Below are 51,262 nucleotides of genomic sequence, written 5' to 3'. Positions count from 1 at the left end.
ACCTCGCCCTCGCATCATGACCACAAGACCGCGATCACAGGCCCTGACCTGCCCGAACACGGCCTTGTGCAACACCCTTTAGGGGGTGTTGCGAATGTCCCGCACAGCACCCGTGGCGCCCGGCACGCGCCCTCGCCGCACCGGCCAAAGGCCCTAGTAGCTCAGCTACGAGAGCCTTCGTCCGGCACGCCGAGGCCACGCACCGAACACCGCGGGCACCGCACAGGACTTTCGCAACACCCCCTAGCCCGCCTGCCGGGTCCGGGGCAGGGGCAGCGGCGGCAGCGCGGGCCGATGGAGCCAGGCGTCGAACACGTCGTCCAACGGCTCCGCCGCGAAGCGGGAGGCGTGCGACGTGAAGGTCGTGGTGGTCACCGCGCCGCCCCGGTGCAGGCCCGCCCAGCCGCGCAGCATCCGGAAGAAGGCCACGTCACCCATCGCGCAGCGCACCGCGTGCACCGCGAGACCGCCGCGTTCGTAGAGCCGGTCGTCGAACATCGACTTGCGGCCCGGGTCGGCGAGGCGCAGGTCCTGCGGCAGACCCGACAGCAACCGGTGCGCGGCGGCGGCCAGTTGCTGGGCCGTACGCCCGCCCGACCGCTCCGACCACAGCCACTCCGCGTACTTGGCGAAGCCCTCGTTCAGCCAGATGTGCCGCCAGTCCGCGATCGAGACACTGTTCCCGAACCACTGGTGGGCCAGCTCATGGGCGACCAGCCGCTCCGAACCCCGCGCCCCGTCCACGTGGTTGGCGCCGAAGAGCGACAACCCCTGTGCCTCGACGGGCACATCGAGCTCCTCCTCGGTCACCACGACCGCGTACTCGTCGAACGGGTACGGACCGAACAGCTCCTGGAAGACCTCCATCATCTGCGGCTGGCGCGCGAAGTCCCGCGAGAACTGCGGCAGCAGCTGCGCCGGGATGTGCCCGTGCTGCGGCACCCCGCCCAGCCCCGGATCGCCCAGCAGCACCGTCTGGTACTTCCCGATCGACAGCCCCACCAGATAGCTGGACGTCGGCGCGGACTGCTCGTACACCCACGTCGTCGTGGACGCCTTCGTCGTCCGGGTCAGCAGCCGGCCGCCGGCCACCACCGCGTACGCGGACGGCGTGGTGACCGAGATCTGGTACGACGCCTTGTCCGCCGGCCGGTCGTTGCACGGGTACCAGGACGGCGCCCCCACCGGCTGGCTCGCCACCAGCGCCCCGTCCTCCAGCTCCTCCCAGCCGAGCCCGCCCCACGGACTGGCGACCGGCTTCGGGTTCCCCGACCAGTGCACCTCCACGGTGAACGCGGCCCCCGGCCGGATCGGCTTGGCGGGCTTGAGCCGCAGCCGCCCGCCGCGGTGGGTGTAGTGCGGCTGGCGGCCGTCCAGCCGGACCCGGCCGATCCGGAAGTCCGCCAGGTTCAGCATCAGCTCCGTGAGCGGCGCCCGTCCCGCTATGGCGTTGATCCGGGCCGTCCCGGACAGCCGGTTCGGCCCCGGCCGGTAGTCCAGCGCGAGTTCGTACCGGTGCACCCGGTAGCGCGCGTCACCGTTGTCCGGGAAGTACGGGTCCGCACCCGCCGCCTGCTGAACCGCCACTGCCTCTTCTGCTCCCTGCGCCGTGCCGTCACCCAGTACACCGTCGCCCATGGGAACCGGGTGACCCGCGCTCAAGGACGCCATGCCTCGATCGGATTGCCGAGCCAACGGGTGTCGTCGGGAACGGACTCCGCGGCCATGACGAGCGACGCGGGACCCAGGGTCGTACGGGCCCCGATCGTGCTGCCGGGCAGCACGATTCCGCCAGGACCCAGCGTCGCGCCCTCACGGAGAACAACAGTATCCGTCCGCAAGATCCGGTCGTGGAAGAGGTGGGTCTGGAGCACACAGCCCCGGTTCACCGTCGCCGCGTCCTCCAGTGTCACCAGATCCGTCTCCGGGAGCCAGTAGCTCTCCACCCAGACACCCTTGCCGATCCGCGCGCCGAGGCCGCGCAGCCAGGCCGTCATCACCGGCGTACCCGGCACCGAGCCCGCCAACCACGGCACCGCCACGACCTCGACGAACGTGTCCGCCAGCTCGTTGCGCCACACGAAGCCGCTCCACAGCGGATGCTCCCCGCTGCGGTGCCGCCCCACCAGCAGCCACTTCGCCAGGACCGACAGCCCGCCGGCCAGCAGACCCGCCGCCAGCAGCACCGCGCCGGACAGCGCCCACGCCCACCCACCCAGCGCGCACAGCGCCGCCACCGTCAGCACCGCGACACCCGCCGAGCAGAACACCGGCACGATCCGGAACAGCTCCACCGCGCCGCGCGCCCACAGCAGCCGCGCCGGCGGGTCGTAGGTACGGCTCTGGTCGCCGCCGGACGCGCTGCGCGGCAGCCGCACCGGCGGCAGACCCAGGTACGAACTGCCCTTCTTGGCCTTCTTCGGCGTCGCCGACAGCACCCCGACCAGCCCGCCGTCCGGCACCGAGCGGCCCGGCGCGGTCATCCCGGAGTTCCCGAGGAAGGCCCGCCGCCCGATCTCGGCCCGCCCGATCCGCATCCAGCCGCCCCCCAGCTCGTACGGCGCGGTCAGCGTGTCGTCGGCGAGGAACGCGCCCTCACCGACCGTGGTCAGGCTGGGCAGCGCCAGCACCGTCGACACCTCGGCGCCCCGCCCGATCCGCATCCCCAGCAGCCGCAGCCACACGGGGGTGACCAGCCCGGCGTACAGCGGGAACAGCACCTCGCGCGAGCGGTCCATCAGCTGGGTGACCGTCCACGCCTGCCAGCCGATCCGGCTGTGCGTCGGATGCGTGCCCTCCCGGAGCCCCAGGCTCAGCAGCCGCACCGCGACCAGGATCAGCAGCGCGTACGCCAGCCCGAACGCCAGCGTCGCCGGGACCAGCGCCGCCGCGGCACCCGCCAGCGGCGCGTCCGGCGTGAAGAACTCACGGCCCACCAGCAGCGCCGCCCCGCCCGCCAGCACCGGCAGCGCGGTCAGCGCGAACCCCGTCAGGCCGTACATGACCCGCCAGTACGTGCCCTTGCGGGGGCGCTCCTTGGGCCAGTTCCGCTTGGCCTTGCCCAGCTTGACCGCGGGCGCGCCCGCCCAGCGCTGCCCGGTCGGGATCTGCCCGGTCACCGCGGAACCCGGCGCGACCTCGGCCCGCTTGCCGACCCGGGCGCCCGGGAAGAGGATGCTGCGCGTCCCGACGACGGCGTGCGCGCCGACCCTGACCGCGCCGATCTCCAGCCGGTCACCGTCCAGCCAGTACCCCGACAGGTCCACCTCCGACTCGACGGCCGCGCCCCGGCCCAGCTTCAGCAGCCCGGTCACCGGCGGAAGCGAGTGCAGGTCCACGTCCGGGCCGATCCTGGCGCCCAGCGCCCGCGCGTACCGCTCCAGCCACGCGCCGGTCAGCCCGGTCGCCCCGCTGAACTCCGCCAGCCGCTCGGCGGCCCACAGCCGCAGATGCACGCCGCCGCCCCGGGGATGACGGCCCGGCCGCACCCCGCGCAGCAGCAGCCGCGCCCCGCCCGCGCCGATCGCGAGCCGCCCCGGCGGACTGAACAGCAGCGCCCCCAGGGCCCCCAGCAGCCACCAGGAGGCGCTCGGCAGCCAGGCGTACGGCAGCAGGTTCCCGAGCGCCGCGAGGACGACCGTCCAGCGCAGCCCGAGCAGGGTGAACAGCGGCACCAGGACCAGGAGCTGGATCACCTTCGCGCGCAGCGGCACCGGTGCGACCTGCCGCTCGGCGGTGTCCTCCGGCCCCGACTCCTCCAGGCGCCGTGCCAGCTTGCGCAGCACGGGCTGCTGGTAGATGTCCAGGACAGCCGCGTTCGGGTAGCGGGAGCGCAGCCTGCCGGTGAGCTGCGCGGCGGCCAGACTGCTGCCGCCGATCGCGAAGAAGTCGTCGGCGGCGCCGCTCACCGGGATGCCGAGGACCTCGGCCCACTGCTCGGCGAGCCATGCCTCGGTGCCGTACAGCTCCTCGGCCGGGCCGCCCGTCTCCAGCCCCTCCAGGGGCCAGGGCAGCGCGTCGCGGTCCACCTTGCCGCTGGTCCGGGTCGGCAGCTCCGCCACCGGCGCGAGCAGCGGCACCAGGGCCGCGGGCAGCTCGGCGCGCAGCTCGCGGACGGCCGCCGCCTGGTCCCAGCCGTCCTGTGCGACGAGGTACCCGACGAGCAGCTGGTTGCCGCTGCGCGCGGTCCGTACGGCCGCCGCCGCCCCGGCGACCCCGGGCAGCGCCTGGAGCGCCGCGTCCACCTCGCCCAGCTCGATCCGCCGGCCGCCCAGCTTGATCTGCTCGTCGGCCCGCCCGAGGAAGACCAGCCCCTCGGGTTCCGCCTTGACCAGGTCCCCGCTGCGGTAGGCCCGCTCCCAGCCCAGGGACTCCAGCGGCGCGTACTTCTCCGCGTCCTTCTCGGCGTCCAGGTACCGGGCGAGCCCGACCCCGCCGATCACGAGCTGACCGCTCTCGCCCATCCGCACCGGCCGCCCGGCCTCGTCGACGACCGCCAGCTCCCAGCCGTCGAGCGGCAGCCCGATCCGGATCGGCTCGGCACCGCTCATCAGCGCGGCGCAGGCCACCACGGTCGCCTCGGTGGGCCCGTAGGTGTTCCAGACCTCGCGGCCCTCGGTGACCAGCCGCTGCGTCAGCTCGGGAGGGCAGGCCTCACCGCCGAAGATCAGCAGCCGGACGTCGTTGAGGGTCTCCGGCTCCCAGAGCGCGGCGAGCGTGGGCACCGTCGAGACGACCGTGATCTCCTGCTCCACCAGCCACGGCCCGAGATCGGCGCCGCTCCTGACCTGCGAGCGCGGCACCGGCACCAGACAGGCCCCGTACCGCCACGCCAGCCACATCTCCTCGCAGGACGCGTCGAAGGCGACCGACAGGCCCGCCATGACCCTGTCACCCGGACCGATGGGCTCCTCGGTCAGGAACAGCGCGGCCTCCGCGTCCACGAACGCGGCGGCGTTCTCGTGGGTGACGGCGACGCCCTTGGGCTTGCCGGTGGACCCGGAGGTGAAGATGATCCACGCGTCGTGCCCGGCCCCGGGGCGCGCGGCCGGCACGTCGGCGCGGCCCGTGACGGTCAGCGCGTGGCCGGCGCCGATCACCGCGCGGACCTCCGCCTCCCCGAACACCAGCTCGGCCCGCTCGTCGGGGTCCTCGGCATCCACCGGCACATAGGCGGCACCGGCGGCCAGCACGGCGAGGATCGCCACGTACAGGTCGTTGGTGCCCGACGGCACCCGCACGCCCACCCGGTCGCCGAGACCGACCCCGGCCTCGCCCAGCGTGCGCCGCAGCCGCTCGACCTCGGCGGCCAGTTCCCGGTAGGTCAGCCGGACGACCCCGTCGTCGAGCGCCGGCTCGTCCGGGCAGGCGCGGGTCGTCGCGTCGAGGATGTCCACGAGGGTGCGCGGAGAGGCCGCGTGTCCCCCGGAGAAGCGTGCCGTGTCACCGAACCGTTCGCGGATCTCGTCGTCGAGCAGATCGAGAGCACTGCTCTCGTGTGTGGCTGCCATCCGGTCCTCGCGTCTCGATCCCGGAGACCTGGAAGGGCCCCGGGGCGCTGGCGGGCCCGCAGGTCTGCCTGGGGTTGTCCGGCTCCAGCTCCGTAACAAGCCGGAAATTTTAGTACGACGCTAGGTCCGTGCCCTTTGGACAGCCACCGGAAAGGGCCTTCCGGGTGGTGTGCCGGGGCCCCGGCACACCGGATGACCTGCTGATCAAGGCTCCGGACGAGACATCCCCCACATCGTCCGGAGCCCCGATCACGCCGTCCTTCGAGTCAACTCCCGCGGTCAGGCGTACGTTTCGAACTCCGCGACCTGCGGGACACCGGACGAGCCGGTGATGCTGAAGGTGAGCTTCTTCAGCGAGACCGAACCGAAGGAGATCGTGCCCGCCCCGCTGCCGGAGGCGAGGACCGCGCCCGTGTCGGCGTTCAGGAGCTGCCAGGACCCGATCCGGCCCGCGCCCGCCGAGGTCTCCTTGATGACGGCCTTCGACACGGCCGTGGCCGCGCTCCACTTGATCGAGACGGAGCCGGTGGAGCCGCTGGGCGACCAGTAGGTGGCGGTGTCGCCGTCACGGACGTTGCCGTAGCTCGTGCCGTCGGCCTTGCTGGAACCGTCGGAACCGGCGCCGATGCTGAGGTTGGTGCCGCTCGTCGCCGTGGCCGTCGGGGTCGCCGTGGGCGTGGTGGTGGGAGTGGCGGTGGACGTCGGCGTCGGTGTCGTCGCTGTGCAGCTCCCGTCCGACACCGCCAGCCCGGTCCCGGCGCCCGCTGTCCTGCTCACGATCGAGGGCACGCAGGACGCCTGGTCGAGCGTGTACGAGTACGGGATGGACACGGTGGTGTTGGACACCGGGTCCGGGCCCGCCGGGTTGTTCTCGTCGCCCGCCGCCGACCAGGTCACGTTGTCGAAGACGTTGCCGCTGACCTGCCAGTACCCGGCCAGGTCCGTGTAGAAGGTGCCGAGGACGTCCTTGGAGTCCTCGAAGTAGTTGTTGTCGACCTTCGCCTTGGCGCCGGCCCGGGAGTTGATGCCGGACTCGTTCAGGCTCAGGTAGTGGTTGTTGTACATGTGGGCCGTGCCGCCGCGCAGCAGCGGGGCGCGGGAGTCGATGTTCTGGTACAGGTTGTGGTGGAACGTGACGTAGCTGCTGGTCAGGTCGCTGTCACTGGAGTTGATGAGCCCACCGCGGCCCGAGTTGCGCAGGGTGCTGTACGACAGCGTGACGTACTGGGTGTTGGCCTTGAGGTCGAACAGCCCGTCGTAGCCCGCGGACTCGCCGCCGGACGCGATCAGCGAGACGTGGTCGACCCAGACGTTGTGGACGTCGCTCTCCATACCGATGGCGTCGCCGCCGTTGGAGGTGGGGGAGCCGGACTTCTTCACGTTCTGGACGGTCACGTTCTGGATGACGATGTTGCTCGACTCCCGGACGTGGATGCCGAGCTGGTCGAAGACGGCCCCGCTGCCGACCCCGACGAGCGTGACGTTGCTGATCTGCTTCAGCTCGATCACGTCGGCGGCGGTGTTGCAGCTGTCGCCGGAGACCTTGGTGGTGTTGCCGTGGTTGATGGTCCCCTCGACCTCGATGATGATCGGGGTGCTGCTGCTGGCCCTGCCGCACAGGGCCTGGTGGATCTGGGTGCCGGTGGTGGCCCGCACGGTCGTGCCGCCGGCCCCTCCGGTCGTCCCGCCGTTCTGTGTCGCGTAGCCCGTGGCGGCCGGGGTGGCCGCGGAGGCCTCCGGTATCAGCAGCGTGGCCCCGGCCGTGACGGCCAGGCTCAGTCCGGCCAGCGCGGCGTACAGCCGGGGTGCGCGTGCGTGTGCTCGTCTCATCCGCTCGATCCCTGTTTCGTCCCTGAAGAGGGGTGCTGGATGGTGCCGTTTCAGGGCGTAGTGGCCGCGGAGGGGCCCGAGGTTGCCGACCCCGGCGGGAAAATTCCGTGAAGGCCGGGCCAGGTCGTGAGCACAGCAAAAAACCCCTGCTCAGCAGGGGTTTTCAGTGGTGTCCGAGGGGGGACTTGAACCCCCACGCCCGATAAAGGGCACTAGCACCTCAAGCTAGCGCGTCTGCCATTCCGCCACCCGGACAAGGTGTCTGTCGGGCGGGGTTTCCCCCGCGGCGACAGAGGAAACATTACCAGGCTTTCGAGGTGCTCCGATCACCCCCTGTTCCGTCCCCGTCCCGGCGTGAACGGTGTGTGACGGGCGGGGCCCGGTCTTGGGGTGCGGCCGGTCGGAGAGAGAGGATGAGGGAACCACCAGCAGTGAGACCGGGAGGAAGCAGCGTGAGCGGGACGGACACGGCCAGGCGCGTCACCGGCGAGGACGAGGTCGTGGACCTCTGCCGCGAGCTGATCCAGATCGACACCAGCAACTACGGCGACCACTCGGGACCCGGTGAGCGCAAGGCGGCCGAGTACGTCGCCGAGAAGCTCGCCGAGGTGGGTCTCGAACCCCAGATCATCGAGTCGCACCAGGGCCGGGCCTCCACGGTGGCCCGGATCGAGGGCGAGGACCCCTCCAGGCCCGCGCTGCTCATCCACGGCCACACCGACGTCGTCCCGGCCAACGCGGCCGACTGGACCCACCACCCGTTCTCCGGCGAGATCGCGGACGGCTGCGTGTGGGGCCGGGGCGCCGTCGACATGAAGGACATGGACGCGATGACCCTCGCGGTCGTCCGCGACCGGCTGCGCAGCGGCCGCAAGCCCCCGCGCGACATCGTCCTCGCCTTCCTCGCCGACGAGGAGGCGGGCGGCACGTACGGCGCCCGCCATCTCGTCGACAAGCACCCCGGGCTCTTCGAGGGCGTCACCGAGGCGATCGGCGAGGTCGGCGGGTTCTCCTTCACCGTGAACGAGAACCTGCGCCTGTATCTGGTGGAGACCGCCCAGAAGGGCATGCACTGGATGCGGCTGACCGTCGAGGGCACCGCCGGGCACGGCTCCATGACCAACAACGACAACGCCATCACCGAACTGTGCGAGGCCGTGGGGCGGCTCGGACGCCACACCTGGCCGGTGCGGGTCACCAAGACCGTGCGGTCCTTCCTGGACGAGCTGTCCGACGCCCTCGGCACCGAGCTCGACCCCGAGAACATGGACGAGACCCTCGCCAAGCTCGGCGGCATCGCCAAGATGGTCGGCGCCACGCTCCGCAACTCCGCCGCGCCCACCATGCTCGGCGCCGGCTACAAGGTGAACGTGATCCCCGGGCAGGCCACCGCCCACGTCGACGGGCGCTTCCTGCCCGGCTACGAGGAGGAGTTCCTCGCCGATCTCGACCGCATCCTCGGCCCGCGCGTGAAGCGGGAGGACGTGCACGGGGACAAGGCGCTGGAGACCGACTTCGACGGCCGGCTCGTCGACGCCATGCAGAGCGCCCTGAGCGCCGAGGACCCGATCGCCCGCGCCGTGCCCTACATGCTCTCCGGCGGCACGGACGCCAAGTCCTTCGACGACCTCGGTATCCGCTGCTTCGGCTTCGCACCGCTCCAGCTGCCGCCGGAGCTGGACTTCGCGGGCATGTTCCACGGCGTGGACGAGCGGGTTCCGGTGGACGGGCTGAAGTTCGGCGTGCGAGTGCTGGACCGCTTCATCGACGCCTCCTGACGACGCCTCCTGACGACGCCTTCTGGCGTCGGCCGGGCTTATCGGGCGCGCGTACGAGTGCGACTGAGAAGAGTGAATGTGCTCATACGCTCGTAGCTCCATTACTCCCTCCTCGTTACAGGTGATGCGATCGGCAACACGAGATCGCATTTGCCAACAAGGAGGAATAATGATCAAGAAGGTCGTCGCCGCCGCGGCTGCCACGGGTGGCCTGGTTCTCGCTGGCGCGGGCCTCGCTGTCGCCGACTCGGGTGCCCAGGGTGCCGCCGTGCACTCCCCGGGTGTCCTGTCCGGCAACGTCGTTCAGGTCCCGGTTCACGTTCCCGTGAACGTCTGCGGCAACACCATCTCGGTGATCGGCGTGCTGAACCCCGCCTTCGGCAACACCTGCATCAACAAGTGACGCCGACCCTCTGAGGGTCGTTTCACGACCGTCGGCCCCGGAGCGCGCGCCATGCGCTCCGGGGCCGACCGGTCTTTTCACCAGCATTGCAGGTCGGAACCGAAGGCAGGGGGGAATTCAGGAATGCGACAGGTCACCCGCAAGGGCCTGATGACCGTGGCGGCGGCCACCGGCGTGATCGCCGCGGCGGGCGGTACCGCGCACGCCGACTCCGGGGCGAGCGGCGCCGCGTCGAACTCGCCCGGCGTGCTGTCGGGCAACACGGTCCAGGCGCCGGTGCACGCGCCGGTCAACGTGTGCGGCAACACGGTCGACGTGGTCGGGTTGCTGAACCCGGCGGCGGGCAACGCGTGCGGCAACCGGAGCGGGCACTCCGGCGGCTACGGGCACTCCGGCGGCGGCTACGGGGATTCGGGCGGCGGCCACGGACACTCCGGCGGCGGTTCGTCCTCGGGCGGGCACGCGAGCGATTCGCCGGGCGTCGGCTCCGGCAACCACGTCCAGGTGCCGGTGTACGTGCCGGTCAACGTCTGCGGCAACAGCGTGGACGTCATCGGGATCGGCAACGCCGTCACGGGCAACGACTGCGGCAACGGGCCTGACGGAGGCCACCCGGGCACTCCGCCCGGCGGTGGCGGCCACACCCCGCCCCCGGGAGGCCCGGACCAGCCGGGGAACCCGGGGAACCCGGGCCATCCGTCCAACCCGGGGAACCCCGGGAACCCGAACAACCCGGGGAACCCCGGGAATCCGGACAACCCGGGGAACCCCGGGAATCCGGACAACCCGGGTACGCCCGGGAACCCGTCCAACCCCGGCAACCCCGGTCAGCCGGGCAACCCCGGGACGCCTGGCAATCCCGGCACGCCGGGCACCCCTGGGAACCCGGGTCAGCCCGGCACCCCCGGCAACCCGTCCAACCCGGGCGCTCCCGGTAATCCGGGCACGCCGGGCACTCCCGGTAACCCCGGCACCCCGGGCAACCCCGGTACCCCCGGCCAGCCGGGAACGCCGGGCAACCCCGTGGAGCCGGGCCTGCCCGGAACCCCCGGTGCTCCGCCCGCCTCGGGCGACCTGACCCCGGGCGGTCCGGTCGGTGCCAGCCACCCCGGTTCCCGGTCCGTGACCCAGCCCCTGGGCAGCGCCCAGCTCGCCGAGACCGGCGCCGGCCTCCCGATGGGGATGGGGCTGGCCGGTGCCGGCGCGGTGCTGGCGGGTGCGGTGATCTACCGCCGGGCACGCGCCGCGTGACCGGTAGGACGCACAACGGAGCGGGCCCCGCCTCGGCGGGGCCCGCTCCGTTCGCTCCCTGGCCTCATCTCACCAGGTGGCGCGCACCTGGCGGATGATCCTGCGGCGCAGCCGCACCTTGCGGCTTCCGTCACGCAGCAGGCTCAGGCGGTCCAACTCCCAGTGTCCGTACTCGGCATGGTCCGTCAGCAGACGTGCGGCGTCCTTGCGGGAGACCCCGCGCGGTACGTACACGTCGACAAATTCGTATTCCGGCATCGCATCTATTGTGCGGGCTGGGGCCCGGTACGGATAGCGTCTGCACTATGTCTGATGCTGTGCAGCCCACCGCTGCCGAGGTACGCGCCGCCGCCGAGGCGGTCAAGACCGCGCTCGACCGCCATCTGGCCGCGGTCGAACGCCGGTCGGGCGAGGACGACCCGGCCGTCTACGAGGCGTTCAACGAGCTCGCGGCGGCCGCCGAGGCGTACGACGAGCTGCTCTACGACCGCTACGACGAGGTCACTCCCTTCGAGATCCCGGGCACGGAGGACTCCCTCCCGCCGTACGCCGGTCCCGAGGAGCCCAACGCGGTCAGCGTCCTCATCCGCCGCGACTACGCGGTGGCCGAGCCGCAGCGGCTGCTGGCCCAGGCCCAGCGGATCGAGGCGGCGGACTACGAGGACCACGCGGAGGCCTCCGGCACGGTGCACGGGGCGCTGGGGCTGCTCTTCGGCGAGTTCGAGCCGGACGAGATCGCCTCGCGGCACAAGGAGTTCGGGCTGGAGGAGGGCGACTCCACGCTGTGGGTGACCGCGGCGGAGGACCCGGCCGAGCCGGGGGAGTGGCTGGAGGCGCCCTTCGAGTCGGTCGACGCACAGCAGGTCGTGTGCCGCTTCGACGTCAGCGCGGTCTTCGACGACGACGAACTCGACGAACTCGACGAGATCGACGAGATCGACGAAGCCGAGGATGTCGACGAGGACGTCGACGAGGTCGAACTGGACGACGACGAGGACCTGGAGCCCTTGGACGTCGAACGCTGAGAGCCGGCGCCGGCAATGGCGACGGCGGCGGTCACGGGCACGTGCCTGTGACCGCCGCCGTCCCGTGTCCGCCCCGTCGTCCGGCTATCCCGCGGCCGGGATCTGCGGGGCGAGGAGCACCGGGAGGCGGGTCGTGCGCGGCTTCGCCTCGATCTCGGCCACCGCCCTCGGCAGTGCCTGGTCCACGCCGTGCACCACGGACAGATGGCGGGCCGCCCTCCCGAACGCCGTGTAGATCCAGGGGCGGGTGAGCGCCTGCACGGCGTCCCCGGGCAGCACCACGACCACCGCCGGCCACCGGCCCCCGGCGGCCTGATGAGCGGTGAGCGCCCACCCGTGCCGCACCGCCTGCTCGACCCGCTCCTTCGGCACGACGACCGCCTCGCCCGCGCACCGAAGATGCAGGCCCTCCGCGTCGGCCTGCACCACCTGCCCGGTCAGCACACGGCCCGGGGCGGGGGAGTAGGCGACACGGTCACCGGGGTCGAAGCCCCCGAAGCGGCCGGGCCCCGGGTTGAGCCGTTCCTTGAGGGCCGTGTTCAGGGCGCGGGTGCCGGCCGCGCCGCCGTGGCCGGGGGTGATCACCTGGGTCTGCTCGGCGGGGACGCCGATCGCGCGGGGCACCGAGTCCGCGACCAGCTGCACGGTGCGGTGCACGGCCTCGCCCGCGTCCCGCACGGGCACGATGACCAGTTCCTTGCCGGGCGCCTCGACCTGGTTCAGCTCGCCGATGCCGATCCCGGACACCAGCTCGCCGAGCGGGCCGGGGTCGGGAAGCCGGGAGGCGACCTGGGGGCAGACCCGCGCGGCGAGCAGGTCCGCGAAGACCCGCCCCGGCCCCGCCGACCACAGCACCCCGGGGTCACCGGTCAGCACCAGCCGCGCCCCGTCCGGCAGCGACTCCGTGAGCAGCGCCGCCGACTCCACGTCCCACTGGGGCGCGTCGAGCACGACGAGCAGGTCGAGGTCGAGCGCCCCGTCACCGTCCCGGCCCGGACCCTCCGCGCCGGAGAGCAGCCCGCCCGCGGTCGTGGCCGTCGCCTCGGGCGCGAGCGCGGCGAAACGGTCGCGGCCGAGGGCGCCGTGCGCCACCGCCCAGGCGCGCAGCCCGAGTCCGGCCGCCGCGGCCAGGAGCGCCGCCGGTTCCGCCAGCGATGCCTCGCCTCCCGTGTGGAGGACGAGACCGTGGGCCGCGACCGCACGGATCAGCTCATCGCCGGAGCCCTGCGCGGCGTCGGCGGCCCGCTCCCACTCCTCGGCCGAACCGTCCTGCTTCGGCACGGAGTTGATCAGCCGGGCCAGTCCGTCGGCGAGGCTTTCCTCGGCGAGCGCGTACCGCTCCAGGCCGACCAGGACCCGCACCGGGCGTTCCTCCGCCTCCTCGCCGTCCTCCTCCGCGACGGGCTGCGGGGCGCGCGGGTCCAGGGCGTCCTGGAAGACCAGCGCCTCGGCCTCCGCGAGGGTGTTCTGCACGGCGGTGTCGGCGTCCGGCACGCCCTGCTTGGCCAGCGCGGCGGTGAGCGCGGTCAGTTCGAGGGCGGTGTGCCCGGCCACGGCGGCCTGTTCCAGCAGCCAGACGGTGACCGCACGGCCGCGCCGTTCGTCGTCGGGCCGGCAGTCGGCGCCGAGGAGCGCGCGGGCGAACCCGTCGGCCTGTTCCGGCCGGACCCCGGTGACGCGCAGCAACTGCCAGGGGTCCTCGCGCAGTTGTCCCGCCGCGTCCTCCCCGAGGGCCGTCGCGGCCTGTGTGACGAGGTGCTCGGGGGCGCCGCCCTCGGCCAGCACCTGCCGCACGGAGTCCACGGTCCCGGCCGCGGGGGCCGCCGGTCCGTCCGCCGCCGCGGGCCGGGGCTGTCGTACGGGCTCGGGTTCGGCGGGGCGGCGGGGGGCCGGGGGTTCGGCGAAGACGGTTGCCGCGGGCTTGGCCCCGCCCTCCACGGCCCGCACGGCGGCCAGCAGGTCCGCGGCCGTCCCGCTCAGCTTGGCCCCGCTGTCGACGGGGCCCTGCCGCTCCGCCTTGCGGCGCGCGATCCGCTCCCGCTCGACCTTCTGCGCCGCGAGCTCGGCCGCGGCCTCGGACAGCTGCGGCGCGGCGGCACCCTCGGCGGACGTGCCCTCGGCGGACGTGCCCTCGGACGACGCGGCCTCGGCGGACTCGGCCGCTTCCGGGGAGGCGTCCTCCGTGGACTCGCTCCCGGCTTCGGCGGGTCCGGTCGCGTCGGCGGCGGCCTCGGTCGGCTCGGATTCCTCCGTGGGCCCCGGCTCCGTGCTCACAGCGTGCTCCAGTCGTGATCGGGATAGCGGTGCACGGGCGCCGACACATCGTCGAGCGCCCGGCAGATCTCGTCAGGAAGACTAAGGGCCTCCACTGACAATGCCGCCGTGAGCTGCTGCGCGTTGCGCGCGCCGACGATCGGCGCGGCCACTCCGGGCCGGTCGCGGATCCAGGCGAGGGCCACCTGGAGCGGGGTCACCGCGAGCCCGTCGGCGGCGGTCCGCACGGCGTCCACGATGCGGCTCGCCGTGTCGTCGAGATACGGCTCCACGAAGAGCGCGAGATGGTCGGAGCCCCCGCGCGAGTCGGCCGGTGCGGTGTCCCCCCGGTACTTGCCGGTGAGGACCCCGCGGCCCAGCGGGGACGACGGCAGCAGACCTATGCCGAGGTCGAGGGCGGCGGGCAGCACCTCACGCTCCACGCCCCGCTGGAGCAAGGAGTACTCCAGCTGGGTGGCGGCCAGCCGGGTGCGGGTGCCCGGGGCCGCGAGCTGCCAGGTCGCGGCCTTGGCGAGCTGCCAGCCGCAGAAGTTGGAGACGGCCGCGTAGCGGGCGCGTCCGCTGCCGACGGCGAGGTCGAGCGCCTGGAGGGTCTCCTCCAGCGGGGTGTCCGGATCGTAGGCGTGGACGTGCCACAGGTCGACGTAGTCGGTGCCCAGCCGGGCGAGGGAGGCGTCCAGCGCGGAGAGCAGATGGCCGCGCGAGCCGTCGAAGCGGCGGTCCGGGTCGGGGACGCTGCCCGCCTTCGTGGAGATCACCAGGTCCCGGCGCGGGACCAGGCCGTCTATGAGACGGCCGAGCAGATACTCCGACTCCCCGTCGCCGTACACGTCGGCCGTGTCGACGAGTGTCCCGCCCGCTTCCCAGAACGTCTTCAGGAGGTCCGCGGCATCGAGTTCGTCGGTGTCCCTGCCCCAGGTGAGAGTGCCGAGTCCGATACGGGACACGCGAAGGCCGGTACGGCCGAGATGCCTCTGCTCCATGAGCGCCGACATTACTGGCCTGAACCAGCGGTGTGGGGGCCTGTGGACAACCAGTTTCGCCGAACGTCACAGGCGGTGTCCCGGTGCCCGTGTGGGCCGAAGAACACCACCGTCACCTGCCCCGATCCGGCCGCCCGCGCTATGGTCGGCGGACAACGGACGTTACTGATCGGTAGATCGGTGACTCGGCACATCGGTACGAAGGAGTCGGCCAATGCAGCTCGGCATCAACCTCGGCTACTGGGGCGGCGGAATGGACGCCGACAATCTGGAAGTGGCCAAGGAGGCCGACCGGCTCGGCTACGCCGTGTGCTGGGCCGCCGAGGCCTACGGCTCGGACGCGGCGACCGTGCTCACCTGGGTCGCGGCGCAGACCGAACGCATCGACGTCGGTTCGGCCATCTTCCAGATCCCGGCCCGCCAGCCCGCGATGACCGCGATGACCGCCGCCACCCTCGACTCCCTCTCCGGCGGCCGGTTCCGCCTCGGCCTCGGCGTCTCGGGCCCGCAGGTCTCCGAGGGCTGGTACGGCGTCAAGTTCGACAAGCCGCTGGCCCGTACGCGCGAGTACGTCGAGATCGTCCGCAAGGCCATGACGCGCGAGCGGCTCTCCTACGACGGCGAGCACTGGACGCTGCCCCTGCCCGGCGGCCCCGGCAAGCCGATCAAGCTGACCGTGCACCCGCAGCGCGAGCACATCCCGCTGTACATCGCCGCGATCGGCCCCAAGAACCTGGAACAGACCGGTGAGATCGCCGACGGCGCCCTGCTGATCTTCCCCTCCGCCGAGCACCTGGAGGACACGGCGATCACGTACCTGCGCGCGGGCCGCGAGAAGGCCGGGCTGACCATGGACGGCTTCGACGTCTGCCCGACGCTGCCGCTCGCCGTCGGCGAGGACAAGGACGTGCTCGCGCTCGCCGACGCCTTCCGCCCCTACACCGCCCTGTACGTCGGCGGCATGGGCAGCGCCAAGCAGAACTTCTACAACCAGCTCGCCCAGCGCATGGGCTACGAGGCCGCGGCGGCCGAGATCCAGGAGAAGTACCTGTCCGGCGACAAGCAGGGCGCCGGAGCGGCCGTACCGCACGACCTGATCGACCGGACGACGCTGCTGGGCTCCGTGGAGCGGATCGCGGACCGGATGACGAGCTACGCGGAGGCCGGGGTCACCACCCTCAGCCTCAACCCTGCGGGCTTCACCCTCGACGAGCGCCTCGCCTCGCTCCGCGCCGGCGTCGAGGCCCTCGAACTGGCCGGACTGGCCTAGGGCCCCGGTTCGTCCACCGGGAAAGTTCTGCGGCCGTGGTGAGGGCTCGGGGGTCTTCCCCGCCACGGCCGTCACGGAGAACAACGCGCCCGCGCCCGTGCGGTTACGCCCCGGACGTGATGGGGTGGGTCCTCCTTCTGGCGGAGTTGTCCGACACAGATGTTGCAGCACCTCTCTCGGCCCATTTGACTCGTTCTTTGCGGAATGCCGCGGAGTCCGGCAGAGAGGTGCAGGTGCCCACGATGCTTTCGGCCAAGAGTCTGTTCACGGAGATCCTCGACAACGACGAGTCCTTCCGTCTGTTCTGCTCCATCGCGGCCAGCGGGGAGTCGCAGGGAGGCTGGGAGAACGCCCGCATCGCCGCGCTCGTCCCCGAGAGCGAGCGCGCCCTCGCTCCCAAGATCACCCGCCATGGCGCCGACGAGGACAAGCACGGGCGGATCTTCAACGCCCTGATGCGCAAGCGCGGTCTCGAACCCGTCCCCGTCCCCGACGACACCGACTACACGATGCTCCTGGAGCGCCGCGGCATCGGGCTCGCCCACGACAAGCTCAAGGCCGACGAGCCGCTGACCGTGCGCGACATCGTCACCTACCTCGCCCACAGCCGGGTCACCGAACAGCGCGCCTCCGAGCAGATGGAACTGCTCCGCAAGCACTTCGCCGACCACCCGGACCTCGGGCGCGCGGTCCGCATGATCTCCCAGGACGAGGACAACCACCTCGCCTACTGCCACGAGGAACTGCTGCGCTTCGCGTACGCCGGGCACGGCCGCGAGATCCAGCGGACCCTGCGCGACTGCGCCCTCGCCGAGATCCAGGTCTACCGCGACGTCAGCCTCGCCGTGATGGCCCACATGGGCCGTGTCCTCGGCTGGCCGCGGGCCAAGTCGGCCGTCCTCGCCGCGGGCATCCACGCCGTCTACGCCTACGAACGTGCCGCGGGCTGGCGCCGGATGGTCTCCCTGCGGATGCCCGAACGCCGTGACGCCCTCGGCGGACCGGCCACCTCCGCACCCGAGTTCGCCTGAGACCCGCGCCTACAGCCAGCCGCGGCGCTTGAACGTCCGGTACAGCACCACTTCCAGGGCGGCCATGACCGCGATCACCGCCGGATACGACCACGTCCAGTGCAGCTCCGGCATGTGGTCGAAGTTCATGCCGTAGATGCCCGCGATCATCGTGGGGATGGCCGCCATGGCCGCCCACGCGGAGATCTTCCGCATGTCGTCGTTCTGCCGCACGCTCATCTGCGCCAGATGCGCCGACAGGATGTCCGACACCAGCCGGTCGAGCCCTTCCACCGACTCGTTGACGCGCGTCAGATGGTCGTTCACGTCCCGGAAGAACGGCCGGGCCTTCTCGTCCACGAAGGGCACCCCGGTGCCGAGCTGGCCGAGCCCGGCCAGCCGGGTCAGCGGCATCGCGAGCGGCCCGGTGGCCCGGCGGAACTCCAGGATCTGCCGCTTGAACGTGTAGATCCTGGAGGCGGTCGTGCGGGAACCGCCGCCCCCGTCCGGGGAGAAGACCTCCGCCTCCAGCTCCTCCAGGTCCGTCTGCAGCTCGGTCGCGACCTCCACGTAGTGGTCGACGACGGCGTCCGAGACGGCGTACATGACCGCGGTCGGCCCCTTGTGCAGGATCTCCGGCTCCCGCTCCAGACGGCGCCGTACGGCGGCCAGCGGGGAGCCCTCGCCGTGCCGGACGGTCACCACGAAACAGTCGCCGATGAACAGCATCACCTCGCCGGTGGAGACCCGGTCGCTCTCCGGCTCGTACACGACCGGCTTCAGCACCAGGAACAGCGAGTCGTCGTAGACCTCCAGCTTGGGCCGCTGATGGGCCTTCAGCGCGTCCTCGACGGCCAGCGGGTGCAGCCCGAACTCCCGGGTGACGAGATCGAACTCCCGCTCCGAGGGCTCGTGCAGGCCGATCCACACGAACCCGCCCGCCGCCCGCGCCTCGTCCAGGGCGTCGGACAGGTCGTCGGGGCCCTCGGCGCGGCGCCCGTCCCGGTAGATGGCGAAGTCGACGATCACGGTGCGTATTCTCCTGTCGCTCGCTCACTCGTGCACGTGTACGTACGCCTACCCTGGGCCGCATGCCCACCCTGATCCTCGTCCGGCACGGACGATCCACCGCCAACACCGAGGGCCTGCTCGCCGGCTGGACGCCCGGGGTCGCCCTGGACGAACGCGGGCGGACCCAGGCCGCGGCGCTGCCCGCACGCCTCGCCGGACTGCCGCTGGCCGAGGTCGTCGCCAGCCCCCTCCAGCGCTGCCAGGAGACGGTCCGGCCGCTCCTGGACGCCCGGCCCGGACTCACCGCGCACACCGAGGAACGCATCGGCGAGGCCCACTACGGCGACTGGTCCGGCCGCAAGCTCGCCGAACTCGCGGGCGAGCCCCTCATGGAGGTCGTCCAGGCCCACCCCTCCGCCGCCGCGTTCCCCGGCGGCGAGTCGATGCGCGCGATGGCGACCCGCGCCGCCGAGGCCGTACGGGAGTGGAACGCGCGCGTGGAGCGCGACCACGGCGCCGACGCCGTCTACCTCATGTGCTCGCACGGCGACATCATCAAGGCGCTCGTCGCGGACGCGCTCGGACTTCATCTCGACCTCTTCCAGCGGATCTCCGTCGAACCGTGTTCCATCACCGTCATCCGTTACACCCGTCTGAGGCCTTTTCTCGTACGCCTCGGTGACACCGGTGATTTCGCGTCCCTGGTGCCGCGCGAGGAACCGCCCGCCGGGGACGCCACGGTCGGGGGCGGTGCGGGCGCACCGTGATCGTCCGGCGCAGTAGGGTGAAGCGGTCGCAAGCGCGGCGCACCCATCCACTACTCCAGGAGACAGGACGTGTCCCGTCAGGTGTTCCTCTACGACCCTCCTGACCGCTTCGTGGCGGGCACGGTGGGGCTGCCCGGACGCCGTACGTTCTTCCTCCAGGCCACCGCGGGCGCCCGGGTGACCAGTGTGGCCCTGGAGAAGACCCAGGTCGCCGCCCTCGCCGAACGCATGGACGAACTCCTGGACGAGGTCGTCCGGCGCAGCGGCGGCAGCGCCTCCGTCCCCGCGATGGCCCCCACCGAGATCTCCGACACGCGCCCCCTGGACAGCCCCGTCGAGGAGGAGTTCCGCGTCGGCACCATGGCTCTGGCCTGGGACGGCGAGGAACAGCGCATGATCGTCGAGGCGCAGGCCCTCGTGGAGCTCGACGCGGACTCCGAGGAGGACCTCGCCGAGGCCGAGGAGCGCCTCCTCCAGGACGAGGAGAACGGGCCCCCGATGCTGCGGGTCCGGCTGACCGGCACCCAGGCGAGAGCCTTCGCCAAGCGTGCCCTCGACGTCGTCAACGCGGGCCGCCCGCCGTGCCCGCTGTGCAGCCTCCCGCTCGACCCGGAAGGACACGTATGTCCGCGCCAGAACGGATACCGCCGCGGAGCGTGACCACGGCAGAGCTGCTCACCCACGGTGAGCTGACGGTGCGCGGACAGATCCGGGACGCCTCCAACGCGGTGCTGTACTGCACGGTCGCCCGCGACGGCGAGGAGACGGCCTGCGTCTACAAGCCCGTGCGCGGCGAACGCCCCCTGTGGGACTTCCCCGACGGCACCCTCGCCCAGCGCGAGGTCGCCGCCTACGAGGTGTCCGAGGCGACCGGCTGGGGCCTGGTCCCGCCGACCGTCCTGCGCGAGGGCCCCTACGGCGAGGGCATGGTCCAGCAGTGGATCGAGGCCGCGCCCGGCTCCGAGCTGCTCGCCCTGGTCGACGCCGAGGAACCCGGGCCCGGCTGGAAGGCGGTCGCCCTCGCCGAGGTCGGCGACGGCCGCACGGCGCTCCTCGTGCACGCCGACGACGAGCGGCTGCGCCGGCTGGCCGTACTGGACGCCGTCCTCAACAACGCGGACCGCAAGGGCGGCCATCTGCTGCCCGCCGCCGAGGACCGGCTGTACGGCATCGACCACGGCGTGACGTTCAACACCGAGAACAAGCTGCGCACCCTGCTGTGGGGCTGGGCGGGCGAGCCTTTGACCGGGGAGGCCGTCGACGTCCTGGAGGGCCTCAGGGAGGCGCTCGGCGCCGATGGAGCCCTGGCCGCACGGCTCGCGGAGCTGATCACGCCCGCCGAACTCGACGCCACCCGCGCGCGGGTCGGGTCGCTGCTGGCCACGGGCACACACCCCGAGCCGAGCGGCGAATGGCCCGCCATTCCGTGGCCACCCGTGTAGACGCACACCGCCCGCCGTCGCGCAAGAGCGCCTCACCGGCCATCCGGCCCGGTCCGGTTCGTATGAAAAACTTCCGGCCGGTTAGGCTCATGACATGCATGCCTGGCCCGCTTCCGAGGTCCCCGCCCTGCCTGGTCAGGGTCGCGACCTGAGGATCCACGACACCGCGACCGGCGGTCTGGTCACCCCCGACCCCGGTCCTGTCGCCCGTATCTACGTCTGCGGCATCACGCCCTACGACGCCACCCACATGGGACACGCGGCGACCTACAACGCGTTCGACCTCGTTCAGCGCGTGTGGCTCGACAACAAGCGGCAGGTCCACTACGTCCAGAACGTGACCGACATCGACGACCCGCTGCTGGAGCGCGCCGAGCGCGACAGCGTCGACTGGACCGCCCTCGCCGAGAAGGAGACCGCGCTCTTCCGCGAGGACATGACCGCGCTGCGGATGCTGCCGCCGCGGCACTACATCGGCGCCGTCGAGGCCATACCCGGGATCGTGCCGCTCGTGGAGCGGCTGCGGGACGCGGGCGCCGCCTACGAGCTCGAAGGGGACGTCTACTTCTCCGTCGAGTCCGACCCCCACTTCGGTCAGGTCTCCGGGCTCGACGCCGCCGCCATGCGGCTGCTGTCCGCCGAGCGCGGCGGCGACCCCGACCGGCCCGGCAAGAAGAACCCGCTGGACCCGATGCTGTGGATGGCCGCCCGCGAGGGCGAGCCGAGCTGGGACGGCGGCTCGCTGGGCCGCGGCCGGCCCGGCTGGCACATCGAGTGCGTCGCCATCGCCCTCGACCACCTCGGCATGACCTTCGACGTCCAGGGCGGCGGCTCCGACCTCGCCTTCCCGCACCACGAGATGGGCGCCTCGCACGCCCAGGTGCTGACCGGCGAGTTCCCCATGGCCAAGGCGTACGTCCACGCCGGGATGGTCGCCCTGCACGGCGAGAAGATGTCGAAGTCCAAGGGCAACCTGGTCTTCGTCTCCGCGCTGCGCCGTGAGGGCGTCGACCCGGCCGCGATCCGCCTCGCCCTGCTCGCCCACCACTACCGGGCCGACTGGGAGTGGACCGACCAGGTCCTCGCCGACGCCGTCGCGCGCCTGGGACGGTGGCGTGCCGCCGTCTCCCGGCCCGACGGCCCCTCCGCCGACGCCCTCGTCGAGGAGGTCCGCGACGCCCTCGCGCACGACCTCGACGCCCCGGCCGCGCTCGCCGCGGTCGACCGCTGGGCGGCGCTCCAGGAGGAGACGGGCGGCACGGACGAGGGTGCCCCCGGTCTGGTGTCCCGCGCGGTGGACGCCCTGCTGGGCGTCGCCCTGTAGGACGGCACGGCATGGTGAAGGGCGCCTCTCCCGGTGGGGAGGCGCCCTTCGTCGTACGGCCCGGGGCCGGCTGTCCCAGGGGGCTGTCCTGGCTCAGGTGCCGCCGGTCAGATCCTGCGGATCTGGATCGAACGCAGGATCTGCGGTGAACCGGACTCCCAGACACCGATCACCTGGTGGCCGAAGGCGAACGCCTCCTGGACCTGGTCGTGGGTCTGGGGGTTGGGGTCGAACAGGACCTTCAGCTGCCCGGCGACACGCAGCGCGATCACACTGGGCTGCCCCGGCAGGGGCTGGACCACGTCGATGTAGCCGTCGGCGGCACCGGCCTGCAGCACCTGAGCCTGGACCTGCTGCTGGACGTACTGGACGGCGATCTGCGAGATCTGCTGGAGGTGCTGCTGCACCTGCTGCTCGACCTGCTGGTGCTGCTGGCCCATCTCCTGCTGGGGCTGCTGGGGCTGCTGCGGCGCGAACGGCTGCTGCTGGCCGAGTTGCTGGAGCAGCCCTTGATACGGCTGCTGCCGGCCGAGCTGCTGGAGCTGCTCCAGCGAACCGCCCATGCCGAACGGCTGGTGCTGCGGCCCGAACGCCTGCTGCCCGAACTGCTGCTGCGGAGAGATCCCCTGCGGCCCGAACGGCTGCTGAGGGAACTGCTGGTACGGCGCCGTGCTCGGGAACTGCTGTCCCTGGTGCTGTCCCGGTTGGCTCATCTGCGGGGTGGTGCTCATGCGGGTGCCACCTTCCCTTGATGGTGGGATCCGTCAGCCCGTGACGACCAGGCCGACGATGTCGTCGTCCGCGAACCAGACGCGGACGTCGGGCCGTCCTCCCGCGAAGGCGGTGTGCACCGCCTGGCGGATCTCGGGGGACGGATGGTTGAGGCTGCGCCAGCCACCGGCCACGAACAGCCGCAGCCGGGGCGGGAGTTCACGCGGATACGGCAGCAGCTCGTCCCAGTACCGCTCGGCCTGGCCCGAGCCGACCGCGTGCGGCAGCAGACGGGTCACCGCCGCCTTGACGTCGGGCCTGCCGCCGATGCGCTGCGAGGCCGGACGCCCCGGCGCGTCCTGCTGCGGGGAACCGGTCGCCCGCAGCACCTCACGGGCCCGTTCCGGGGACATCGGCGCCTGGGCCGCCGCCTTGAGCATGCCCTGGAGTGCGGCCAGGACGCCGACCACCATCGGGGAGGCCGAGGAGGTCCCGGAGAACGTGTCCGTGTACCAGGCGATCTCCTCGGGCCCGCCCTGGAGATCACCGGGCCGGTCCCAGAAGCCGCCGGTCGTCGTGACCTCGCGCCCCCAGCCCTGGGCGTCCACGCGGGCACCGTAGTTGGAGAACGCGAGCCGGGACCGGTCCGGGCCGTGATCGCGGCCGTGGGTGCCGGGCGGAGGCGCGCCCGCACCGACCAGGATCGCCCCGGAGGACCGGTTGGACGGGTTGAAGGGGTTGCGCCAGCCCTCCGGGAATCCGTCGGGGCGGCGCTCGTAGACGGCGTCGTCGAGGGACTCGGCGCCGTTCCCCGCGGCGGCCACCACGACGACCCCCTTGGCCGTCGCGTACCGGACGGCCGCGTAGTCGTCCGGCCACCATTCGAGGGCGATGTAGCCCCGCTGGTCGTCGCGGTCGGCGAAGTCCAGCCGCGGTCCCGGCCGGTGCAGCCCGACCAGCACGATGTCCCCGGGGCCCAGCCGGTCCGCCGCCGCGTGGATCGCCGCCGCGGTGCCCAGGCCCTGGAAGGACGCCGCCGCGGTCACCGCCTCCGGCGCGATGCCGGTGACGCCCTGTCCGCCGCGGTCACCGCCGATGACGCCGATCACGGCGGTGCCGTGGTTGCGCCAGGCCAGGTCGGCCAGCGGTGTCCCGACGACGACCCCGGCGAGCTTGGCGGCCAGGTCCTCGTGACCGAGCTGCCACGCCCCCTCGACGTCGATCACGGTCACGCCCTGACCGGCGCCGCCGGGCCGCTGCCAGGCCCAGTGGGCGTCGACGCCCTCGGGCGCGGGGCGCAGATAGCCCTGCCGGCCGCTGAAGTCCGGTGTGACGGGCGCGCCTTCCTTCAGCCGGCCGTCCTCACCGACCTGCCCGACCGCGGCGGGCACGGCCCCCGGCTTCACGTACGCGGTGTCGATGCCCGGCAGCGCGGCGATCCGCGCCCGCAGTTCCTCGGCGCGACCGCGGTCGCCGCGCACCCGGTAGAACAGGGCGAGCCCGGGCCCGTCCTCGGTCGGGCCCGCCGCCGGGGACGGGCCCGGGGCGGACTGCTGGAGCCGCTCCTCGCTGCCGAACAGGGGTTCCAGAGCGAGCTGTTCGTCGCTGAGGAACATGGCGAGGGCCGAGACGTCGGCGCCCGCCGCCGACCGCACCCCGTCGGCCCCGGCACGCAGCCGGGCCTCGGGACGGGCGACGACGATCAGCTCCTGCTCCGCTCCTCGATAGGTGAATCCCGCTCCGTCGGGTCCCGGCCCGGAGGCTCCCGGGTCCTGCGCCGGCTGCGCCTGGTCGGTCATCGGGTACCGCTCCCTTCGGTCCTTGCGGGTGCCTGGTTGCGGGGGAGGCGGACCGGAGTCCCGTCGCCGGGCGGCGCCTCCGGGGGACAACCAAGCACTCCGGGGCCGACCCGTCCACCCCGTGTTCGCCAACTCGGTTTGAAAACAAGTTGAATTGGGCAACGTGTGCAATCTGTCCTGAAGCCGCCGTCACCGCGCAATCCGGCCGAACACAGAAGAGGCGGTGCGCACCCGGCGCACCGCCTCTTTCTCTGCTTTCCCCCGCCTAGGGGGTGTTGCGAGAGTCCCGCACAGCACCCCCTAGTCCTCCGGCGGATCCTCGTCGTCCGTGCTCGGCTTGGGCGGCTTGGGCGGCTTCGCGCGTCCGCCCGGGGTGTCCCGCCGGTACGCCTGGCCCTCGCCGCTCTCCGTGGCGTGGCCGCCGGGCGGGCCGCCGCCGTCCCGCCGGCGCAGGTAGCGCTCGAACTCGCGGGCGATCGCCTCGCCCGACGCCTCGGGCAGCTCGGCGGTGTCCCGCGCCTCCTCCAGCGTCTGGACGTACTCGGCGACCTCGCTGTCCTCGGCCGCGAGCTGGTCCACGCCCACCTGCCAGGCGCGCGCGTCCTCCGGCAGCTCACCGAGCGGGATGCGGACGTCGATCAGGTCCTCCAGCCGGTTGAGCAGGGCCAGGGTCGCCTTCGGGTTGGGCGGCTGCGACACGTAGTGCGGCACGGCGGCCCACAGGCTCACCGCGGGCACACCGGCGTGCGTGCACGCCTCCTGGAGGACACCGACGATGCCCGTCGGCCCCTCGTACTTGGTCTCCTCCAGGTCCATCCGCCGGGCCACGTCCGCGTCGGAGGTGGTCCCGCTGATCGGGACCGGACGCGTGTGCGGGGTGTCGCCGAGCAGGGCACCCAGGATCACGACCAGCTCCACGCCCAGTTCGTGGGCGAAGCCGAGGAGCTCGTTGCAGAACGACCGCCAGCGCATGGAGGGTTCGATACCTCGGACGAGTACGAGATCGCGCGGTTTGTCACCGCCGACGCGGACCACCGACAACCGGGTCGTGGGCCACGTGATCTTGCGCACTCCGCCGTCCATCCACACCGTGGGGCGGTTCACCTGGAAGTCGTAGTAGTCCTCGGCGTCCAGCGCCGCGAACACCTCGCCCTTCCACTCCTTGTCCAGATGCGCGACCGCGGTGGAAGCGGCGTCGCCGGCATCGTTCCAGCCCTCGAACGCGGCCACCATGACCGGGTCGATCAGCTCGGGAACCCCCTCGAGCTCGATCACCCAGCGCCTCCTTCCGACGTGCCCTCGCCTGACGCACCAACCTTACGGCGTCCGGCGGGGGCGTCCGCAGCCCCCTTGCACGGGGGAGTGAACGCATCACTGCCCCATTAGCCACCCCGGAACACCCCGCAGTGATCGGAGCTGTGCCGAATCACCCTGCACGGGTGTCACGTGTCAGGGTGGCCGTTCGAGCAGACGTCCGACCAGACCTCCGAGGAGCCGCAGAGGTCCGACGTCCGCTTCCCGGGCATCCCCGGACGGGTCCGTGGGGCGGCGGGGCGGGCCGCCGGAAAAGCGGTGGACCCGGGCCCCGGCACCGGTGTTGACTCGTCGCCGTCCGCTTCGTTGTCCAGGGGCCCAGCCGCCCTGAAAGAGGTGCTTCGTGACGACCTGCCCGGTGCCGAGCGCGTCCCGCCGTTCCGTCAGCCGTTCCCGCTAACCGAACCGTCTGACCGTTCGCGGGGCCGCTCGGCCTGCTCTTGCTGTCATCACAGACCTCTTCAGCAAGGAGCAATCCGGGTGTCCAGCGACCACCACGCTCGTCGTCATCACCGAACCCACCGAACTGACCGCGGCAGCGGCACCGAGACCTTCGCCTGCGTCCGGTGCGGACTGACCGTCACGGCTCTCGCCCCCGACGGCCGGCGCCGCAACCACTGCCCGTCCTGCCTGCATTCACGGCATGTCACCGATCAGGCCGAGGGCGGACCCTCCGCCTGCGCCGCGCACATGAGCCCGATCGCCATCGCCGTGCTGCGCACCGGGGAGTGGATGATCATCCACCGCTGCGTGCGCTGCGACGAACTCACCTCCAACCCGGTGAGCGGGGACGACAACCAGCTCGTCCTGATGCGGATGGCCGTCCGTCCGCTGGCCCAGCCTCCCTTCCCGCTCGAAGCGTTCGGGACGCTCTGATGCGCGCGCCGAGCACGCCCGGGAGACGGAGGCCGCACCGTGCCACGCCGTAGCCGGCCGGGCGGCGACGGTCGCCGCCGCCGTCCCCAGCGGGTCAAGGACGTGCTGCACGCCGGCGGCGGCCACCGGGACTTCCGGTGCGTGGGCTGCCGGCTCGACGTGCCTCCGCACGCGCCCGGCACCGCGCACCGCAACCACTGCCCGCACTGTCTGGCCAGCCTGCACGTCGACCACCGCGTCCCGGGCGACCGCGCCTCCGGCTGCCGTGGCCGCATGGAGGCGCTGAGCCTGACCGCCCGGCCGGACGGCGAGTGGATGCTCATCCACCAGTGCCTGTCCTGCGCCGGGCTCAGCGTCAACCGCATCGCGGGCGACGACAACGCGCTGGCCCTGGTGCGCCTGGCCCTCAGACCGCTCCAGGACGGCGCCGCGGCGGGCCGGGCGCTGCTCACCGTGCTGTGACCGACCGGTCCGGCCCGCACGGCACGGTGCTCACAGCGACGCGCGCAGCCACTGCTCCACGCTCGCGATGTGCACCGTCGCCCATGACCTCGCCGCCTCCGAGTCCCTGTCCCGCAGGGCGGCGAGGATCATGCGGTGCTCGTGCAGGGTGCGGCTCACCGCGTCCTGCTGCGTCAGACCCCGCCACACCCGGGCCCGCGTGGTGGGGCCCGACAGGCCGTCGAGGAGCGAGCAGAGCACGGAGTTGCCCGAGCTGCGCACGATCCCCCGGTGGAAGTCCAGGTCGCAGGCGACCAGTTCCTCCACCGAGGGGTCCTCGCCCAGCTTGTCCAACTGGGCCGCCAGCGCGTCCAGTTGCTGCTCGCTGATCCGGGTCGCGGCCATCGAGGTGGCGGCGGGCTCCAGGATGCGGCGGACCGCGAGGAACTCCAGGACCGTGTCGTCGCGGTGGAAGTCGACGACGAAACTCAGCGCCTCCAGCAGGAGTTGCGGGTCCAGGCTGGTCACATAGGTGCCGTCGCCCTGCCGTACGTCGAGGATGCGGATCAGCGACAGGGCGCGCACCGCCTCGCGCAGGGAGTTGCGGGACAGGCCCAGTTCGGCGGCGAGTTCGCTCTCCTTGGGCAGCCGGTCGCCGGGGCGCAGGGTACCGGAGACGATCATGCCCTTGATCTTCTCGATCGCCTCGTCGGTCACTGCCATGGCCGGCCTCCCTGTGGTCCCCGCATGCCCGCGCACCCGCGGTCCCGCATGCCCGAAAAGACATCCGATGTCTTGCGTCATTATGGGGGCCGAATGGCTGAGCGGGGCATGAAATGCCCCGCTCAGCCCCGCCTTCGGGGGATCGGACCCGCCTTCGGGGGGTCAGGCCCGGGATCAGAACCGGGCGAGCGCCTCCAGGTCCGCGATCACGGCGGCCTCGTCCAGCGTCGTCAGCGTCCGCTCCCGCAGCAGCACCCGCCCCTCGACGACGGTGTCCCGCACGTCCGACGGGTGCGCCGCGTACGCGAGCGTCGACCACGGGTCGTGCAGCGGCCGAAGATGCGGCGCCCCCAGGTCCAGCACCACCAGGTCGGCCCGCTTGCCCGCCTCCAGGGAGCCCAGCTGCTCTCCGAGCCCGAGCGCCCGCGCCCCCTCGATCGTCGCCATCCGCACCGCCTGCCGGGCGCCGACCAGCGTCGGGTCACCGGCCGCCTTGTGCACCAGCGCCGCCTGCCGCACCGCACCCAGCACGTCCAGGGTGTTGGAGCTCACGGCCCCGTCCGTGCCCAGGCCCACGGTCACCCCGGCGCTCAGCAGCCGCGGCACCGGCGCGATCCCGCAGCCCAGCTTCAGGTTGGACACCGGGCAGTGCGCCACCGACGTGCCGGTGCGGGCCAGCGCGGCGATCTCCGGTCCCGTCAGGTCCACGGCGTGCGCGAGCAGCACGTCGTCGCCGAGCAGCCCGAGCGCGTCCAGCAGCTCCACCGGCCGCTTGCCGTACTTGACCTCGACGGTGGCGACCTCGGTGGTGTTCTCGGCCGCGTGGATGTGGATCAGCGCCCCGAACTCCCGGGCCAGCGCGAAGATCCCGGTGAGCTGCTCGGGGGAGAGCGTGTACGTCGAGTGCGCGAACAGGACGAGCCGCTCACCCGGGCGGGCGGCGCCGCGCGCCTCCAGGTCCCGCCGCGCCCAGGCGAGCCGGTCCTCGTACTCCATGCCGTCCGGCGGTCCCGGCACGTCCATGAACGTCGGCCCCGTGTGCAGCCGCCAGCCCGCCGCACGGGCCGCCTCCTGGGCCGCCTCGTGGAACCAGTACATGTCCAGCGCCGAGGTCACCCCGGCCCGGACGCTCTCGGCGACCGCCAGCCGCACCGCCGCCGCCACGTTCCCCGGCGTCAGCAGGGCCGCCTCCGCGGGCAGCACCCGCTCCAGGAAGCCCTGGAGGGTGACGTCGTCGGCGACACCGCGCATCAGGGTCATCGCGAGATGCGTGTGCGTGTTGATCAGACCGGGCAGCACGAGACAGCCGGACGCGTCGATCGACTCCCGCGCCGCGAACCGCGTACGCAGCTCGGCGGCCGGACCGACGGCGACGATCTCGCCCCCGTCGACGGCGACGGCCCCGTCGCGCACGACGGTCCCGGCCTCGTCTACGGTCAGGACGTCACCGCCGTGCACCAGCAGGTCGACGCTCACAGCCCGTACTCCTCCGCCAGCAGCCGCAGCGCCTCCAGGGAGACCACCGCGCCCTTCTCGACACCGGCCGCGACGACCTCGCGGTGCGGGTCGTAGACGCTGGTGCCGTCCTCCTCGACGAGCTCGTCGGCGTTCGCCCCGTCGACGACCAGGACGCCGCCCGCGACCAGGCCGCGCAGGGAGGCCGTCACCAGCAGCGCGGAGAGCTCCATCTCGATCGCGGCGAGCCCGGCACCGTCGTACGAGAACAGCGGGATCAGGCCCGGCTGGAAGGCCGCGCGGGTCCAGACGAGTCCGCGGTGGTGCGGGGCGTCCGCCTCGCGGGCGGCGCGCTGGAGGGCGAAGACCGCCTCCGGGGAGGAGACCGCCGGGTACTCCGGCGGCAGCAGCTGCTGGGTCACGCCGTCGTCGCGGACGGCCGCCTCGGCGATCACGAGGTCGCCGTCGGAGATGCCCCGCTTCATCGCGCCCGCCGTACCGAAGCGCAGCAGGACGCGGACGCCCGCGTCGGCGAGTTCCTGGAACAGCAGGATCGCGCCGGGACCGCCCACCCCGTGCGAGGCGACGACGACCGGGAGCCCCTTCCAGCTGCCGCTGAACACCCGGTACTCGCGGTGGTACGACACCTCCTCGGCCCCGTCGAGCAGCGCGGCGACGGCCTCGGCGCGCGCCGGGTCGCCGACGACGACCGCGTGCGCGGGCAGGCCGGTGCGGGGGATGCGGGTGACGGGCAGCAGGTCCTGCGTCATGAGGTGACTCCGGTCGAGGGGCGGACACGGCGACGGCGGCGCGCCGTGGTGAGGAACAGGGCGCCGAGCGTGACGACGTACGGCGCGGCGTCGGTCGCCTGCTGCGGCAGACCGAGGCCCTGGAGGCGGAAGCCGGCGGCCTCGGCGAGACCGAACAGCAGCGCGGCCAGCAGCACCCCGAGGGGCAGCGCACGGCCCAGCATGACGGCGACCACGGCGATCCAGCCGCGCCCGGCGGTCATGTTCTCGGTGAACAACGTGACGTTGCCGAGCGCGAGCTGGGCACCGGCCAGACCGCACAGCACGCCCGAGACCAGCACGGCCGCGTACTTGTACCGGACCGGGCTCACCCCGAGCGTGGCCGCCGCGTCCGGCGCCTCGCCGACACCGCGCAGCCGAAGGCCCCACACGTGCCGCGAGAGCATCACCGCGGCCAGCGCGACCGCCGCCCACGACAGGTAGGCGAGCGGGCTCAGGCCGCCGATCAGCGGGAGTCCCGCGAGGGAGGGGTCGTCGAAGGTGCCCTGCACACCGAAGACGGTACGCAACAGGAAGCTGGTCAGGCCCACGGCGAGCAGATTCATCGCCACTCCCAGGACCACCGCGTCCCCGCGCAGCGTCACCGTGCCGACCGCCAGGATCAGCGAGTACGCCGCCGCGGCCAGAGCCGCCGCCAGGACGCCCAGCCAGGGGCTGCCGGTGAACCAGCTCGTCGCCACGGCCGTGAAGCAGCCCATCAGCATCATGCCTTCGAGGCCGATGTTGAAGACGCCCGCCCGCTCGCAGATCGCGCCGCCGAGCGCGGCCAGCAGGATCGGGGTGAGCGCGCGCAGCGCCGACATCAGCAGGTCGCTGTCGAAGAACATCAGACGGCCTCCTCGACCTTGGGCTCCGCGGCTTTGGGCTCCGCGGAGGCCTCACGGCGGGCGCGGGACCTGCGGCGCGGGAAGCGGATACGGGCGGCCAGGAACACGATCACGATCGCCTGGAGCACCTGTGTCAGCTCGCGCGGCACCTCGGTGGTCCGCTCCATCGCCAGTCCGCCGACCTGGAGGACGGCGAAGAAGAACGACGCGACGACCGTGCCGAGCGGGGCCGCCGCCGCGAGCAGCGCCGCCGTCAGGCCCGTCCAGGTGTAGCCGGGCCCGGTCAGCGAACCGTCGACGAAGCGGAACGGGAAGCTCAGCACGCCGATGGCGCCGACGAGGCCGGCGAGCGCGCCGGACACGGACATCAGCTTCAGCGTCAGGCCGCGGCGCTCGACCCCGGCGTACGCGGAGAAGCGGGCGTTGAGGCCGGTCATCCGGATCTCGTACCCGAACGCCGTGCGCCGGTCGGTGAACCAGTACGCGGCGGCGGCCACGACGACGAGGACGAGCCCGAAGGTCACCGTGGAGTCGCCGAACGCGGGCAGCTCCACGCCCTCGGGCATCGACCGGGTCTGCGGCAGGCTGGAGCCGGGCTCCTTGAGCGGGTAGCGCGCCAGGTAGGAGGCGAGCGACACCGCCGGGTAGCTCAGCAGCAGGCTGCACACCAGCAGCGGCACGCCGAGGTGGTTCTCGCACAGGGCGGCCAGCGCGGCGTACGCGGCACCGGCCGCCATGCCCGCCAGCAGCGCGAGGACGACGGTCAGCGGCGCAGGCAGCGGCGAGTACAGGCCGGTCACGGCCGCGGTGATGCCGCCGAGGACCATCTGGCCGTCGCCGCCGAGGTTGATCAGCCCGGCGCGCAGCGGGATCGCGAGGGCGAGCCCGAGGCCGAGCACGCTGGTGCCCGTGGTGAGCGTGGAGCCGATGCCGTCGGCGCCGAGCGAGCCGGTCAGGACCGCCTCGTAGGCCGCGATCGGGTCCGCGCCGGTGCCGATGAGGAACAGCGCGCCGATGACGACGCCCGCGAGCACGGAGAAGGTGATGGGGGAGCGCAGGGCTCCGGAGAGCCGGTTCGGAATCGGGTTGCTCATGTCAGTCGACGGCCTCCACGGCGACGGTGCCTTCCGTGCCGCCGGCCATGGCGAGGCCCAGCGTCCGTTCGTCCGCCTCGGTCTTGTCGTACGACGCCGTGATCCGGCCCTCGTACATGACCAGCACCCGGTCGGCCAGGCCGCGGATCTCGCTCAGTTCGGCCGAGACGAGCAGGACGGCGTGACCGGCGTCGCGGTAGGCGACGAGCTGGTCGTGGATGTTCTGGATGGCGCCGATGTCGACGCCGCGGGTGGGCTGCTCGACCAGCAGCAGCGGTGCCTCGTGGGCGAGTTCGCGGCCGATCAGCAGCTTCTGGAGGTTGCCGCCGGACAGCGCGGACGCGGGCACCTCGGGCGCCGACGCCTTGACGCCGAACCGCTCGACGAGCCGCACCGCGTGCTCGCGCACCACCGCGGGCGGCAGGATGCCGCGCCGGGACAGGCTCGTGCGGTGGTGGCCCATGGCGAGGTTGTCGGCGACGGACGCGGCGGGTGCCGTACCGACCGCGTGCCGGTCCTCGGGGACGTACGCCAGGCCCTGGGCGCGGCGTTCGGTGGCCGAGGCGTGGGTGATGTCCCGTCCTTGCAGGGTGACCTGCCCGGAGGTGACCGCGCGCAGCCCGGCCAGCGCCTCGATCAGCTCGCTCTGGCCGTTGCCCGCGACGCCCGCGATGCCGACGATCTCGCCCGCGCGCACGGTGAGGTCCGCCGCGCGCACGCCGTCGGTGCCGAGCCCGGTGACGCCCAGGACGACGTCGCCCGGGGTGCCCGGGGCGTGGACGCGGTCCAGTTCGACCGAGCGGCCGGTCATCGCGGCGGCGATCTCGCCGGCCGAGGTCTCGGCCGTGACCAGCCGGGCGACCACCCGGCCGTCGCGCAGGACGGTCACGCGGTCGCTGCCTTCGAGGACCTCGCGGAGCTTGTGGGTGACGAGGATCACCGTCCGGCCCTGCGCGGTCAGCGACTTGAGGACGGCGAACAGGGCGTCCGCCTCGGCCGGGGTGAGCACGGCCGTCGGCTCGTCGAGGATCAGCGTGCGGGCACCGCGGTGCAGCAGCTTGAGGATCTCCACACGCTGGCGCAGACCGACCGGCAGATCGCCGACGCGCGCGTCCGGGTCCACGGCCAGCCCGTGCTCCTCTGCCAGCTCCCGCACCCGGCGCCGGGCGGCGGCCCGGTCCACCAGGCCGAAGCGGCGCGGCTCGGCGGCGTAGACGACGTTCTCCGCCACGCTCAGCGAGTCGAACAGCTTGAAGCTCTGGTGGACCATGCCGAGGCCCGCGGCCATCGCGTCGCCCGGGCTCGCGAAGTCCACGGCCCGTCCGCCGATGTGCACGGAACCGGCGTCGGCGCGCGTCATGCCGTACAGGATCGACATGAGCGTGGACTTGCCGGCGCCGTTCTCGCCCATGAGGGCGTGGATCTCGCCGGCGCGGACGGTCAGGTCGACGGCGTCGTTGGCGAGGGTGCCGGGGAACCGCTTGGTGATTCCCCGGAGCTCCACCGCCGGTGCGGACGCCGTCGGGCCGTCCGCCGCCGGATCAGCTTGCGGCGGGATCATCGACGGTCAGCTTCCCGGCCACGATCTGGTCGCGCAGTTCCTTCACCTTGGTGAGGACGTCCTTGTGGTCCGCGATCACGCACTGCGAGGAGTCGACGCCGTCCTCAAGACCGGTCAGGCTGATGCCGCCCTCCTTCAGACCGTAGGAGACGGTGCCGGTCTTGCCCGCGAGGACCGACTCGATGCCCTTCTGGACGGCGACGTCCGTGCGCTTGATCACGTTGTCGACGACCGTGCCGGGGGAGGAGGTGCACTGGTTGACGTCGACGCCGTACGCGTAGGCGCCCTTGGCCTTGGCGGCCTCGAACACGCCGTAGTTGCCCGCCGCGGCGGCGGCCATGATCTGGTCGGTGCCCTTGGAGAGCAGCGTGTTGGCCTGCTCCTTGGCGCGCGCCGAGTCGTCGAAGGGGGACTGGCCGCCGACGAAGCGGGTGTCCGCCGTCGTCTTCGGCGCGACCTTCTTGGCGCCGGCCGCGAACGGGTCGCTGTAGCGGCGGAACTGGGGCGTGTCGAGCACGTCCACCGCGCCGACCTTGCCGGACTCGCTCAGCAGACCCGCCTCGGCGCCCGCGAGGTAGACGCCCTCGTGCTCCCGGAAGACCGCGCAGGACACGTTCTTGAACGTCTTCGTCGTGCAGGCGTCGATGATCAGGAACTGCTGCTTCGGGTTCTTCTCCGCCTGCTGGGCGACGATGTCAGCGAACTCGAAGCCGACCAGCACGATGACGTCCGGCTTGGCGTCGACGGCCGCCTGGACGTTCTGCTGCTGGGACGCGGTGTCCGTGGACTGGTACACCTTCTGCGAACCGTCGTGTTCCTTCGCCGCGCTCTTCAGACCGGTGATGGCGAGCTTGAGGAACTCGTTCTGCCCCACCGCGTCCGGCGTGACGAGCGTGAACGACTTCCCGCTGCCGCTCGCGTCGGACGAGGAGTCGTTCTTGGCGGCGGCGTTGCAGGCGGTGGCCGCGGTGACCAGAAGGGCGGTGGCGGCGGCTATCTGCACGGTGCGGCGGGTTCTGCGGGACATCGGGGACCTTCCGGATACGGCAATGCGCGCCCCGGACGGGAGCGCGTGAGGGTGGGTGGATCGACACTGCGGGGACGGGTCAGCGTCGACAGCCGTCGCCGGCAAGCCGGCCGAAGTCGAGGAAACGGCGCCTGGTCAGCAACACGTCACTTCCTCCTTCGTCTCGGTCTGCGGACTGATTGTCCGGACAGTAGCACTCGTTTCCAGACAAGCGCTCACCTGTCTCGAACTGTGGTTCGCCCAGGTCATGTACGGTGTCCGTCACCACCGGAACATCAGGAGTCTCCCGAAATGTCCCAGGAACTGCGTGCCGTCGACTGGACCGGAGACGGCCTCGCCCTCATCGACCAGACGCTGCTGCCGCACCGCACCGAGACACGGAGTGTCCGCGATGTGGACACCCTGGTCGACGCGATCCAGCGCCTCGTCGTCCGCGGCGCCCCCGCGATCGGCGCGGCCGGTGCCTACGGCGTCGCCCTCGCCCTCGTGCAGGCGGAGCGCGAGCGCTGGACGGACGCCCAGGTCCGTGACGCCATCGCCCGCATCCGCGACGCCCGGCCCACCGCCGTCAACCTCATGGTCTGCGTCGACCGGGTCGCCGCGCGTCTGCCCGAGGGGCTCGACGCCGTCCTGGAGGAGGCCGCGGCCGTCCAGCGCGAGGACGTCGAGGCCAACCGCGCGATGGGTGCCTCCGGCGCCGACTGGCTGCTCGAAAAGGCGGGCACGGACCGGCCGTTGCGCATCCTCACCCACTGCAACACCGGCGCCCTCGCCACCGCCGGCTGGGGCACCGCCCTCGGCGTCATCCGCGAACTCCACGCCCGGGGACGGCTGGAGGTCGTCTACGCCGACGAGACGCGCCCCCTGCTCCAGGGATCACGGCTCACCGCCTGGGAGTTGGTCCAGGAGGGCATCGCGCACTACGTCCAGGCGGACGGCGCCGCCGCCGGCACCATCCTGCGCGGCCAGGTCGACGCGGCGATCGTCGGCGCCGACCGCATAGCGGCGAACGGCGACACCGCGAACAAGGTCGGCACGGTCGGCGTGGCCCTCGCCTGCGCGGACGCCGGCATACCCTTCCTGGTCGCGGCCCCCACCACCACCGTCGACCTGGACACCAAGACGGGCGACGAGATCCACATCGAGCTCCGCGGCGAGGACGAGGTCCTGGAGTGGGGCGGCGTCCGCACCGCGCCCGCCGAGTCGCGCGGCCACAACCCCGCCTTCGACGTCACCCCGGGCCGTCTGGTGACGGCCCTGGTGACCGAGCGGGGCGTCCTGGAGGTCTCGGCGGGCCAACTGCCCGGCGACCACCTCAGGTAGAGCCCGCCCGCGCCACACGCACACACACGAAGAGGGCCCCGCGTCACACGCACACACGAAGAGGGCCCCCGCTCGCCGCGGGGGCCCTCTTCCCGTACTCGCCCGCCTCAGCGCTGCGACAGCTCCAGCTCCAGCAGCCACTCCACCACTTCGGTGTGGTGCCGCGCCTGCCGGGGGTCGTCGCCCCACACGTACAGGCCGTGCCCGGCGACGACCACCGCGGGCATCCGGGGGTTGCGCGCCGCCTCCAGACGGTCGCCGAGCTCCTTCATGTCCTGGCTGTTGGCGATCACCGGCAGCGTCACCTCGACGTCGTGCGCGGGCTGCCCGACCCCCTTGAGCATCTCCACGTCCTTGAAGACGATCCCGCCCGGGTCGCGCCGCCCCATCGCCACGGAGGCGACCGTGTGGACGTGCACCACGGCACCGGCGCCCGTCAACGCGGCCACGCGCGCGTGCAGTTCGGCCTCCGCGGACGGCCTGCCGCCCTGGACGGCGGCACCCTGGCCGTCGACCAGCACCACGTCCGCCGGGGTCAGCTCACCCTTGTCGTGGCCGCTGGCGGTCACGGCCAGCCGCAGCGGGTCGCGGGAGAGCACCACGGAGAGGTTGCCGGAGGTGCCCCGCATCCAGCCGAAGGAGGCGAAACGGGCGGACTCGGCGGCCAGGACCGCCCCCGCCTGCTCCAGGTCGACTGCGGTGATCTCGGCGGTCATGCGGTGCTCCCGGTGGTGCTGGTCGTGCTGACGGTGATCTCGTCGAACGTCCCCGCCTCGGCGTGGTCGCCGACACCCTGGTCGAAGTACGGCTCCCCGGGCCGCCGGACGCCCACCGCGTGCCAGCCGGCCGCGCGGGCCGCGTCCAGCTCGCCGGGGCGGTCGGAGAGGAAGAGGAGCCTCGACGGCTCGATGCCGGCCGCCTCGGCGATGCGGCGGTACGACGCCGCGTCCTGCTTGGGGCCGGCGTTCTCGGTGTCGTACAGCCCCGAGACGAGCGGTGTCAGATCGCCCTCGGGGCTGTTGGTGAACCACGCCCGCTGGGCGGCGACCGAGCCGGAGGAGTAGACGTACAGGCGGGTGCCCGCGGTGTGCCAGGCACGCAGGCGCGGGACGACGTCGTCGTAGAAGTGCGAGACGAGGTCGCCGCGGGCGAAGCCCTCGGACCAGATGACGCCCTGGAGCGTCTTGAGCGGGGTGGCCTTGCGGTCCTCGTCGAGCCAGGTGTTCAGGGTCTTCTCGACGGTCGCCGCGTCCGCGTCCGGATCGCCCAGCTCCTCGCGGACCTGGGCGACGGCGCGCGCCACGTCCGGATCACCGCTCCGCTCGGAGAGCAGCGCGCCGAAACGGGAGCGCGAGTACGGGTAGAGCACGTCGACCACGAAGCCGGTGGCGCTCGTGGTGCCCTCGATGTCGAGCACCACGGCGTCCACGTCGTACACCAGGCTCATGCGGAGGCCTTGTCCGCCTCGTAGCCCGCCGCGATCGTGTCGTAGTCGGGGAAGCGGGAGGCGATCGGCGAGCCGGTGAAGCTGCCGATCCAGCCGTCCTCCTCGTGGAAGAAGCGGATCGCGGTGAAGGAGGGGCTGGTGCCCATGTCGAACCAGTGCGTGGTGCCGCGCGGCACGCCCAGCAGGTCGCCCTTCTCGCAGAACACCGCGTGCACCTCGCCGCCGGCGTGCAGATAGAAGATGCCGGAGCCGGAGACGAAGAAGCGGACCTCGTCGTCGTCGTCGTGCGTGTGCTCCTGGAGGAACTTCTCGCGCGCGGCCTTCGCCTTGGCGGGGAACTCCGGGTCGTCGCTCGGGTGCAGACCGAGGACGTCGACCGTGGTGAAGCCCTCCTCGGCGTTCAGCTTCTCGATCTCCGGGCCGTACGCCGCGAACACGGTGTCGCTGTCCGCGTCGAACGGCACGTCCTCGCGGATCGGCCACTGCTCGTAGCGCACACCGAGCGGCCTGAGGGCCTCGGCGATCTCGGCGGGGGACGAGGTACGGCGGACCAGGGTCTCGGGGCCGGACTCGGACCAGGTCGTCAGCAGGGTCATGGAACAACTCCAGGCTTCTGGAAGGGACGTCCGGATACCGAGACAAGCACCGGAAGGGCGGCAGAGGAAGAGGGGCGGCGGTGAGACGGGCGCAGTGGGTCGGTCAACCGCGACACAGAGCGCGGCAACAGCGGCGCACGCTGGGCATACGCATCGCTTTCGCGGCTGGTGTCGTCATCGGGGCCTCACTGTGCCGGGTCGGGTGCCGGTTTTCCGATGGTAACGCGCCCTGCCGGGGCGGCCAGGTGTGACCTAGTCGTTGTCTCACTACATGAGAAGGAATGTTCAGGCCTTTGACGAATGGCCGAATACGTTCTCATGATCTGTTCATGAAGACGCTGCTGCTCGTGCGGCGGCTGTACGTGGACCTGCTCCGGACGACCACGGCCAGCTGTCGCTGACCCCACCCGGAGCCTGTGCCCGCCCACCCTCTGCGCGGTGGCGTGCGCCGTGTCGTCCCCTCCCCTCGCTCCGGGCCCGGAACCCCTCCCCGTCATCCCCTCCGCACCGCCCCCTCTGGAGCCCGCTGATGTCCCGCACCCGCCTGCCCCTCGCCGCGCTGTCCCTGGCCTCCCTGTCGGCGCTGGTCCTCTCGGGCTGCGCGCAGTCCACCGACGCGTCGAAGAACACCGGCGACACCGCCGCCTCCGCGTCGGCGGCCACGGGCAAGAAGCCCGCCCCCTTCAGCGACGGCGCCGTCAAGGTCGCCCTGGTCCGCCAGAGCGGCGCCGGCGACTACTTCGAGCAGTGGGGCAACGGCGCCAAGGCGCAGGCCAAGGCCCTCGGCATCGACCTGACCGTGTACGACGCCCAGGCCGACAACGCCAAGCAGGCCACCGACCTGTCCTCGGCCATCAACTCCGGCGCGCAGGCGATCATCGTCGACCACGGCTTCCCCGCCACCATCCAGCCCGAGATCGACAAGGCCGTGAAGAAGGGCGTCAAGGTCGTCGTCTACGACGTCGAGACCGACACCGACGGCGTGGTGAGCACCAAGCAGGACGACGCGAGCATGGCCCAGGCCGTCCTCGACGTCATGGGCCAGGAACTCGGCAAGGACGCCAAGGTCGGCTACGTCAACGTCGCCGGCTACGCCGCCCTCGACAAGCGGGACTCGGTCTGGAAGACCGCCGTCGACGACCATGCCTGGAAGCAGGAGTTCAAGGTCGGCAAGGTCACCGACTCCACCGCCACCGACAACGTCCCCCTCGTCTCCGCCGCGCTCACCCAGCACGGCGACGTGGCGGGCGTCTTCGCCCCCTACGACGAGCTCGCCAAGGGCACCGTCCTCGCCGTCCAGAACAAGAAGCTCCAGGACAAGGTGAAGGTCTTCGGCGCGGACGTCTCCAACGCCGACATCCAGCAGATGACCGCCGCGGACAGCCCCTGGGTCGCCACCGCCGGCACCGACCCCTCCGCCGTCGGCGCCGCCGTCGTCCGCACCACCGCGCTGGAACTGGCCGGACAGCTGAACAAGACCTCCGTGGAGTTCCCGGCCGTCGCCATCACCCAGAAGTTCCTGCGCGAGAAGAAGATCGCCAACATGGACCAGCTGCGCGAGGCGCTGCCCGCGCTGAACCTCTCCCAGGTCTCCACCGCCGACTGGATCTCCAATGTCGCCCACTGACACGGCGGTCGCCGCGGTCTCCCTGACCGACGTCAGCATGGCCTTCGGCGGCAAGACCGTCCTGGAGTCCGTCTCGCTGGACATCGCACCGGGCAGCGTGGTCGCGCTGCTCGGCGCGAACGGCGCCGGCAAGTCCACCCTGATCAAGATCCTGTCGGGTGTGCACACCGGCCACGGCGGACAGGTGCGGGTCGCGGGGGAGCCCGCGGTGCTCCAGTCACCGCTCGCCGCCCGCCAGCTCGGCATCCAGACCGTGCACCAGCGCATCGGCGAGGGCATCGTGCCCGGCCTCTCCGTCGCCGAGAACCTGGTCTTCGAGGAGCTGGCCCAGCAGCGCGGCAACCCCTTCCTCAACGGCCGCCGCCTGCTGGAGCGGGCCCGCGAGATCCAGGCGGGCCTCGACCTCGGCTGGAGCGACGCCGTCCTCAAGCGGGACGTCACCGAACTGGGCCTCTCCGACCGTCAGTTGCTGATCCTCGCCCGCGCTCTGGTCACCCGGCCCCGCCTGCTCGTCCTGGACGAGCCCACCTCCGCGCTCTCCGCCGCCGAGGCGGAACGCCTCTTCGGGCTCGTCGAGCGGATGCGCGCCGACGGCATCGCCGTCCTGTACGTCTCCCACCGCCTCGGCGAGATCGACGCCCTCGCCGACCGGCTGGTCGTCCTGCGGGACGGGCGTCTCACCGAGGACCAGAGCAAGCCGTTCGACTGGGACGCGGCGCTGCGGGCGATGCTCGCGCAGGCCCACGAGGCGACGACCGCCCGCCCCGTCCGGGAGGGCGCGTCCGGCGACGTGGCCCTGTCCCTGCGCGGCGTCCGGCTCTTCGAGGGGCGCGCCCCCCTCGACCTCGACCTGCGCACCGGCGAGGTCACCGGCGTCGTCGGCCTGCTGGGCGCGGGCAAGACCGAACTGGCGCGCGGCCTGTTCGGCGCCGAGCCCTTCACCACCGGCGCCGTCGAACTGGACGGCGCGGCCTACGCGCCCCGGCGCCCCGCCGACGCCATCCGCTCCCGCGTCCACCTCGTCCCCGAGGACCGGCACGCCGACGCGCTGGTCCCCGGGTGGTCGCTGGCCCAGAACATCTCGCTGCCGTTCCTGAAGTCGCTGTCCCGCGCGGGCCTCGTCCAGCGCTCCAGGGAGGACGCCCTGGGCCGCGACACCATCGAGGCCCTCGGCGTCGTCGCCCGCGACGAGCACAGCACCGTCGAGGAACTCTCCGGCGGCAACCAGCAGAAGGTCGTCGTCGGCCGCTGGCTCGCCGAGACCCCCCGTGTCCTCATCCTGGACGAGCCGTTCCGAGGCGTGGACATCGGAGCGCGCCGGGACATCGGCCGCCGCGCCCGCGCGCTCGCCGCCGAGGGCGCCGCCGTGCTCGTCCTGTCCGCCGACGTCGACGAGATCCTGGAGATCGCCGACCGGGTCGTCGTCCTGGCCGCCGGCGAGATCCACCTCGACGCGTACGGGGAAGCCGCCGAACGCGACCGCGTGATCCAGACCATCTCGGCGTCGGTGTGACGCCGGCTCAAGGAAGCCGCACCCCCATGACCAGCACTCAGAGCACCGAGGCCCCGGTGAAGGCGGCGACCCCGCCCGCCGCCACGGCCGTACGCGTCCAGAACGCCGTCATCAAGTACGGCTTCATCTTCGTGACGGTCGTGCTCTTCCTCTACTTCGCGCTGAGCGAGGGCTCCTTCCGCGAGTCGGCGACCCTCCTCGACACGCTCCGCTATGTCTCCGTCGCCGCCATCCTCGGTCTCGGCGTCACCCTCACCCTGGCCGTCGGCGGCATGGACATGTCCGTCGGCTCGGTGGCGGGCCTCGGTGTCTCCGTCGCCGCCCAGACGATGGTCGTCTACAATCAGATCGGCACCGTCGCCATCATCGCCGTCCTCGCGACGGGCGCCGTGGTCGGACTGCTCAACGCCCTGCTGATCGTCGTGCTGAAGATCCCCGACATGCTCGCCACCCTCGGCACCCTCTTCGTCATCCAGGGCCTCAAACTCGTCATGGTCGACGGCCAGTCCATCACCCCGGGCATGACCCTGGAGGACGGCACCACCGCCCCCGGCCGCTTCACCGACGGCTTCCTGCGCATCGACCGGGGCACCGTCCTAGGCATCCCCGTCTCCGTGCTGATCTTCGGCGGACTGACCCTCGCCGCCTGGGTGTTCCTCGCCCGCACCCGCTGGGGCCGCGTCCTGTACGCGATCGGCGCGAACCCCGAGGCGTCCCGGCTGGCCGGCATCCGCGTCGGCGCCTACCGGGCCCTGGCCTACGTCATCTCGGGCGTCCTCGCCTCCACCGGCGGCCTCATCCTCGCCTCCCGCATCGGCCAGGGCGACGTCAGCGCCGGCACCTCCCAGCTCCTGGAGGCCGTCGCGGTGGCCCTCGTCGGCACCTCCGTCCTCGGCCGGGGCCGCCCGAACGTCTGGGGCACCGCCCTCGGCGCGGTGCTCATCGGCATCATCACGACCGGCCTGACCATCAAGGGACTGCCGTACTACACCCAGGACGTCGTCGAGGGCGCGGTCCTCATCCTCGCCCTGGTGTTCAGCTTCACGCTCTCCAAGCGCCGCACGACCTGAGGAGAATGATGGGTTACCGCATCCTGGAGACCGAGGACATCCCGGCGTACCTGCGCGAGCGCGGCCACTGGACCGAGAGCGCCGACCCGGAGGTCCGCGAGGTCTCCGACGGCAACATGAACCGCGTCTTCCTCGCCGCGTCCGTCACCGGATCCCCCAGTCTCGCCGTCAAGCAGGCCCTGCCCTGGGTCCGTGTCGCCGGCCCGTCCTGGCCGATGAACCCCGACCGCGCGGACGCCGAGGCACGGGCCTACGACCAGGTCGCCCGCGTCGCCCCCGACAAGATCCCCGCGATCCACGGCTACGACCCCGAGAACTACGCCCTCGTCATGGAGGACATGTCGGACCTGGAGGTCCTGCGCACCCTCCTCAACGACGGTGCCTCCTACGGCCCGGACACCTCCGCCCGCATCGGTGAACTCGTCGCCCAACTCGCCTTCGCCACCAGCGACTTCGGCATGCCCTCCGCCGAACGCAAGGCGCTGATCGCCGCCTCCGTCAGCCCCGAGCTGTGCAAGATCACCGAGGACGTCGTCCTCTCCGAGCCCTACGTCGAGCACGAGCACAACCACTGGCACGAGGAACTGGACGACCTGGCGCGGGAGTTCCGCGCCGACACCCGGCTGCGCACCGAGGTCGCCGACCTCCGCCACACCTTCATGACCAGCGCCCAGGCCCTCCTCCACGGAGACCTCCACACCGGCAGCGTCATGGTCGGTGAACGCCAGGGCGCCCCCGTCGTCCGCGTCTTCGACCCCGAGTTCTCCTTCGTCGGCCCCATCGGCTACGACCTCGGCCTCTACTGGGCCAACACCCTCGTGTCCGCCGAACGCGCCCGCGCCCTGGGCCGCCTGACCGACCACGCGGACCAACTCCGCCTGTCCTGGGACGCCTTCGAGGCCGAGTTCCGCCGCCTGTGGCCGACCCGCGTCGACACCTTCTTCGACGACGCGTTCCTGGACCGCTTCCTGCGCCGCGTCTGGACCGACGCGATCGGCTACGCCGGCACCGAGATCGTCCGCCGCGTCATCGGCTTCGCCCACCTCACCGATCTGACCACCCTCCCGGACCCGGTCCCCGCCTCCCGCCGCACCCTGCTGCTGGGCCGGGAACTGATCGTGCGCCGCGAGGAGCTGACGGACCCGGCGGCGGTACGCGCGGCGGCGGACGCGACGGGCTGACGGCGCGGAGCGGCGCGAGTACTCTCCGGCCATGAAATCCGTCATCACCGGGATCGAACTGAGCCCGCCTCGGGTCCCCGGCCGTGACTGCAGCGCGCACGGGGGGAAGGGCCCGCACTGCACCAGCGAGTTGGCCGCCACTGTGACGCTCGCAGATGCGGGCAGCCCGCACATCGAGTGGGTCGTCTGCCGGTGGTGGATCGACCACGAACCGGACGTCGCCGCGTACCTGGCGGCCCACGGCCGCTGAAGCCCGCCGCGGCGGCGGCACGCGAAAGGGGCGGTTCCTCAGCGAGGAGCCGCCCCTGTCACGTCGTACCGGTCACTTCTTGTCGAGCACGTCCTGGACCTCGGAGCGGATCTCGTCCGTCGCCAGGCCCCGGATCGTCAGGGTCGTGCGGCGGCGCAGCACGTCGTCCGCGGTCTCGGCCCACTCGTTGTCCCGCGCGTAGACGACCTGCGCCCAGATCTCCGGGGCGTCGGGGTGCACGCGCCGGCCCAGCTCGGGGTTGTCGTTCGCCAGCCGCGCGATGTCGAAGGCGAGCGAACCGTAGTGCGTGGCCAGGTGCTTGGCGGTGTCGGCGGCCATGCGCGGGCCGGGCGCCGGGTTGTCCACCAGCAGCCGGTGGGCCACCGCGCGCGGGTTGGCGACACCCGGCAGCGGCAGCTTCTTCGGCAGCGAGGAGATCGGCTCGAAGTCGTCGCCGAGCGGGTGACCCGGCAGCGCCTCCAGCTTCTGCATCACCGTGCGCCCGATGTGCCGGAACGTCGTCCACTTGCCGCCCGCGACGGACAGCATCCCGCCCCGGCCCTCCGTGACGACCGTCTCCCGCTTGGCCTTCGCCGTGTCACCGGGCCCGCCCGGCAGCACCCGCAGCCCCGCGAACGCGTAGGTGATCAGGTCACGGTCGAGCTGCTGGTCCCGGATGGAGAACGCGGCCTCGTCCAGGATCTGCGCTATGTCCTTCTCGTTGACCGAGACATCCGCCGGGTCGCCCTCGAACTCCTCGTCGGTCGTGCCGAGGAGCAGCATGTCCTCCCACGGCAGCGCGAAGGTGATCCGGTACTTGTCGATGGGGGTCGCGAGCGCGGCCTTCCACGGCGCGGTCCGCTTCAGGACCAGATGCGCGCCCTTCGACAGCCGGATCGAAGGCGCCGCGTTCGGGTCCTCCATCCGGCGCAGGTGGTCCACCCACGGCCCGGTCGCGTTCAGCACCAGCCGGGCGCTGACACCGAACTCGTCACCGGAGAGCCGGTCGCGCAGCTCGGCACCGGTCACCCGGCCCTTGGTGAAGCGCAGACCGGAGACCTCGGCGTGGTTCAGCACCACGGCACCCGCCTCGACGGCCGCGCGGACCGTCATCAGTGCCATGCGCGCGTCGTTCATCTGGTCGTCGCCGTACACCGCGACGGCCTTGAGGTTGTCGGTGCGCAGCTCCGGCACGTCCTGCGCCGCCTTCGCGGGGGACAGGAGGTGGCCGACGCCGTCACCGAACGCGGAGAGCGCGGAGTAGGCGAAGACGCCCGCCCCGAGCTTCGCCGCGCCGTGCGGCCCGCCCTTGTACACGGGGAGGTAGAACGTGAGCGGGTTCGCCAGGTGGGGAGCCACCTGGCGGGAGACCGCACGGCGCTCGAAGTGGTTCTCCGCCACCAGCTTCACCGCGCCGGTCTGCAGATAGCGCAGACCGCCGTGGAGCAGCTTGGAGGAGGCGGAGGAGGTGGCGCCGGCGAAGTCACCGGCGTCGACCAGAGCCACCCTGAGGCCGGACTGCGCGGCGTGCCAGGCGGTGGAGATGCCCAGGATGCCGCCGCCGATCACGAGAAGGTCGTACGACGCCTTGGCGAGCTGCTCCCGGGTCTCGGCGCGGCTCGGGTTGGAGCCGGAGGCCGGGCGCGTACCGAGGGCAGGCACGGACTGCAGGGTGGACTGACTGGTCATTTCGGGTTCTTACTCCTCATCAGAGCCGACGGAGCCTTGGAGGGTGCTCGTCAGCTCTCGTCGTCCTCGAGCCAGCCCATGGTCCGCTCGACGGCCTTGAGCCAGCTCTTGTACTCACGGTCGCGGGTCTCCGCGTCCATGCGGGGGGTCCACTCGGCGGCCCGGCGCCAGTTGGCGCGCAGGTCGTCGGTGCTGGTCCAGAAGCCGACGGCGAGACCGGCGGCGTAGGCGGCACCGAGGCAGGTCGTCTCGGCGACCATCGGACGCACCACGGGCGCGTCCAGGAAGTCCGAGAGGGTCTGCATCAGCAGGTTGTTGGAGGTCATGCCGCCGTCGACCTTGAGGGCCGCGAGCTCGACGCCCGAGTCCTTGGTCATGGCGTCGGTGATCTCACGGGTCTGCCAGGCGGTCGCCTCCAGGACGGCACGCGCGAGGTGCGCCTTGGTGACGTACCGGGTCAGACCGGCGATCACACCACGGGCGTCGGAGCGCCAGTACGGGGCGAACAGACCGGAGAACGCGGGCACGAAGTACGCGCCGCCGTTGTCCTCGACCGAGAGCGCGAGCGTCTCGATCTCGGCGGCGGTGGAGATCAGGCCCATCTGGTCGCGCATCCACTGCACCAGCGAACCGGTGACCGCGATCGAGCCCTCCAGGGCGTAGACCGGGGCGTCGTCGCCGATGCGGTAGCCGACGGTGGTGAGCAGACCGGAGTAGGAGTTGATGATCTTCTCGCCGGTGTTCATCAGCATGAACGTGCCGGTGCCGTAGGTCGACTTGGCCTCGCCCTCGGCGAAACAGGTCTGGCCGAACAGCGCCGCCTGCTGGTCGCCGAGCGCCGAGGCGACCGGGATGCCGCCGAGCAGCTCGCCCAGGCTGCCGCCGGTGACCTCGCCGTAGACCTCGGCGGAGGAACGGATCTCCGGCAGCATCGACAGCGGGACGCCGATGGACTCGGCGATCTTCTCGTCCCACTCCAGCGTGTGCAGGTTCATCAGCATGGTGCGGGAGGCGTTGGTGACGTCGGTGTAGTGCTTGCCGCCGTCGACACCGCCGGTCAGGTTCCAGATGACCCAGGTGTCCATGGTGCCGAAGAGGATGTCGCCGGCCTCGGCGCGCTCGCGCAGGCCCTCGACGTTGTCCAGCAGCCAGCGGGCCTTGGGACCGGCGAAGTAGGAGGCCAGCGGCAGGCCGGTCTCGCGGCGGAAACGGTCCTGCCCGACGTTGCGGCCGAGCTCCTTGCACAGGGCGTCGGTGCGGGTGTCCTGCCAGACGATGGCGTTGTGGACGGGCTCACCGGTGTTCTTGTCCCAGAGCAGCGTGGTCTCGCGCTGGTTGGTGATGCCGATGGCCTTGATGTCGTCGCGGGTGATGCCGGCCTTCTGGATGGCTCCGGCGACGACTTCCTGGACGTTCGTCCAGATCTCGTTGGCGTCGTGCTCGACCCAGCCCGGCTTCGGGAAGATCTGCTCGTGCTCCTTCTGGTCGACGGAGACGATCCGGCCGTCCCGGTCGAAGACGATGCAGCGGCTGGACGTGGTGCCCTGGTCGATCGCGGCGATGAAGGGGCCGGCGGTGTGGGCGTCGGTCACGGTGTGCTCCTGGGGGTTTCCGTTGGTCATGGGGACTGTCTACGTCTCTACGACTGCTTCTACCGGCGTACTTACGCGAAAGCGACGTTGTAGATGCCTGCGGCGACGGCCGCGCCGATCAGCGGACCGGCGACGGGGATCCAGGCGTAGCCCCAGTCGGAACCGCCCTTGTTGGGCAGGGGCAGGAGGGAGTGGACGATACGGGGACCGAGGTCACGGGCCGGGTTGATCGCGTAACCGGTCGGGCCGCCGAGGGACAGACCGATCGAGACCACGACGAGCGCGGTGATCAGGGCGCCGAGGGTGCCGAGCCCCTTGCCGTCGCCGTTCAGGCCCTGGGTGAGGACGGCCAGGACCAGCACCATCGTGCCGATGACCTCGGTGGCGGTGTTCTGCCAGGGGACGCGGATCTCGGGGCCGGTGGAGAAGATGCCGAGCACCGGGCCCGCACCCTTCTCGCGGGCCTCGACGGCCTTCGCCTTGGTGGCGGGGTCTCCGACGATCTCCTTGTCGGTGAGGTGCGCGTGGAACTGGCCGTAGTACGCGATCCAGACGAGCGCCGCGCCGATCATGGCGCCGAGCAGCTGACCGCCCCAGTAGACCGGGACGTCGCTCCAGGGGATGCCGTCCTTCTTGATCGCGAGCGCGAGGGTCACGGCCGGGTTCAGGTGGGCGCCGGAGAGCGGCGCGGAGGTGTAGACGGCCGTGAGAACGGCGAAACCCCACCCGAAGGTGATGGCGAGCCAACCGGCGTTACGGGCCTTGGAGGCCTTCAGCGTGACGGCGGCGCACACGCCACCGCCCAGCAGGATGAGTATGGCGGTACCGATGGTCTCGCCGATGAAGATGTCGGAGCTGGACACCCGCGACTCCTTTGTCCTTCGTCCAGGGGACGAACCCCGGGTCCCACCGGTGGTTCGCGTTGCCCTCGGGGGTGAGAGCGATGGTGCGGCCCTGGCGTTGTCACACTCTAACGCGTATTGCCGGTAGGTGTTCGACAATGCCGACCGATGGACGGGAGTCTTTCTCCGGGGTTACGTGCGCGTCAAGAGTTCTGTTATCGAAAACGCGATCGTTATTGATTGCTGTGAGCTATCGATCCTCGGGTGGGGCCCGGGACGACTCCGGTCCGATATGTCCGCTTAAGGGTATGCCGAAGGCCGGAACGTCGTACCGACGTCCCGGCCCGCTCTTACCTACTTCTCTCCGACGGCTCCCGCAGGTCCCGGGGGAGCGCGCGCCTCAGAAGCGCCCGGCGCCCAGATCCCGAGACACCGCGCGGGCGCAGTCCCGCACCGCGGCGATCACCTCGGGACGCAGCTCGCCGTCCCGCGCCAGCCGCTCCACCGCACCCGTGATCCCGACCGCGCCGACCGGCATCCGCCGCCGGTCATGGATCGGCGCCGCCACCGAGGCCACGCCCTCCCACGTCTCCTCGACGTCCGCCGCATAGCCCCGCGCGCGCGTGATGTCCAGGACGTTCTCGAAGGCCCCCAGCTCGAACACCGTGCGATCGGTGAACGGCTTGCGGTCCGACTCCACGGCCTCGCTGTGCGCCACCGGGTCGTACGCCGACAGGACCTTGCCCAGCGCCGTGGAGTGCAGCGGCTGCATCGCCCCGATCTCCAGCACCTGCCGGCTGTCGTCCGGCCGGAAGACGTGGTGCACGATCAGCACGCCCTGCTGGTGCAGCACGCCCAGATAGACGCTCTCCCCGCTCGACCTGGCCAGATCGTCCGTCCACACCAGGGCGCGCGCCCGCAGCTCGTGCACGTCCAGATAGGTGGTGCCCAGGCGCAGCAGCTCCGCGCCCAGCTGATACCGCCCCGAAGCCTCGTCCTGCTCCACGAACCCCTCCAGCTGGAGGGTCCGCAGGATGCCGTGCGCGGTGCCCTTGGCGAGACCGAGCGCCGAGGCGATGTCCGAGAGGCCCAGTCGCCGCTCGCCGCCCGCGAGCAGCCGCAGCATCGCGGCCGCCCGTTCGAGCGACTGGATGTTCCGTGCCATCGCCGTCCTGCCTCCGTCCCCTTCGACAGCCGATTGTCGCGGCGTCGCTGCCTGTGCTCCGGTGCCGTCGCCGCCGCTCCGGGCGGTGTCGCCACCGTTTCGACTTCGCTGCCGTCGTTCGGCAATGTCGAACACTACTAGTCCATACCGACCGACCGCCAACGGTCCGACGTCACCTTCACGTCACCCCTCGGTCGTACGTACACCACTCGTATCCCGTGAGTGACCTGCACATCATCCACGTCCGGCCCGTGGACTCCCCGACCATCCGCCGTCGGTCCCGGCTACCCTGGCGGCGTGCGTCCGCTGTGGGAAGCCCTGAGGCACCCTTGGCAGGACGCAAAGCCGACAGCCGTCGCACCTCAAGGGAGCCCCTTTCATGGCCTCGTCGCCAACGACCCCTTCCGCCGACAGCCGGACCCGAGCGTCCGCTCTCCGCGAGGCACTCACCACCCGGGTGGTGGTCGCCGACGGTGCCATGGGCACCATGCTCCAGGCACAGGACCCGACGATGGAGGACTTCGAGCAGCTTGAGGGCTGCAACGAGATCCTCAACATCACGCGCCCCGACATCGTGCGCTCGGTCCACGCCGAGTACTTCGACGCGGGTGTGGACTGTGTCGAGACGAACACCTTCGGCGCCAACCTCACCGCGCTGGGCGAGTACGACATTCCCGAGCGCGTCCACGAACTGTCGGAGGCCGGCGCCCGCGTGGCGCGTGAGACCGCCGACGAGTACACGGCCCGTGACGGCCGGCAGCGCTGGGTCCTGGGCTCCATCGGCCCCGGCACCAAGCTCCCCACCCTCGGCCACACCACCTTCACGGCCATCCGCGACGCCTACCAGCAGAACGCCGAGGGCCTCCTCGCCGGCGGCGCCGACGCACTCCTCGTGGAGACCACCCAGGACCTCCTCCAGACCAAGGCCTCCGTCCTGGCCGCCCGCCGCGCCATGGACATCGCCGGCTATGAGGTCCCCCTGATCGTGTCGGTGACGGTCGAGACCACCGGCACGATGCTGCTGGGTTCCGAGATCGGCGCCGCGCTGACGGCTCTAGAACCGCTCGGCATCGACATGATCGGCCTGAACTGCGCCACGGGACCGGCGGAGATGAGCGAGCACCTGCGCTACCTCTCGCGCCACTCCCGCATCCGCCTGTCGTGCATGCCTAACGCCGGTCTGCCCGTCCTGACCAAGGACGGCGCCCACTACCCGCTCGGCGCCCCGGAACTCGCCGACGCGCAGGAGAACTTCGTCCGCGACTACGGCCTGAACCTCGTCGGCGGCTGCTGCGGCACGACCCCGGAGCATCTGCGCCAGGTCGTCGAACGCGTCCGGAACCTGACCCCCACGGAGCGCCACCCGCGCCCCGAGCCGGGTGCCGCCTCCCTGTACCAGACGGTCCCGTTCCGTCAGGACACCTCTTACCTGGCGATCGGTGAGCGGACGAACGCGAACGGGTCGAAGAAGTTCCGTGAGGCGATGCTGGAGGCGCGCTGGGACGACTGCGTGGAGTTGGCGCGGGACCAGATCCGTGAGGGTGCGCACATGCTGGACCTGTGTGTGGACTACGTGGGCCGTGACGGTGTCGCGGACATGGAGGAGCTGGCGGGCCGTTTCGCCACCGCCTCCACCCTCCCGGTCGTGCTGGACTCCACGGAGGTGGAGGTGATCCGGGCGGGGCTGGAGAAGCTGGGTGGGCGTGCGGTCATCAACTCGGTGAACTACGAGGACGGTGACGGGCCGGAGTCGCGGTTCGCGAAGGTGACCGGGCTGGCGCGGGAGCATGGTGCCGCGTTGATCGCGCTGACGATCGACGAGGAGGGTCAGGCGCGGACGGTGGAGAAGAAGGTCGAGATCGCCGAGCGGCTGATCGACGATCTGACGGGGAACTGGGGGATCCTGGAGTCGGACATCCTCATCGACACCCTGACCTTCACGATCTGCACGGGTCAGGAGGAGTCGCGGGGTGACGGTGTCGCGACGATCGAGGCGATCCGTGAGCTGAAGCGTCTCCATCCGGATGTCCAGACGACTTTGGGTCTGTCGAACATCTCGTTCGGTCTGAACCCGGCCGCCCGTATTCTGCTCAACTCGGTGTTCCTGGACGAGTGTGTGAAGGCGGGGCTGGATTCGGCGATCGTGCATGCCTCGAAGATCCTGCCGATCGCCCGGTTCAGCGAGGAGGAGGTGTCCACCGCCCTGGATCTCGTCTACGACCGGCGTGCCGAGGGGTATGACCCGCTGCAGAAGCTGATGGCTCTGTTCGAGGGGGCCACGGCCAAGTCGTTGAAGGCGGGCAAGGCGGAGGAGCTGGCGGCGCTGCCGCTGGAGGAGCGCCTGAAGCGGCGGATCGTCGACGGCGAGAAGAACGGCCTGGAGGCCGACCTCGACGAGGCCCTGACGACGACGCCCGCCCTGGACATCGTCAACAACACGCTGCTGGACGGC

Annotated in this window: 43 protein-coding genes and 1 tRNA gene; 19 read left to right on the top strand and 25 right to left on the bottom strand. The window is 71.9% G+C overall.

The window, feature by feature from the left end; genetic code table 11:
- Nucleotides 1-243 precede the first annotated feature (243 nt).
- The 4 genes from ACIPSE_RS45770 to ACIPSE_RS45755 form a co-directional block, all read right to left on the bottom strand.
- On the bottom strand, nt 244-1,587 hold the full coding sequence (locus ACIPSE_RS45770) for a M1 family metallopeptidase (protein ID WP_401675849.1): 1,344 nt from the start codon (nt 1,585-1,587) through the stop codon (nt 244-246).
- A gap of 71 nt (nt 1,588-1,658) precedes the next feature.
- A complete protein-coding gene (locus ACIPSE_RS45765) occupies nt 1,659-5,510 on the bottom strand; it encodes a Pls/PosA family non-ribosomal peptide synthetase (RefSeq protein ID WP_401675848.1) in 3,852 nt (1,283 codons plus the stop codon).
- A 279-nt stretch (nt 5,511-5,789) separates the two neighbouring features.
- The gene (locus tag ACIPSE_RS45760) at nt 5,790-7,340 is read right to left on the bottom strand and encodes a polysaccharide lyase family 1 protein (RefSeq protein WP_401675846.1); all 1,551 of its coding nucleotides are present in this window, start codon (nt 7,338-7,340) and stop codon (nt 5,790-5,792) included.
- Between the two features lie 167 nt (nt 7,341-7,507).
- Nucleotides 7,508-7,595, bottom strand: a tRNA-Leu gene (locus tag ACIPSE_RS45755).
- A 197-nt stretch (nt 7,596-7,792) separates the two neighbouring features.
- Between ACIPSE_RS45755 and ACIPSE_RS45750 the strand changes: the two genes are divergently transcribed.
- From ACIPSE_RS45750 to ACIPSE_RS45740, 3 genes are all read left to right on the top strand, one after another.
- Nucleotides 7,793-9,118 carry a M20/M25/M40 family metallo-hydrolase gene (locus ACIPSE_RS45750; RefSeq protein ID WP_401675845.1) on the top strand — a complete coding sequence of 442 codons (1,326 nt, stop codon included), beginning with the start codon at nt 7,793-7,795 and terminating at the stop codon, nt 9,116-9,118.
- 169 nt (nt 9,119-9,287) lie between these two features.
- A complete protein-coding gene (gene chpH / locus ACIPSE_RS45745; protein ID WP_401675843.1) occupies nt 9,288-9,521 on the top strand; it encodes a chaplin ChpH in 234 nt (77 codons plus the stop codon).
- Between the two features lie 123 nt (nt 9,522-9,644).
- The gene (locus ACIPSE_RS45740; protein WP_401675841.1) at nt 9,645-10,772 is read left to right on the top strand and encodes a chaplin family protein; all 1,128 of its coding nucleotides are present in this window, start codon (nt 9,645-9,647) and stop codon (nt 10,770-10,772) included.
- A 69-nt stretch (nt 10,773-10,841) separates the two neighbouring features.
- On the opposite strand, the gene ACIPSE_RS45735 is transcribed toward ACIPSE_RS45740, so the two are convergent.
- Nucleotides 10,842-11,030 (bottom strand): DUF5703 family protein, encoded by a 189-nt coding sequence (locus ACIPSE_RS45735; RefSeq protein WP_388806787.1) that lies wholly within the window; start codon nt 11,028-11,030, stop codon nt 10,842-10,844.
- 47 nt (nt 11,031-11,077) lie between these two features.
- Here ACIPSE_RS45735 and ACIPSE_RS45730 point away from each other — a divergent pair, with 47 nt between their 5' ends.
- Nucleotides 11,078-11,797: a hypothetical protein gene (locus ACIPSE_RS45730; protein ID WP_401675839.1), complete on the top strand. Its 720-nt coding sequence runs from the start codon at nt 11,078-11,080 to the stop codon at nt 11,795-11,797.
- Between the two features lie 84 nt (nt 11,798-11,881).
- On the opposite strand, the gene ACIPSE_RS45725 is transcribed toward ACIPSE_RS45730, so the two are convergent.
- Together ACIPSE_RS45725 and ACIPSE_RS45720 are read right to left on the bottom strand one after the other, a co-directional pair.
- Nucleotides 11,882-14,071: a helix-hairpin-helix domain-containing protein gene (locus ACIPSE_RS45725; protein WP_401675837.1), complete on the bottom strand. Its 2,190-nt coding sequence runs from the start codon at nt 14,069-14,071 to the stop codon at nt 11,882-11,884.
- Nucleotides 14,068-15,054, bottom strand: coding sequence for an aldo/keto reductase (locus ACIPSE_RS45720; protein ID WP_401675835.1), 987 nt, complete (start codon nt 15,052-15,054; stop codon nt 14,068-14,070). The genes ACIPSE_RS45725 and ACIPSE_RS45720 overlap by 4 nt, the downstream gene beginning before the upstream one ends.
- Before the next feature lie 214 nt (nt 15,055-15,268).
- On the opposite strand from ACIPSE_RS45720, the gene ACIPSE_RS45715 reads away from it, so the two are divergent.
- Complete coding sequence (locus tag ACIPSE_RS45715; protein WP_401675832.1) at nt 15,269-16,324, top strand: LLM class F420-dependent oxidoreductase; 1,056 nt, start codon at nt 15,269-15,271, stop codon at nt 16,322-16,324.
- Between the two features lie 242 nt (nt 16,325-16,566).
- Nucleotides 16,567-17,355, top strand: coding sequence for a ferritin-like domain-containing protein (locus ACIPSE_RS45710; protein ID WP_401675853.1), 789 nt, complete (start codon nt 16,567-16,569; stop codon nt 17,353-17,355).
- 9 nt (nt 17,356-17,364) lie between these two features.
- Here the strand turns inward: ACIPSE_RS45710 and corA are convergent, their stop codons facing one another.
- On the bottom strand, nt 17,365-18,363 hold the full coding sequence (corA, locus tag ACIPSE_RS45705; RefSeq protein ID WP_401675830.1) for a magnesium/cobalt transporter CorA: 999 nt from the start codon (nt 18,361-18,363) through the stop codon (nt 17,365-17,367).
- Between the two features lie 62 nt (nt 18,364-18,425).
- On the opposite strand from corA, the gene ACIPSE_RS45700 reads away from it, so the two are divergent.
- From ACIPSE_RS45700 to mshC, 4 genes are all read left to right on the top strand, one after another.
- Nucleotides 18,426-19,112, top strand: a complete 687-nt coding sequence (locus ACIPSE_RS45700) for a histidine phosphatase family protein (RefSeq protein WP_401675828.1) — start codon at nt 18,426-18,428, stop codon at nt 19,110-19,112.
- Nucleotides 19,113-19,181: 69 nt separating this feature from the next.
- Nucleotides 19,182-19,772, top strand: a complete 591-nt coding sequence (locus tag ACIPSE_RS45695; protein WP_401675827.1) for a DUF3090 domain-containing protein — start codon at nt 19,182-19,184, stop codon at nt 19,770-19,772.
- Nucleotides 19,736-20,554: an SCO1664 family protein gene (locus tag ACIPSE_RS45690; protein ID WP_401675825.1), complete on the top strand. Its 819-nt coding sequence runs from the start codon at nt 19,736-19,738 to the stop codon at nt 20,552-20,554. The genes ACIPSE_RS45695 and ACIPSE_RS45690 overlap by 37 nt, the downstream gene beginning before the upstream one ends.
- 94 nt (nt 20,555-20,648) lie before the next feature.
- Nucleotides 20,649-21,878, top strand: coding sequence for a cysteine--1-D-myo-inosityl 2-amino-2-deoxy-alpha-D-glucopyranoside ligase (gene mshC / locus ACIPSE_RS45685; protein ID WP_401675823.1), 1,230 nt, complete (start codon nt 20,649-20,651; stop codon nt 21,876-21,878).
- 107 nt (nt 21,879-21,985) lie between these two features.
- Here mshC and ACIPSE_RS45680 read toward each other — a convergent pair whose 3' ends face one another.
- The 3 genes from ACIPSE_RS45680 to ACIPSE_RS45670 all read right to left on the bottom strand — a co-directional run bounded on the left by ACIPSE_RS45680 (nt 21,986) and on the right by ACIPSE_RS45670 (nt 25,663).
- Nucleotides 21,986-22,609 (bottom strand): hypothetical protein, encoded by a 624-nt coding sequence (locus tag ACIPSE_RS45680; RefSeq protein ID WP_401675820.1) that lies wholly within the window; start codon nt 22,607-22,609, stop codon nt 21,986-21,988.
- Between the two features lie 33 nt (nt 22,610-22,642).
- Complete coding sequence (locus tag ACIPSE_RS45675) at nt 22,643-24,388, bottom strand: S8 family serine peptidase (protein ID WP_401675818.1); 1,746 nt, start codon at nt 24,386-24,388, stop codon at nt 22,643-22,645.
- A gap of 300 nt (nt 24,389-24,688) precedes the next feature.
- The gene (locus ACIPSE_RS45670; protein WP_401675816.1) at nt 24,689-25,663 is read right to left on the bottom strand and encodes a PAC2 family protein; all 975 of its coding nucleotides are present in this window, start codon (nt 25,661-25,663) and stop codon (nt 24,689-24,691) included.
- Between the two features lie 519 nt (nt 25,664-26,182).
- On the opposite strand from ACIPSE_RS45670, the gene ACIPSE_RS45665 reads away from it, so the two are divergent.
- Nucleotides 26,183-26,578 carry an RNHCP domain-containing protein gene (locus tag ACIPSE_RS45665; protein WP_401675814.1) on the top strand — a complete coding sequence of 132 codons (396 nt, stop codon included), beginning with the start codon at nt 26,183-26,185 and terminating at the stop codon, nt 26,576-26,578.
- Between the two features lie 39 nt (nt 26,579-26,617).
- Nucleotides 26,618-27,040, top strand: a complete 423-nt coding sequence (locus ACIPSE_RS45660) for an RNHCP domain-containing protein (protein ID WP_401675812.1) — start codon at nt 26,618-26,620, stop codon at nt 27,038-27,040.
- Nucleotides 27,041-27,070: 30 nt separating this feature from the next.
- On the opposite strand, the gene ACIPSE_RS45655 is transcribed toward ACIPSE_RS45660, so the two are convergent.
- From ACIPSE_RS45655 to ACIPSE_RS45625, 7 genes are all read right to left on the bottom strand, one after another.
- The gene (locus ACIPSE_RS45655; RefSeq protein ID WP_401675810.1) at nt 27,071-27,742 is read right to left on the bottom strand and encodes a FadR/GntR family transcriptional regulator; all 672 of its coding nucleotides are present in this window, start codon (nt 27,740-27,742) and stop codon (nt 27,071-27,073) included.
- Nucleotides 27,743-27,916: 174 nt separating this feature from the next.
- Complete coding sequence (locus ACIPSE_RS45650; RefSeq protein WP_401675808.1) at nt 27,917-29,218, bottom strand: amidohydrolase; 1,302 nt, start codon at nt 29,216-29,218, stop codon at nt 27,917-27,919.
- Nucleotides 29,215-29,967, bottom strand: a complete 753-nt coding sequence (locus ACIPSE_RS45645; RefSeq protein WP_401675806.1) for a nucleoside phosphorylase — start codon at nt 29,965-29,967, stop codon at nt 29,215-29,217. Before ACIPSE_RS45645 ends, ACIPSE_RS45650 begins: the two co-directional genes overlap by 4 nt.
- Nucleotides 29,964-30,833, bottom strand: a complete 870-nt coding sequence (locus ACIPSE_RS45640; RefSeq protein WP_401675804.1) for an ABC transporter permease — start codon at nt 30,831-30,833, stop codon at nt 29,964-29,966. Before ACIPSE_RS45640 ends, ACIPSE_RS45645 begins: the two co-directional genes overlap by 4 nt.
- Complete coding sequence (locus ACIPSE_RS45635) at nt 30,833-31,927, bottom strand: ABC transporter permease (RefSeq protein ID WP_401675803.1); 1,095 nt, start codon at nt 31,925-31,927, stop codon at nt 30,833-30,835. Before ACIPSE_RS45635 ends, ACIPSE_RS45640 begins: the two co-directional genes overlap by 1 nt.
- A gap of 1 nt (nt 31,928) precedes the next feature.
- Nucleotides 31,929-33,488 (bottom strand): ABC transporter ATP-binding protein, encoded by a 1,560-nt coding sequence (locus tag ACIPSE_RS45630; protein ID WP_401675801.1) that lies wholly within the window; start codon nt 33,486-33,488, stop codon nt 31,929-31,931.
- Nucleotides 33,469-34,515: a BMP family ABC transporter substrate-binding protein gene (locus tag ACIPSE_RS45625; protein ID WP_401675799.1), complete on the bottom strand. Its 1,047-nt coding sequence runs from the start codon at nt 34,513-34,515 to the stop codon at nt 33,469-33,471. Before ACIPSE_RS45625 ends, ACIPSE_RS45630 begins: the two co-directional genes overlap by 20 nt.
- A 291-nt stretch (nt 34,516-34,806) precedes the next feature.
- Between ACIPSE_RS45625 and mtnA the strand changes: the two genes are divergently transcribed.
- A complete protein-coding gene (gene mtnA, locus ACIPSE_RS45620) occupies nt 34,807-35,838 on the top strand; it encodes an S-methyl-5-thioribose-1-phosphate isomerase (protein WP_401675797.1) in 1,032 nt (343 codons plus the stop codon).
- A 107-nt stretch (nt 35,839-35,945) separates the two neighbouring features.
- Here the strand turns inward: mtnA and mtnB are convergent, their stop codons facing one another.
- Genes mtnB through ACIPSE_RS45605 form a run of 3 tightly spaced genes read right to left on the bottom strand, consistent with a single transcriptional unit; the run spans nt 35,946 to nt 37,881 of the window.
- Nucleotides 35,946-36,554, bottom strand: coding sequence for a methylthioribulose 1-phosphate dehydratase (gene mtnB / locus ACIPSE_RS45615; RefSeq protein WP_401675795.1), 609 nt, complete (start codon nt 36,552-36,554; stop codon nt 35,946-35,948).
- Nucleotides 36,551-37,285, bottom strand: coding sequence for an acireductone synthase (gene mtnC, locus ACIPSE_RS45610; protein ID WP_401675793.1), 735 nt, complete (start codon nt 37,283-37,285; stop codon nt 36,551-36,553). Before mtnC ends, mtnB begins: the two co-directional genes overlap by 4 nt.
- Nucleotides 37,282-37,881, bottom strand: coding sequence for a 1,2-dihydroxy-3-keto-5-methylthiopentene dioxygenase (locus ACIPSE_RS45605; protein WP_401675791.1), 600 nt, complete (start codon nt 37,879-37,881; stop codon nt 37,282-37,284). The genes mtnC and ACIPSE_RS45605 overlap by 4 nt, the downstream gene beginning before the upstream one ends.
- Nucleotides 37,882-38,410: 529 nt before the next feature.
- Between ACIPSE_RS45605 and ACIPSE_RS45600 the strand changes: the two genes are divergently transcribed.
- Genes ACIPSE_RS45600 through ACIPSE_RS45580 form a run of 5 tightly spaced genes read left to right on the top strand, consistent with a single transcriptional unit; the run spans nt 38,411 to nt 43,522 of the window.
- Nucleotides 38,411-39,508, top strand: a complete 1,098-nt coding sequence (locus ACIPSE_RS45600) for a substrate-binding domain-containing protein (RefSeq protein WP_401675789.1) — start codon at nt 38,411-38,413, stop codon at nt 39,506-39,508.
- On the top strand, nt 39,495-41,021 hold the full coding sequence (locus ACIPSE_RS45595) for a sugar ABC transporter ATP-binding protein (protein WP_401675787.1): 1,527 nt from the start codon (nt 39,495-39,497) through the stop codon (nt 41,019-41,021). Before ACIPSE_RS45600 ends, ACIPSE_RS45595 begins: the two co-directional genes overlap by 14 nt.
- A 26-nt stretch (nt 41,022-41,047) precedes the next feature.
- Nucleotides 41,048-42,091 (top strand): ABC transporter permease, encoded by a 1,044-nt coding sequence (locus ACIPSE_RS45590; protein ID WP_401675785.1) that lies wholly within the window; start codon nt 41,048-41,050, stop codon nt 42,089-42,091.
- Nucleotides 42,092-42,099: 8 nt separating this feature from the next.
- A complete protein-coding gene (gene mtnK, locus ACIPSE_RS45585) occupies nt 42,100-43,272 on the top strand; it encodes an S-methyl-5-thioribose kinase (RefSeq protein ID WP_401675783.1) in 1,173 nt (390 codons plus the stop codon).
- 31 nt (nt 43,273-43,303) lie between these two features.
- Nucleotides 43,304-43,522, top strand: a complete 219-nt coding sequence (locus ACIPSE_RS45580) for a hypothetical protein (protein ID WP_401675781.1) — start codon at nt 43,304-43,306, stop codon at nt 43,520-43,522.
- Nucleotides 43,523-43,594: 72 nt separating this feature from the next.
- On the opposite strand, the gene ACIPSE_RS45575 is transcribed toward ACIPSE_RS45580, so the two are convergent.
- The 4 genes from ACIPSE_RS45575 to ACIPSE_RS45560 form a co-directional block, all read right to left on the bottom strand.
- On the bottom strand, nt 43,595-45,211 hold the full coding sequence (locus ACIPSE_RS45575; RefSeq protein WP_401675779.1) for an FAD-dependent oxidoreductase: 1,617 nt from the start codon (nt 45,209-45,211) through the stop codon (nt 43,595-43,597).
- Nucleotides 45,212-45,261: 50 nt separating this feature from the next.
- A complete protein-coding gene (gene glpK / locus ACIPSE_RS45570; protein WP_401675851.1) occupies nt 45,262-46,803 on the bottom strand; it encodes a glycerol kinase GlpK in 1,542 nt (513 codons plus the stop codon).
- 71 nt (nt 46,804-46,874) lie between these two features.
- On the bottom strand, nt 46,875-47,666 hold the full coding sequence (locus ACIPSE_RS45565; protein ID WP_401675777.1) for an MIP/aquaporin family protein: 792 nt from the start codon (nt 47,664-47,666) through the stop codon (nt 46,875-46,877).
- 379 nt (nt 47,667-48,045) lie between these two features.
- The gene (locus ACIPSE_RS45560; protein ID WP_401675775.1) at nt 48,046-48,810 is read right to left on the bottom strand and encodes an IclR family transcriptional regulator; all 765 of its coding nucleotides are present in this window, start codon (nt 48,808-48,810) and stop codon (nt 48,046-48,048) included.
- Between the two features lie 379 nt (nt 48,811-49,189).
- Here ACIPSE_RS45560 and ACIPSE_RS45555 point away from each other — a divergent pair.
- Nucleotides 49,190-51,262: homocysteine S-methyltransferase family protein (locus tag ACIPSE_RS45555; RefSeq protein WP_401675773.1), on the top strand; the 2,073-nt coding region annotated here is incomplete at its 3' end.

The sequence above is a fragment of the Streptomyces sp. NPDC090106 genome (genome assembly GCF_044747265.1).
GTDB lineage: Bacteria > Actinomycetota > Actinomycetes > Streptomycetales > Streptomycetaceae > Streptomyces.
The sequence above is the reverse complement of the archived record's forward strand: the minus strand, read 5'-3'. Positions and strand labels throughout refer to the sequence as shown.

What these genes read in the sequence shown, in the direction of transcription:
- ACIPSE_RS45720 (WP_401675835.1), bottom strand. Translation starts at nt 15,054, where the DNA reads ATGGAGCAGAGGCATCTCGGCCGTACCGGCCTTCGCGTGTCCCGTATC.
- ACIPSE_RS45680 (WP_401675820.1), bottom strand. Translation starts at nt 22,609, where the DNA reads ATGAGCACCACCCCGCAGATGAGCCAACCGGGACAGCACCAGGGACAG.
- ACIPSE_RS45625 (WP_401675799.1), bottom strand. Translation starts at nt 34,515, where the DNA reads ATGTCCCGCAGAACCCGCCGCACCGTGCAGATAGCCGCCGCCACCGCC.
- ACIPSE_RS45655 (WP_401675810.1), bottom strand. Translation starts at nt 27,742, where the DNA reads ATGGCAGTGACCGACGAGGCGATCGAGAAGATCAAGGGCATGATCGTC.
- mtnK (WP_401675783.1), top strand. Translation starts at nt 42,100, where the DNA reads ATGGGTTACCGCATCCTGGAGACCGAGGACATCCCGGCGTACCTGCGC.
- ACIPSE_RS45765 (WP_401675848.1), bottom strand. Translation starts at nt 5,510, where the DNA reads ATGGCAGCCACACACGAGAGCAGTGCTCTCGATCTGCTCGACGACGAG.
- ACIPSE_RS45735 (WP_388806787.1), bottom strand. Translation starts at nt 11,030, where the DNA reads ATGCCGGAATACGAATTTGTCGACGTGTACGTACCGCGCGGGGTCTCC.
- mtnB (WP_401675795.1), bottom strand. Translation starts at nt 36,554, where the DNA reads ATGACCGCCGAGATCACCGCAGTCGACCTGGAGCAGGCGGGGGCGGTC.
- ACIPSE_RS45645 (WP_401675806.1), bottom strand. Translation starts at nt 29,967, where the DNA reads ATGACGCAGGACCTGCTGCCCGTCACCCGCATCCCCCGCACCGGCCTG.
- ACIPSE_RS45760 (WP_401675846.1), bottom strand. Translation starts at nt 7,340, where the DNA reads ATGAGACGAGCACACGCACGCGCACCCCGGCTGTACGCCGCGCTGGCC.
- chpH (WP_401675843.1), top strand. Translation starts at nt 9,288, where the DNA reads ATGATCAAGAAGGTCGTCGCCGCCGCGGCTGCCACGGGTGGCCTGGTT.
- ACIPSE_RS45560 (WP_401675775.1), bottom strand. Translation starts at nt 48,810, where the DNA reads ATGGCACGGAACATCCAGTCGCTCGAACGGGCGGCCGCGATGCTGCGG.
- mshC (WP_401675823.1), top strand. Translation starts at nt 20,649, where the DNA reads ATGCATGCCTGGCCCGCTTCCGAGGTCCCCGCCCTGCCTGGTCAGGGT.
- ACIPSE_RS45605 (WP_401675791.1), bottom strand. Translation starts at nt 37,881, where the DNA reads ATGACCCTGCTGACGACCTGGTCCGAGTCCGGCCCCGAGACCCTGGTC.
- ACIPSE_RS45675 (WP_401675818.1), bottom strand. Translation starts at nt 24,388, where the DNA reads ATGACCGACCAGGCGCAGCCGGCGCAGGACCCGGGAGCCTCCGGGCCG.
- mtnA (WP_401675797.1), top strand. Translation starts at nt 34,807, where the DNA reads ATGTCCCAGGAACTGCGTGCCGTCGACTGGACCGGAGACGGCCTCGCC.
- mtnC (WP_401675793.1), bottom strand. Translation starts at nt 37,285, where the DNA reads ATGAGCCTGGTGTACGACGTGGACGCCGTGGTGCTCGACATCGAGGGC.
- ACIPSE_RS45630 (WP_401675801.1), bottom strand. Translation starts at nt 33,488, where the DNA reads ATGATCCCGCCGCAAGCTGATCCGGCGGCGGACGGCCCGACGGCGTCC.
- ACIPSE_RS45640 (WP_401675804.1), bottom strand. Translation starts at nt 30,833, where the DNA reads ATGTTCTTCGACAGCGACCTGCTGATGTCGGCGCTGCGCGCGCTCACC.
- ACIPSE_RS45715 (WP_401675832.1), top strand. Translation starts at nt 15,269, where the DNA reads ATGCAGCTCGGCATCAACCTCGGCTACTGGGGCGGCGGAATGGACGCC.
- ACIPSE_RS45690 (WP_401675825.1), top strand. Translation starts at nt 19,736, where the DNA reads ATGTCCGCGCCAGAACGGATACCGCCGCGGAGCGTGACCACGGCAGAG.
- ACIPSE_RS45700 (WP_401675828.1), top strand. Translation starts at nt 18,426, where the DNA reads ATGCCCACCCTGATCCTCGTCCGGCACGGACGATCCACCGCCAACACC.
- ACIPSE_RS45580 (WP_401675781.1), top strand. Translation starts at nt 43,304, where the DNA reads ATGAAATCCGTCATCACCGGGATCGAACTGAGCCCGCCTCGGGTCCCC.
- ACIPSE_RS45710 (WP_401675853.1), top strand. Translation starts at nt 16,567, where the DNA reads ATGCTTTCGGCCAAGAGTCTGTTCACGGAGATCCTCGACAACGACGAG.
- ACIPSE_RS45595 (WP_401675787.1), top strand. Translation starts at nt 39,495, where the DNA reads ATGTCGCCCACTGACACGGCGGTCGCCGCGGTCTCCCTGACCGACGTC.
- ACIPSE_RS45575 (WP_401675779.1), bottom strand. Translation starts at nt 45,211, where the DNA reads ATGACCAGTCAGTCCACCCTGCAGTCCGTGCCTGCCCTCGGTACGCGC.
- ACIPSE_RS45635 (WP_401675803.1), bottom strand. Translation starts at nt 31,927, where the DNA reads ATGAGCAACCCGATTCCGAACCGGCTCTCCGGAGCCCTGCGCTCCCCC.
- ACIPSE_RS45740 (WP_401675841.1), top strand. Translation starts at nt 9,645, where the DNA reads ATGCGACAGGTCACCCGCAAGGGCCTGATGACCGTGGCGGCGGCCACC.
- ACIPSE_RS45590 (WP_401675785.1), top strand. Translation starts at nt 41,048, where the DNA reads ATGACCAGCACTCAGAGCACCGAGGCCCCGGTGAAGGCGGCGACCCCG.
- ACIPSE_RS45730 (WP_401675839.1), top strand. Translation starts at nt 11,078, where the DNA reads ATGTCTGATGCTGTGCAGCCCACCGCTGCCGAGGTACGCGCCGCCGCC.
- ACIPSE_RS45600 (WP_401675789.1), top strand. Translation starts at nt 38,411, where the DNA reads ATGTCCCGCACCCGCCTGCCCCTCGCCGCGCTGTCCCTGGCCTCCCTG.